General features: G+C 55.3%; 49 protein-coding genes, 6 tRNA genes and 2 rRNA genes (2 of these 57 only partly in view). 43 read left to right on the forward strand and 14 right to left on the reverse strand.

The annotated features are described in order from the left end of the window. The 10 genes from rffA to EBC_RS02475 all read left to right on the forward strand — a co-directional run. Positions 1-685, forward strand: the 3' portion of a protein-coding gene (rffA, locus tag EBC_RS02430; RefSeq protein WP_013200239.1) for a dTDP-4-amino-4,6-dideoxygalactose transaminase. 446 nt of this gene lie to the left of the window's left edge; 685 of the gene's 1,131 nt are visible here — the last part of the coding sequence; its start codon lies beyond the left edge, outside the window; it ends in the stop codon at positions 683-685. Between the two features lies 1 nt (position 686). Then, positions 687-1,937 (forward strand): lipid III flippase WzxE, encoded by a 1,251-nt coding sequence (gene wzxE, locus EBC_RS02435; protein WP_013200240.1) that lies wholly within the window; start codon positions 687-689, stop codon positions 1,935-1,937. Continuing rightward, entirely contained in the window at positions 1,934-3,004 is a 1,071-nt protein-coding gene (locus EBC_RS02440) for a TDP-N-acetylfucosamine:lipid II N-acetylfucosaminyltransferase (RefSeq protein WP_013200241.1), read from the forward strand. The genes wzxE and EBC_RS02440 overlap by 4 nt, the downstream gene beginning before the upstream one ends. Further along, the gene (wzyE, locus tag EBC_RS02445) at positions 3,001-4,341 is read left to right on the forward strand and encodes an ECA oligosaccharide polymerase (protein ID WP_013200242.1); all 1,341 of its coding nucleotides are present in this window, start codon (positions 3,001-3,003) and stop codon (positions 4,339-4,341) included. The genes EBC_RS02440 and wzyE overlap by 4 nt, the downstream gene beginning before the upstream one ends. A 53-nt stretch (positions 4,342-4,394) precedes the next feature. After that, on the forward strand, positions 4,395-5,126 hold the full coding sequence (gene wecG / locus EBC_RS02450) for a lipopolysaccharide N-acetylmannosaminouronosyltransferase (protein WP_013200243.1): 732 nt from the start codon (positions 4,395-4,397) through the stop codon (positions 5,124-5,126). 180 nt (positions 5,127-5,306) lie between these two features. Further along, positions 5,307-5,383: transfer RNA gene (locus EBC_RS02455), tRNA-Arg, on the forward strand. Positions 5,384-5,471: 88 nt separating this feature from the next. Continuing rightward, positions 5,472-5,547, forward strand: a tRNA-His gene (locus EBC_RS02460). 15 nt (positions 5,548-5,562) lie between these two features. Then, positions 5,563-5,649: transfer RNA gene (locus EBC_RS02465), tRNA-Leu, on the forward strand. 37 nt (positions 5,650-5,686) lie between these two features. Next, positions 5,687-5,763, forward strand: a tRNA-Pro gene (locus EBC_RS02470). A 90-nt stretch (positions 5,764-5,853) separates the two neighbouring features. Continuing rightward, positions 5,854-5,930 (forward strand) — tRNA-Pro (locus EBC_RS02475). Between the two features lie 576 nt (positions 5,931-6,506). Here EBC_RS02475 and hemY read toward each other — a convergent pair. From hemY to hemC, 4 genes are read right to left on the reverse strand one after another with little or no spacing between them, the layout of a single operon-like run. Beyond that, on the reverse strand, positions 6,507-7,697 hold the full coding sequence (gene hemY / locus EBC_RS02480; protein WP_013200244.1) for a protoheme IX biogenesis protein HemY: 1,191 nt from the start codon (positions 7,695-7,697) through the stop codon (positions 6,507-6,509). 2 nt (positions 7,698-7,699) lie between these two features. Then, complete coding sequence (hemX, locus tag EBC_RS02485) at positions 7,700-8,830, reverse strand: uroporphyrinogen-III C-methyltransferase (protein WP_013200245.1); 1,131 nt, start codon at positions 8,828-8,830, stop codon at positions 7,700-7,702. Positions 8,831-8,847: 17 nt separating this feature from the next. Continuing rightward, entirely contained in the window at positions 8,848-9,594 is a 747-nt protein-coding gene (hemD, locus tag EBC_RS02490; RefSeq protein ID WP_013200246.1) for a uroporphyrinogen-III synthase, read from the reverse strand. Continuing rightward, the gene (hemC, locus tag EBC_RS02495) at positions 9,591-10,532 is read right to left on the reverse strand and encodes a hydroxymethylbilane synthase (protein ID WP_013200247.1); all 942 of its coding nucleotides are present in this window, start codon (positions 10,530-10,532) and stop codon (positions 9,591-9,593) included. The genes hemD and hemC overlap by 4 nt, the downstream gene beginning before the upstream one ends. A gap of 286 nt (positions 10,533-10,818) precedes the next feature. On the opposite strand from hemC, the gene EBC_RS02500 reads away from it, so the two are divergent. The 9 genes from EBC_RS02500 to corA all read left to right on the forward strand — a co-directional run bounded on the left by EBC_RS02500 (position 10,819) and on the right by corA (position 20,447). Next, positions 10,819-13,374, forward strand: coding sequence for a class I adenylate cyclase (locus EBC_RS02500; protein WP_013200248.1), 2,556 nt, complete (start codon positions 10,819-10,821; stop codon positions 13,372-13,374). Between the two features lie 120 nt (positions 13,375-13,494). Further along, a complete protein-coding gene (gene lptM / locus EBC_RS02505; protein ID WP_041691855.1) occupies positions 13,495-13,731 on the forward strand; it encodes an LPS translocon maturation chaperone LptM in 237 nt (78 codons plus the stop codon). 27 nt (positions 13,732-13,758) lie between these two features. Beyond that, positions 13,759-14,583, forward strand: a complete 825-nt coding sequence (gene dapF, locus EBC_RS02510) for a diaminopimelate epimerase (RefSeq protein ID WP_013200250.1) — start codon at positions 13,759-13,761, stop codon at positions 14,581-14,583. After that, positions 14,580-15,287, forward strand: coding sequence for a DUF484 domain-containing protein (locus EBC_RS02515; protein ID WP_013200251.1), 708 nt, complete (start codon positions 14,580-14,582; stop codon positions 15,285-15,287). Before dapF ends, EBC_RS02515 begins: the two co-directional genes overlap by 4 nt. Beyond that, complete coding sequence (xerC, locus tag EBC_RS02520; RefSeq protein ID WP_013200252.1) at positions 15,284-16,192, forward strand: tyrosine recombinase XerC; 909 nt, start codon at positions 15,284-15,286, stop codon at positions 16,190-16,192. Before EBC_RS02515 ends, xerC begins: the two co-directional genes overlap by 4 nt. Beyond that, on the forward strand, positions 16,192-16,908 hold the full coding sequence (gene yigB, locus EBC_RS02525) for a 5-amino-6-(5-phospho-D-ribitylamino)uracil phosphatase YigB (protein ID WP_013200253.1): 717 nt from the start codon (positions 16,192-16,194) through the stop codon (positions 16,906-16,908). The genes xerC and yigB overlap by 1 nt, the downstream gene beginning before the upstream one ends. 57 nt (positions 16,909-16,965) lie before the next feature. Next, positions 16,966-19,128 carry a DNA helicase II gene (gene uvrD, locus EBC_RS02530; RefSeq protein WP_013200254.1) on the forward strand — a complete coding sequence of 721 codons (2,163 nt, stop codon included), beginning with the start codon at positions 16,966-16,968 and terminating at the stop codon, positions 19,126-19,128. A 157-nt stretch (positions 19,129-19,285) separates the two neighbouring features. After that, the gene (gene ysgD / locus EBC_RS26315; protein ID WP_371732180.1) at positions 19,286-19,342 is read left to right on the forward strand and encodes a YsgD/CorL family protein; all 57 of its coding nucleotides are present in this window, start codon (positions 19,286-19,288) and stop codon (positions 19,340-19,342) included. Between the two features lie 151 nt (positions 19,343-19,493). Beyond that, positions 19,494-20,447 (forward strand): magnesium/cobalt transporter CorA, encoded by a 954-nt coding sequence (gene corA / locus EBC_RS02535; RefSeq protein WP_013200255.1) that lies wholly within the window; start codon positions 19,494-19,496, stop codon positions 20,445-20,447. A 54-nt stretch (positions 20,448-20,501) separates the two neighbouring features. Here corA and rarD read toward each other — a convergent pair whose 3' ends face one another. Both rarD and EBC_RS02545 read right to left on the reverse strand, forming a co-directional pair. Then, positions 20,502-21,404, reverse strand: a complete 903-nt coding sequence (rarD, locus tag EBC_RS02540) for an EamA family transporter RarD (protein WP_013200256.1) — start codon at positions 21,402-21,404, stop codon at positions 20,502-20,504. Between the two features lie 66 nt (positions 21,405-21,470). Beyond that, a complete protein-coding gene (locus tag EBC_RS02545; RefSeq protein WP_041692183.1) occupies positions 21,471-21,941 on the reverse strand; it encodes a thioesterase family protein in 471 nt (156 codons plus the stop codon). Positions 21,942-22,112: 171 nt separating this feature from the next. Here EBC_RS02545 and pldA point away from each other — a divergent pair, with 171 nt between their 5' ends. Together pldA and recQ are read left to right on the forward strand one after the other, a co-directional pair. After that, positions 22,113-22,991, forward strand: a complete 879-nt coding sequence (gene pldA / locus EBC_RS02550) for a phospholipase A (RefSeq protein ID WP_041691856.1) — start codon at positions 22,113-22,115, stop codon at positions 22,989-22,991. 54 nt (positions 22,992-23,045) lie between these two features. After that, positions 23,046-24,872: an ATP-dependent DNA helicase RecQ gene (gene recQ / locus EBC_RS02555; protein ID WP_013200259.1), complete on the forward strand. Its 1,827-nt coding sequence runs from the start codon at positions 23,046-23,048 to the stop codon at positions 24,870-24,872. Positions 24,873-24,918: 46 nt separating this feature from the next. Here recQ and rhtB read toward each other — a convergent pair whose 3' ends face one another. Then, a complete protein-coding gene (gene rhtB / locus EBC_RS02560) occupies positions 24,919-25,542 on the reverse strand; it encodes a homoserine/homoserine lactone efflux protein (protein ID WP_013200260.1) in 624 nt (207 codons plus the stop codon). Between the two features lie 115 nt (positions 25,543-25,657). Between rhtB and pldB the strand changes: the two genes are divergently transcribed. Both pldB and yigL read left to right on the forward strand, forming a co-directional pair. Beyond that, positions 25,658-26,650, forward strand: coding sequence for a lysophospholipase L2 (pldB, locus tag EBC_RS02565; protein ID WP_013200261.1), 993 nt, complete (start codon positions 25,658-25,660; stop codon positions 26,648-26,650). Between the two features lie 74 nt (positions 26,651-26,724). After that, positions 26,725-27,525 (forward strand): sugar/pyridoxal phosphate phosphatase YigL, encoded by an 801-nt coding sequence (gene yigL, locus EBC_RS02570; protein ID WP_013200262.1) that lies wholly within the window; start codon positions 26,725-26,727, stop codon positions 27,523-27,525. Between the two features lie 37 nt (positions 27,526-27,562). Here yigL and glpT read toward each other — a convergent pair whose 3' ends face one another. Then, the gene (gene glpT, locus EBC_RS02575; RefSeq protein WP_013200263.1) at positions 27,563-28,912 is read right to left on the reverse strand and encodes a glycerol-3-phosphate transporter; all 1,350 of its coding nucleotides are present in this window, start codon (positions 28,910-28,912) and stop codon (positions 27,563-27,565) included. 267 nt (positions 28,913-29,179) lie between these two features. Here glpT and EBC_RS02580 point away from each other — a divergent pair, with 267 nt between their 5' ends. After that, the gene (locus EBC_RS02580; RefSeq protein WP_013200264.1) at positions 29,180-30,034 is read left to right on the forward strand and encodes a carboxylate/amino acid/amine transporter; all 855 of its coding nucleotides are present in this window, start codon (positions 29,180-29,182) and stop codon (positions 30,032-30,034) included. Positions 30,035-30,097: 63 nt separating this feature from the next. Here the strand turns inward: EBC_RS02580 and EBC_RS02585 are convergent, their stop codons facing one another. After that, a complete protein-coding gene (locus tag EBC_RS02585; protein ID WP_013200265.1) occupies positions 30,098-30,580 on the reverse strand; it encodes a YehS family protein in 483 nt (160 codons plus the stop codon). A gap of 98 nt (positions 30,581-30,678) precedes the next feature. Continuing rightward, on the reverse strand, positions 30,679-31,620 hold the full coding sequence (gene metR, locus EBC_RS02590) for an HTH-type transcriptional regulator MetR (protein WP_013200266.1): 942 nt from the start codon (positions 31,618-31,620) through the stop codon (positions 30,679-30,681). Positions 31,621-31,761: 141 nt separating this feature from the next. On the opposite strand from metR, the gene metE reads away from it, so the two are divergent. Then, positions 31,762-34,038 (forward strand): 5-methyltetrahydropteroyltriglutamate--homocysteine S-methyltransferase, encoded by a 2,277-nt coding sequence (metE, locus tag EBC_RS02595; protein WP_013200267.1) that lies wholly within the window; start codon positions 31,762-31,764, stop codon positions 34,036-34,038. A 48-nt stretch (positions 34,039-34,086) separates the two neighbouring features. Here the strand turns inward: metE and EBC_RS02600 are convergent, their stop codons facing one another. Beyond that, the gene (locus EBC_RS02600; RefSeq protein WP_013200268.1) at positions 34,087-34,914 is read right to left on the reverse strand and encodes a dienelactone hydrolase family protein; all 828 of its coding nucleotides are present in this window, start codon (positions 34,912-34,914) and stop codon (positions 34,087-34,089) included. A 288-nt stretch (positions 34,915-35,202) separates the two neighbouring features. Here EBC_RS02600 and udp point away from each other — a divergent pair, with 288 nt between their 5' ends. The 9 genes from udp (at position 35,203) to tatD (ending at position 43,297) form a co-directional block, all read left to right on the forward strand. Next, positions 35,203-35,964 (forward strand): uridine phosphorylase, encoded by a 762-nt coding sequence (gene udp, locus EBC_RS02605; RefSeq protein WP_013200269.1) that lies wholly within the window; start codon positions 35,203-35,205, stop codon positions 35,962-35,964. Positions 35,965-36,037: 73 nt separating this feature from the next. Next, positions 36,038-37,573 (forward strand): DNA recombination protein RmuC, encoded by a 1,536-nt coding sequence (gene rmuC, locus EBC_RS02610; RefSeq protein ID WP_013200270.1) that lies wholly within the window; start codon positions 36,038-36,040, stop codon positions 37,571-37,573. Between the two features lie 76 nt (positions 37,574-37,649). Continuing rightward, positions 37,650-38,405, forward strand: a complete 756-nt coding sequence (gene ubiE, locus EBC_RS02615; protein ID WP_013200271.1) for a bifunctional demethylmenaquinone methyltransferase/2-methoxy-6-polyprenyl-1,4-benzoquinol methylase UbiE — start codon at positions 37,650-37,652, stop codon at positions 38,403-38,405. A 12-nt stretch (positions 38,406-38,417) separates the two neighbouring features. Next, a complete protein-coding gene (ubiJ, locus tag EBC_RS02620) occupies positions 38,418-39,023 on the forward strand; it encodes a ubiquinone biosynthesis protein UbiJ (protein ID WP_013200272.1) in 606 nt (201 codons plus the stop codon). Further along, complete coding sequence (gene ubiB / locus EBC_RS02625; protein WP_013200273.1) at positions 39,020-40,657, forward strand: ubiquinone biosynthesis regulatory protein kinase UbiB; 1,638 nt, start codon at positions 39,020-39,022, stop codon at positions 40,655-40,657. The genes ubiJ and ubiB overlap by 4 nt, the downstream gene beginning before the upstream one ends. Before the next feature lie 120 nt (positions 40,658-40,777). Then, a complete protein-coding gene (tatA, locus tag EBC_RS02630) occupies positions 40,778-41,023 on the forward strand; it encodes a Sec-independent protein translocase subunit TatA (RefSeq protein WP_013200274.1) in 246 nt (81 codons plus the stop codon). A gap of 3 nt (positions 41,024-41,026) precedes the next feature. Further along, the gene (gene tatB / locus EBC_RS02635) at positions 41,027-41,674 is read left to right on the forward strand and encodes a Sec-independent protein translocase protein TatB (protein WP_013200275.1); all 648 of its coding nucleotides are present in this window, start codon (positions 41,027-41,029) and stop codon (positions 41,672-41,674) included. 2 nt (positions 41,675-41,676) lie between these two features. Beyond that, complete coding sequence (gene tatC, locus EBC_RS02640) at positions 41,677-42,435, forward strand: Sec-independent protein translocase subunit TatC (protein WP_013200276.1); 759 nt, start codon at positions 41,677-41,679, stop codon at positions 42,433-42,435. 76 nt (positions 42,436-42,511) lie between these two features. Further along, a complete protein-coding gene (gene tatD, locus EBC_RS02645) occupies positions 42,512-43,297 on the forward strand; it encodes a 3'-5' ssDNA/RNA exonuclease TatD (protein WP_013200277.1) in 786 nt (261 codons plus the stop codon). Between the two features lie 24 nt (positions 43,298-43,321). Here tatD and rfaH read toward each other — a convergent pair whose 3' ends face one another. Then, positions 43,322-43,810, reverse strand: coding sequence for a transcription/translation regulatory transformer protein RfaH (gene rfaH, locus EBC_RS02650; protein ID WP_013200278.1), 489 nt, complete (start codon positions 43,808-43,810; stop codon positions 43,322-43,324). 187 nt (positions 43,811-43,997) lie between these two features. Here rfaH and ubiD point away from each other — a divergent pair, with 187 nt between their 5' ends. Further along, the gene (gene ubiD, locus EBC_RS02655; protein ID WP_013200279.1) at positions 43,998-45,500 is read left to right on the forward strand and encodes a 4-hydroxy-3-polyprenylbenzoate decarboxylase; all 1,503 of its coding nucleotides are present in this window, start codon (positions 43,998-44,000) and stop codon (positions 45,498-45,500) included. A gap of 27 nt (positions 45,501-45,527) precedes the next feature. After that, positions 45,528-46,229 carry an NAD(P)H-flavin reductase gene (fre, locus tag EBC_RS02660; RefSeq protein ID WP_013200280.1) on the forward strand — a complete coding sequence of 234 codons (702 nt, stop codon included), beginning with the start codon at positions 45,528-45,530 and terminating at the stop codon, positions 46,227-46,229. 100 nt (positions 46,230-46,329) lie between these two features. Here fre and fadA read toward each other — a convergent pair whose 3' ends face one another. Both fadA and fadB read right to left on the reverse strand, forming a co-directional pair. Further along, on the reverse strand, positions 46,330-47,493 hold the full coding sequence (gene fadA, locus EBC_RS02665) for an acetyl-CoA C-acyltransferase FadA (protein WP_013200281.1): 1,164 nt from the start codon (positions 47,491-47,493) through the stop codon (positions 46,330-46,332). Between the two features lie 10 nt (positions 47,494-47,503). Continuing rightward, positions 47,504-49,690 carry a fatty acid oxidation complex subunit alpha FadB gene (gene fadB, locus EBC_RS02670; RefSeq protein ID WP_013200282.1) on the reverse strand — a complete coding sequence of 729 codons (2,187 nt, stop codon included), beginning with the start codon at positions 49,688-49,690 and terminating at the stop codon, positions 47,504-47,506. 187 nt (positions 49,691-49,877) lie between these two features. On the opposite strand from fadB, the gene pepQ reads away from it, so the two are divergent. From pepQ to EBC_RS02705, 7 genes are all read left to right on the forward strand, one after another. After that, on the forward strand, positions 49,878-51,209 hold the full coding sequence (pepQ, locus tag EBC_RS02675; protein WP_013200283.1) for a Xaa-Pro dipeptidase: 1,332 nt from the start codon (positions 49,878-49,880) through the stop codon (positions 51,207-51,209). Continuing rightward, entirely contained in the window at positions 51,209-51,820 is a 612-nt protein-coding gene (locus EBC_RS02680) for an IMPACT family protein (protein WP_013200284.1), read from the forward strand. Before pepQ ends, EBC_RS02680 begins: the two co-directional genes overlap by 1 nt. Positions 51,821-51,849: 29 nt before the next feature. Next, positions 51,850-53,301 carry a Trk system potassium transporter TrkH gene (gene trkH / locus EBC_RS02685; protein WP_013200285.1) on the forward strand — a complete coding sequence of 484 codons (1,452 nt, stop codon included), beginning with the start codon at positions 51,850-51,852 and terminating at the stop codon, positions 53,299-53,301. 18 nt (positions 53,302-53,319) lie between these two features. After that, positions 53,320-53,871, forward strand: coding sequence for a menaquinone-dependent protoporphyrinogen IX dehydrogenase (hemG, locus tag EBC_RS02690; RefSeq protein WP_013200286.1), 552 nt, complete (start codon positions 53,320-53,322; stop codon positions 53,869-53,871). Between the two features lie 393 nt (positions 53,872-54,264). Then, positions 54,265-55,805 (forward strand): 16S ribosomal RNA (locus EBC_RS02695). A gap of 73 nt (positions 55,806-55,878) precedes the next feature. Continuing rightward, positions 55,879-55,954 (forward strand) — tRNA-Glu (locus EBC_RS02700). Between the two features lie 228 nt (positions 55,955-56,182). After that, positions 56,183-57,671: ribosomal RNA gene (locus EBC_RS02705) — 23S ribosomal RNA — on the forward strand (it continues 1,419 nt past the right edge of the window). Together the 16S and 23S rRNA genes with 1 tRNA gene alongside form the textbook arrangement of a ribosomal RNA operon.

Consider the following 57,671-nt stretch of genomic DNA (forward strand, 5'->3'; position numbering starts at 1 on the left):
GATTGAAGACGCCGCACAGGGCGTGATGTCCACCTGGAAAGGCAAAGCGCTGGGGACAATTGGTCATATCGGCTGCTTCAGCTTCCACGAAACCAAGAATTACACGGCAGGCGGTGAAGGCGGCGCGACGTTAATTAACGATCCGGCTTTGGTTGAGCGCGCTGAAATCATCAGAGAGAAGGGCACGAACCGCAGCCAGTTTTTCCGTGGGCAAGTGGATAAGTATACCTGGCGCGATATTGGTTCCAGCTACCTGATGGCCGATTTGCAGGCGGCTTATCTGTGGGCCCAACTGGAAGCCGCGTCGGCGATTAACGCGCAGCGCCTGCGCTTGTGGCAGAACTACTACAGCGCGCTGCAGCCGATTGCGGCCAGCGGCCGGATTACCCTGCCCACCATCCCGTCGACCTGTCAGCATAACGCGCACATGTTTTACATCAAGCTGCATGATATTGACGACCGCACGGCGCTGATTAACTGGCTGAAGGAAGCCGAAATCCTGGCCGTCTTCCACTATATTCCGCTGCACTCTTCACCTGCCGGTCAGCGCTTTGGCCGCTTCCACGGCGAAGATCGCTACACCCAGTCCGAGAGTGAACGACTGCTGCGTATGCCGCTGTTTTATAACCTCACTGATAATAATCAGCAGACGGTGATTAACTCCCTGCTGAGCTATTTTTCCTGATATGTCGCTGGCTAAAGCGTCGGTGTGGACGGCAGCGTCCACGCTGGTAAAAATTGCGGCCGGTCTGCTGGTGGTCAAAATGCTGGCGGTGTCATTTGGCCCGTCAGGCGTTGGTCAGGCAGGCAACTTCCGTCAGCTGATTACCGTGCTTGGCGTGCTGGCCGGGGCGGGTATTTTTAACGGTGTGACCAAATATGTTGCCGAATATCAGCAAAACCCAGCGCAACTTCAGGCGGTAACGGGCACCGCCTCGGCGATGGTGCTGGGCTTCTCCACTCTCCTGGCCATCGTATTTTTGCTGTTTGCCGGACCGATTAGCGTCGGCTTATTTGGCCACAGTGATTACCAGAACGTGGTGCGTATTGTCGCCTTCCTGCAGGCAGGCATTGCCTGGGCCAATCTGGCGCTGGCGGTAGTGAAAGGCTTCCGCGATGCGAAGGGCAATGCGCTGGCGCTGATCCTGGGTAGCCTGATTGGCGTAATGGCCTGGTTTGTCTGTTACTGGATCGGCGGCTATAGCGGGGCGCTGGTGGGCATGGCGATGGTTCCTGCGCTGGTGGTGGTGCCTGCGGCGTTGTTACTTGCAAAGCGTGATCATCTGCCGATGCGATTTTTCAAACCTCGCTGGGATGGGGCGATTGCCCGCAATCTGAGTAAGTTCACCCTGATGGCGCTGATGACCTCCATCACCTTGCCGGTGGCATGGATCATGATGCGAAATCTGCTGGCCGACCATAACGGCTGGGAGCAGGTAGGTCTCTGGCAAGGGGTGACCAGCATTTCAGATGCCTATCTGCAATTTATCACCGCCTCATTCAGCGTCTATTTGCTGCCAACGCTGTCGCGTCTGACCAGCAAAAAAGAGATCTCCCGGGAAATCCTGCGCTCGCTGAGTTTTGTACTGCCCGCGGTGATGGGAGTCAGCCTGATGGTATGGCTGTTGCGGGACGTGGCTATCTGGCTGCTGTTCTCCAGTCAGTTTACCGGCATGCGGGATCTCTTTATCTGGCAGCTGACCGGCGATGTCTTTAAAGTAGGCTCCTACGTTTTTGGTTATCTGGTGATCGCCAAAGCTTCATTGCGCTTTTATGCCCTGACCGAGATCAGCCAGTTCATTCTACTGACGCTGTTCGCGCGCTGGCTGATCCCGCTGCACGGGGCTACCGGCGCGGCACAAGCCTATATGGCGACGTATATGGTCTATTTTGCGCTCTGCGCTGGCACCTTTATTCTTTATCGTAGAAAAGTATGACAACATTGATTCACGTTCTCGGCTCTGCCATTCCACACCATAATCAAACCGTGCTGCGCTTTTTTAACGACAGCGTGGCCGACGCCGTGCCGCGTGCGGAACCTCGTCAGTTTTGGGTGGTTGGGGAGCCTGCCGCCACGGATTACAGCCGGCTGGCGATCCGCTGGTTTGCCAACAAACGCGCCATTGCCGATGCGGTCGTCGCGCTTGCACAGGCAGACAGACAAACCCATTTCTTTTTCCACGGACAGTTCAATCCCACGCTGTGGCTGGCGATCCTGTTCGGTAAGATTAAACCGGCGCAGGTTTACTGGCATATCTGGGGCGCAGATCTCTACGAACAGGCCGGTGGCCTCAAATTTCGCCTGTTCTACTTCCTGCGGCGCCTGGCGCAAAAAAGGGTCGGTCAGGTTTTTGCCACGCGTGGCGACATTAACTATTTCCAGCAACGCTATCCCGATGTCCCAGCGGCACTGCTCTATTTTCCGACCCGAATGGCTCAGGTGGCGTTGCCTGCCGCCGAACCGCAGCCAGAGATGACCTTGCTGGTAGGAAATTCTGGCGATGAAAGTAATCGCCATATTCAGGCGCTGCAGGAGATCCATCAGCAGTTTGGTCGTCAGGTTAATGTGGTGGTCCCGATGGGCTACCCGGAACACAATGACGCCTACATTCAGCGCGTGCGTGAAGCCGGGCTGGCACTTTTTGCGCCGGAAAGGTTACAGATCCTCACGGAAAAGCTCGAGTTCGCCACTTATTTACAGCTGATCTCGCGCTGCGACCTGGGGTATTTTATTTTTGAACGTCAGCAGGGCATTGGCACATTATGTTTGCTGATCCAGGCCAACGTGCCGTTTGTGGTTAACCGTAAAAACCCGTTCTGGCAGGATTTGACCGAGCAACAGGTGCCCGTGCTGTTTGCCGGCGATTCGCTGGATGCAAAGGTGGTTGGCGAAGCAAAACGGCAAATGTCCCTGTTGGATAAACCCGCGATTGCCTTTTTTGAGCCTGCTTATCTCGACGGCTGGAAAACGGCGCTGGCCCAGGCTGAAGGAGAGAAGGCATGACGCTGATGCAATTTGCTGGTCTGCTGGTGGTCTGGCTGCTGTCGCTGGGGCTGATCCTGACGCTGACCTGGAAGGAATTTCAACGGGTAAAGTTCAACTTCAACGTCTTCTTTTCACTGCTATTTTTGCTGACATTTTACTTCGGCTTCCCGCTGACCTGCATGTTGGTGTTCGGCTTCAACGTTGAGGTGGTTCCCCCTGAATTTCTGCTCGAGGCGCTGCTTTCCGCTACCGGGTTTTATGCCATTTACTATGTCAGCTATAAAACACGCCTGCGGCCAGCCTCGTCCCAACCCAGCCGGCAGTTTTTCACCATCAACCGGGTCGAAGCGCATTTAACCTGGGGCATTCTGGCGGCGATAGCGCTGGGCACGGTGGCGGTATTCTTCCTGCACAACGGCTTCCTGCTTTTTAAGCTGCACAGTTACAGCCAGATCTTTTCTGCCGAAGTGTCAGGCGTCGCGCTGAAGCGCTTTTTCTACTTCTTTATCCCGGCGATGCTGGTGGTCTATTTCCTCAAACCCGGATTCCGTAACTGGTTGTTTTTCCTGGTGGCGACCGTCGCCTTTGGTTTACTGACCTATGCGGTAGTGGGTGGGACGCGGGCAAATATCATCATCGCTTTTGCGCTGTTCCTGTTTATCGGCATTATTCGCGGCTGGATCTCCTTGTGGATGCTGGCGATGGCGGGTGTGTTCTCCGTGGTCGGGATGTTCTGGCTGGCGCTGCGCCGCTATAACCTCGATGTCAGTGGCTCTGAAGCGTTCTATACCTTCCTGTATCTGACGAGGGACACCTTCTCCCCATGGGAAAACCTCGGCCTGCTGCTGCAAAATTACGACAAAATTGATTTCCAGGGACTGGCACCGATTGTTCGTGATTTTTACGTGTTTATCCCCAGCTGGTTGTGGCCCGACCGGCCCTCCATCGTGTTAAACAGCGGCAATTATTTCACCTGGGAGGTGTTGGATAACCATTCCGGGCTGGCAATTTCGCCGACGCTGATAGGCTCTCTGGTGGTGATGGGAGGCGCGTGGTTTATCCCGCCGGGCGCGGTAGCCGTGGGGATGATCATTAAATGGTTCGACTGGCTCTATCAAAAGGGACAGCAGGAAACCAACCGCTACAAGGCTGCGATCCTACAAAGTTTCTGCTTTGGCGCGGTGTTTAATATGATTGTGCTGGCACGTGAAGGCCTGGACTCTTTCGCTTCGCGAGTGGTGTTCTTCTGCCTGATCTTTGTGGTGGCGGTGGTGTTGGCGAAACTGCTGTTCTGGCTGTTTGATGCGGCAGGTCTGATCCGCCCCCGTAAAATGCCGGTCGCGCTACATGACTAATTTTCTCAGGCCTGCGGGCCTGATTTGTTGCATTTGACCTGAAGGAACCGATTGTGGATTCAGTACCGCTATACCAAATCCGCGGCTTCACGCTGCTCGGTTTTCGCGATATGGCTGCGTTTCTTGACTATCTCTATCTGGGAAAAAACCTCAAGACCGGCACGCTGGTGGCGATTAATGCGGAGAAAGTCCTGACCGCCGAAAGCCAGCCGGCGATCCGCCAGCTGATCGACGAAGCGGAATTTAAGTACGCCGACGGCATCAGCATCGTGCGGTCCGTACGCAAAAAATATCCGCAGGCGGAAGTCTCCCGCATTGCCGGTGCCGATTTGTGGGAAGGATTAATGGAACGTGCCGGACGCGAAGGCACGCCGGTGTTTCTGATTGGCGGCAAGCCTCAGGTGCTGGTACAAACGGAAGATAAGCTGCGTCGTCAGTGGAATGTGAACATTGTCGGTTCGCAGGACGGTTATTTTGCGCCGGCAGACCGCGAAGCCTTGTTTGCCCGAATTGCCGCGAGCGGCGCGAAGATTGTTACCGTGGCGATGGGATCGCCGCGACAGGAAATTCTGATGCGCGACTGCAAGGCCGTCTGGCCAGAAGCCCTGTATATGGGCGTGGGTGGCACCTACGACGTCTTTACCGGTCATGTGAAGCGTGCGCCTAAGATCTGGCAGAAAATGGGCCTGGAGTGGCTCTACCGGCTTATTATGCAGCCATCACGTCTGCGCAGGCAGCTCAGGCTGCTGAAATATCTGAACTATCACTGGCGTGGCGATCTGTAGTTTTCGTATTTGTTTGTCGGCGGTTGGCTGAATGCTGAACGTTTTAGCCCGGAAATCGGGTGAAAACGTTCGCCATTTAGACAGAACGCACAAAGCGTAATCAAACAAGATATTTAGTGATAAAAAGCACTGGACAGGATCGGCTCAAATACGTAGTATGCCCATCCGCAACGGCGCTAAGCGCCCGTAGCTCAGCTGGATAGAGCGCTGCCCTCCGGAGGCAGAGGTCTCAGGTTCGAATCCTGTCGGGCGCACCATTAATTTAGTGCAGCAAGAGCTGCGGTGGTAGTTTTACCGCGTTAGGTAGTAAGCAGTAAGAAGTTCGGTAGTACAGCAGTAGATGTGGTGGCTATAGCTCAGTTGGTAGAGCCCTGGATTGTGATTCCAGTTGTCGTGGGTTCGAGTCCCATTAGCCACCCCAGATTTTGTCCGGTACGCGATGGTGGCGGAATTGGTAGACGCGCTAGCTTCAGGTGTTAGTGTTCTTACGGACGTGAGGGTTCAAGTCCCTCCCTTCGCACCAACAAAATCAGCAGTATTGTGAAGCAGTAAGCAGTATTCGGCGAGTAGCGCAGCTTGGTAGCGCAACTGGTTTGGGACCAGTGGGTCGGAGGTTCGAATCCTCTCTCGCCGACCACTTTCAAAGACTTGCCGAGGCAGGTTTTTTTGCTTAAGGTCCACGGATCTTAGCAGCAGTAAAAAGCAGTAATGAAGTGCCAGCAGTATTCGGCGAGTAGCGCAGCTTGGTAGCGCAACTGGTTTGGGACCAGTGGGTCGGAGGTTCGAATCCTCTCTCGCCGACCAATTTAGAAAAACCCCGCTTTGGCGGGGTTTTTTGCTTTCCGCCATTCGCTATCCGCAGCCCTGTCGTTTCTTCCCGTTTTTTGTCTCCGTTAAGAGACAGCTAATTCGTTGTTTATTAAAGCCTTTACTCAACTTCATTTTCGCTGTCGTTAATCCACGACGCCCGTACAACCGTTTGTCGTTAAATGCCAACGGCCAGACGGTGTTTGACTCACGTCGATGTGAATAAAATGGCTAACTATCAAAGAGTTAATATATTTTTCAGTGGTGTCGATAAAGCTGGCACGTCTCCTGCAATATCACCACTGTAGATGCTCATTCCACTCCTTATGATTGTTAACGCTTCATAAACCAGGAATGATGCAGAGCCCTTTACGGTACCTGTTGTCCACCCGCCAGTCTCGCTTCGGCCTTACTGGAGTCCAAGGACAATACGTTGAGTCAGGTACCAGCCAAATTGTCTTACCGACCTGATCTTTACACCTGCCAGTTTGGCAGGTGTTTTTTTTGTCTGTCTGCCAGAAATCAGGCATAAAAAAACCGGGCACAGGGCCCGGTTATCTGGAGGACGCAGGATTACGGTGCGTTCTTCAGGGTCAGCAGCAACCCGTCACGCCGCATCTGTGCCGCTTCTTCTGGCTTATGCTGACGATCCAGCGTGTCAGCCAGCCAGGCGTAATCAAAGGCATCAGGACGCTGCTTAAGCGCTTCTCTGAAGGCCTCGGCTGCTTGCTCCCACTCGCCATGCTTCATCAGCAGCTGACCCAGCGTGCTGTGCAGCAATGGTGTGGCACCATGCTGTTTGATCTGCTGGCGCAGCGCTTTCTCAAGCTGTTCCGGATTGCCGGTCTTCAGGCGTGGCATCAGCAGAATTAAACGCTCGTCATAGGCCTTCTTGAGGCCATCCAGCACAATTTGCTGCGCCGTTTCGTGGTCATCACAGACGATCAGGTGATCCGCCATGGCAACCTGCAGGGCCGTCTCATTGCGCGTTTTACGGCTCTGATCCTGCCACCAGCGTTTCAATCCATCGCTACCCTGATCGGCCATTGCCTGGTTCATTAAGCCCAGCCAGGCTTCCTGTTGCAGCGCCAGACGATGCGCTTCATCCGACACCTGAGATTTCTCCATCGCAGGCAGGATATCCAGCAGGGCGCTCCAGGCACCGGTCCGCACGTAAGCCTGCTCAGCCAGACGCAGCACTTCAGGATGGCGCGGAGCCACTTCCAGCAGTCGATCAACACCATGACGCGCGGCGTGATCTTCATTACGCGCCAGTTGAATACGCACGCGGGTGATCTCCACCGGCAGCTGGTCGCTGCCCGCCAGTTCCGCGGCACGTTCAAGGTGCTGGTTGGAACGAATTTCGTCACCACGTTGCTGAGCGGCTTCTGCTGCCAGCAGGTAGTTCACCACAGGCTGTTCTGCATGGTCAGCATTGCGCGACAGCAGTTTTTCAACCTGGCGATAATCTCCTTCAGCCAGCTTAACCAGCGCAGCATTGGTTTGCTTACGCGCGCGGTTACGCTTACGGCCCATAAACCAGCCACGGGTTCTGACGCCGGTGCGTAACAGGCGACGCAACACCCACTCCACCACCAGGATAACGATCAGTGACAGGATCAGGATGATGGCCAGGCCGGTAACGCTGGTTTCGATATTCCAGTTATCGGTCTGGATCAGCACATAACCCTGGTGGCCGGCCAGCATTGGGCCAAGCACCACGCCAGCAATCAGCAGGAGAAACAGTATCAGGACTTTAAGCATGCTTATTCTCCCTGCTGCTGTTGCCCGGCACTTGGCTGTGCCAGCAGGTTGCGCACGCGCGTTTGCATCAGTTTATCCAGCATCGGCTGGCTTTGCAGTGCATCCGGAACGTCCATCGAGACGCTTTGCTGGCCCAGGTCGTCCAGCTGGCTGAGAAACGCCTTCGTGGCCGGATCGTGAGTATCAAACCAGGCGCGAACCCAGGTCGACACCGTGTCGATGGACTGCTTATAGATTTGATCCTGATGACGTGGCACGGCCTGCGCCGCAATCAGCAGGCGTGAACGAATGTTTTCACGCAGATAGACATCCTGATTCGGGGCCAGCAGCGGTTCGGCAGTGGTATCGCGACGGCGGATGGTAATGAAATCATCCATAAAGTTGTGCCAGCTTTTCACCAGATTCTGACGCCACTCGCGCAGGGAAGAAGAGAGCTCGCCGCTGTCCTGATCCATTGGGCTGCCGTCGGAGTCATTGTCAGCCAGGCGCAGGTTATCAACGCCATTGGAAAGCTGATTCAGTTTGAGGATGACGCCATCGTAATCCACCTGGCTAACGGCAGAAAGCGTGCTGATGTCCTGGGTCAAGGCGCGACGCACATCAATCAGGCTCGGGTCGTTCATATCGGCCAGACTCTGATCGGCGCTTTTAAGCAGTGCAGCCGCGGTGGTGACATCCTGATCGCTCCACAACTTGCGGCCCGCCAGTTTCACCAGATAGTCGGCCTGAGCCAGCAGCCAGGTATGCGCATCATTGCCGGAAATGGTCGCGACTTTCTGTTTAAGCTCATCCAGCTGCTGGCTCATCGCCGTTTGCTGTTGATGGGCAGTGTCTAACGCGCTGCTTTGCGTCGCCAGTTGCTGCACCAGCGTCTGCTTGTCGCTGGCGGCCTGCTGCTGCAGGTCAGAGAGTTGATTAGCCAGCGTCTGGTTAGCCGCAGCCTGCTGTTGAGCCTGGTGTTTACCATTTATATAAAGTCCAACGCCTATCGCCAGCGCGATCGCTATAGCCAGAACGCCCAACGCCGTGCCGGTATTCTTCGGCTTGCGGGGTGGTTTTTGTTCTGCTGTAGTGGTCTCACCCGCTGGGGTGGTTTCTTCAACCATGGCGGAGGAATTTTTTTGTTCCGTCATTGTGGCACATCCCATATTTAAGTTTGTTGTAACGCTCGCAGCAACGCGTCGTTATCGGCACCATCGGCTACCCGTATCTCTCGCCAGCCCAGTTCCCTGGCGCGAGTAGCCAAACGATCACTGACGACAACCAGTCGACAGTGCAGAAGCCATTCCTCACGATCAATCTCGGGGAACAGCAAATAAAGCTGTTGCAGCATTTCGCCACTGGTCACCACCAGCGTATCAATCTGACGATCGCGCCAGCGCCGACCTTCTATTGCACCCTGGTAAATCTTCGCACAACGTTGATAGCATTCAACAAACTGTACAGTAGCGCCGCGCGCTTGCAAGGTCTCTGCCAGCAGTTCACGCCCGCCGTTACCCCTGAGGATCAGCGCGCGCTTGCCCGCAACCTGCTGCAAGGCCGGGAGCTGAATCAATATTTCGCTGGTTTCACGCTCGTGCGGCCAGACAACATCCAGTCCGCTTGCCGCATGCAGGGCCAACGCCGTTGTCCGGCCAATAGCATAATAGTTCAAGCTGGCGGGCCATGATGCCTTCGCGCGCATAAGAGCAGGCTGCGCATAATGAATGGCCTGCTGCGACAGAATAAAAACCAGGTCATCCGGCCGCAGGGTGGCGAGGTGACCAGGCAGGCTGTCGAGATCTATGCCAGGCGTGAATTCAATTAGCGGCATCGCCCAGGCCACCCGTCCTTGCGTACGTAAACGGCTTACCAGCTCGTCGGCGGCCGGTGATGGACGGGTGACCAGGATAGTCATGCGGGAGGATTTCCCTGATAAACCTCGGCAAGGATCTCGCGAGCGCCATTATTCAGCAGCTCTTCGGCCAGCGAGATGCCCATTTTTTCCGCATCGGCCCTTGGCCCACGGCGTTCGCCACGGATCATCGCGGTGCCGTCTGGGGAACCGACCAGCCCACGCAGCCAGAGTTCATCACCCTGCAGCAGCGCAAAACTACCGATTGGCACCTGGCAGCCACCTTCCAGACGGGTGTTCATCGCCCGCTCCGCTTTCACACGGATGGCGGTGTCGTCATCATTTAAGGCTGACAGCAGCGCGATAGCCTGCGCATCATCCAGACGGCATTCAATGCCAACCGCGCCCTGACCAACGGCCGGCAAGGATTCTTCCGCCGGCATGGCATAGCGGATGCGATCGCCAAGGCCCAGGCGTTTCAGTCCGGCTACGGCAAGAATGATCGCGTCATACTCACCCGCATCGAGCTTACCCAGACGCGTGCCGACGTTGCCACGCAGCGATCGGATGATCAAATCTGGCCGACGGGCGCTGAGCTGACATTGACGACGCAGGCTCGATGTTCCCACGACCGCGCCCTGCGGCAGGGCATCAACCGAGTCGTATTGATTAGAAACGAAGGCATCGAGCGGATCTTCACGCTCACAGATTGTGACCAGTCCCAGCCCTTCCGGGAAGGCGATTGGCACATCTTTCATTGAATGAACGGCAATATCTGCGCGGTCTTCGAGCATCGCCTGCTCCAGTTCTTTGACGAATAATCCCTTGCCGCCGACCTTAGCCAGCGGCGTGTCGAGGATCACATCACCCTTGGTCACCATCGGGACGAGTTCGACCCGAAGCCCCGGATGGCAAGCCATCAGACGCTGCTGAACATAATGTGCCTGCCAAAGTGCAAGCGGACTTTGCCTGGTGGCAATTCTTAAAATTTTGTCTAACATGCTTCTTACCGTTTTGATCGCTCATTGATTATCCTATCATTGATACGGGAATGCTGTCAGTTTCCACGCTGTCAAACGGCCACCAGCGGACGGATCACGGCATCTAAAACCAGGCAGAACGTAAAACGTGCTAAACTGTTGTGTAGCGCAACTTTCTTTACGGTCAATCTGCCAGGTGTTAGATTGATCACGTTTCCAGCAATAATTCGCCCGACTATTTTTAAATCAAGCGGCGGATTTCGGAAACAGGGTTTTTGTAAGCACTGGGATAATCAGGCGAGACGTCTTGTACCTCTACATAGAGACACTGAAACAGAGACTGGATGCTATCAACCAGCTGCGCGTAGATCGCGCGCTGGCTGCTATGGGACCTTCGTTCCAACAGGTCTACAGTCTGCTGCCAACCTTATTACATTATCATCATCCGCTGATGCCGGGTTACCTCGAAGGTAACGTTCCACATGGCATCAGCTTTTACACGCCTGATGAAAGCCAAATTGATTATCTCAATGATTTAGAAGGTAAATCTGGATCATTCGCTGCCATTCCGCCCCGCGGCGAACTGCCAATTACCGGCGTGTATTCGATGGGCAGTACCTCTTCTGTTGGTCAAAACCTCACCTCCGACCTCGATATCTGGGTCTGCCACCAGTCATGGCTGGATAATGAAGAGCGCCTGGCGCTGCAAAAGAAATGTACCCGCCTGCAGAAATGGTGTGCGTCGATGGGCGTTGAAGTCAGCTTCTTCCTGATTGATGAAAACCGTTTCCGCCATAACGAGAGCGGCAGCCTCGGCGGGGAAGATTGCGGCTCCACGCAGCATATCCTGCTGCTGGATGAGTTTTACCGCACCGCAGTGCGGCTGGCGGGTAAGCGTATTCTGTGGAATATGGTGCCGGGAGAAGAGGAAGAGCATTACGACGATTACGTCATGTCACTCTATCAAAAGGGCGTGTTAACCCCGAACGAGTGGCTTGATTTGGGCGGCCTGGGCACGCTGTCTGCCGAAGAGTATTTCGGTGCCAGCCTGTGGCAGCTGTATAAAAGTATCGATTCTCCGTACAAAGCGGTGTTGAAAACCCTGTTGCTGGAAGCCTACTCGTGGGAATACCCGAGTACTCAGCTGCTGGCGATGGACATCAAGCAGCGCCTGCATGACGGGGAAATCGTTTCTTACGGCCTCGACCCTTACTGCATGATGCTGGAAAGAGTGACGTATTACCTCACCAGCATTGACGATCATGCCCGTCTGGATCTGGTTCGCCGCTGCTTCTATCTGAAAGTCTGCGAAAAGCTGTCGGTTGATCACGGCAAGTCTGGCTGGCGGCGCGAAATTCTTAATCAGCTGGTGACGGAATGGGGTTGGGATGCGGATCGCATCACGATGCTGGACAGCCGCGCCGACTGGAAAATTGAACGGGTGCGTGAAGCCCACAACGAACTGCTGGATGCGATGATGCAGAGTTATCGCAACCTGATCCGCTTCGCCCGTCGTAACAACCTGAGCGTTAGCGCCAGCCCGCAGGATATCGGGGTGTTGACCCGTAAACTGTACGCGGCTTTTGAAGCGCTGCCGGGCAAAGTGACGCTGGTGAACCCGCAGATTTCGCCGGATCTTTCTGAATCGCATCTGACCTTTATTCATGTGCCGCATGGCCGTGCCAACCGCGCGGGCTGGTATTTGTATAATCAGTCGCCGGATATGCAATCGATCATCAGCCATCAACCGCTGGAATATAACCGTTACCTGAATAAGCTGGTGGCCTGGGCCTGGTTTAACGGCCTGCTGACCAGCAAAACCCGCCTGCACATTAAAGGCAATGAAATCTGTGACCTCGCCAGATTACAGGAGCTGGTCGCTGACGTGTCGCACCACTTCCCGTTGCGGGTGCCCTCACCAACGCCGAAAGCGCTCTACAGTCCCTGTGAAATCCGCCATCTGGCCATTATCGTTAACCTCGAATATGACCCGACCGCCGCTTTCCGCAATCAGGTGGTGCATTTTGACTTCCGTAAGCTGGACGTCTTCAGCTTTGGTCAGCAGCAGCAGTGCCTGATTGGCAGCATCGATCTGCTTTATCGCAACTCGTGGAATGAAGTGCGCACGCTGCACTTTAATGGCGAGCAGGCGATGATCGAAGGATTGAAAACCATCCTTGGCAAAATGCACCAGGATGCTGCGCCGCCAGACTCAGTGGAAGTGTTCTGCTACAGCCAGCATTTGCGCGGATTAATCCGTACCCGCGTTCAGCAGTTGGTGTCGGAATGCATCGAGCTGCGCCTGTCCAGCACCCGTCTGGAACCCGGGCGTTTCAAAGCGGTACGTGTGGCAGGTCAGACCTGGGGTCTGTTCTTTGAACGGCTGAGCGTGTCGGTGCAGAAGCTGGAAAACGCCGTCGAATTCTATGGCGCTATCTCCAACAACAAATTACATGGCCTGTCGATCAAGGTGGAAACCGATCAGACGCGCCTGCCTGCTGTCGTAAATGGCTACGCCAGCGAAGGGCTCATCCAGTTCTTCTTCGAAGATACCAAAGACGATTTCGGCTTTAATATCTACATTCTGGATGAAACCAACCGGGTAGAGATTTATCACCATTGTGAAGGCAGTAAAGAGGATCTGGTGCGCGACGTGAGCCGCTTCTACTCCTCTTCACACGATCGCTTCACCTACGGCTCGAGCTTTATCAACTTCAATCTGCCGCAGTTCTACCAGATTGTGAATGTTGACGACCGTTTCCAGGTCATCCCTTTCCGCAGCCAGACGCTGGCCCAACTTTGCGCCACCGTCTCGGATAACGATCCGAACGGCGACTACGCCCAACGCTATCAAATGCATTGATGTCATGGCGGGATGCTTTCCGCCACTGACTGTGACATCGAATCAGCTTTTCCTGTTGCTTTTAGCACTTCACCTGCGATGATAGACAACAAACAGGCCCTGATAACGAGCAGAATAAGCATGAACAAAATGATTTGCCGGATGGCGCTGGTGCTGGCTGTAGTCAGCCTGGCAGGGTGCGGACTGAAAGGACCTTTGTACTTCCCGCCGCAGGAAAAGCCAAAGCAGCAAACCACTGAGAGCACCAAAAAGACACCCGCGACCGCCACGGATCAGCGCGCTGTCACGACGCCAGCTCAGAATGGAACGCAGAGCCAGCCTTCGACCACCGAACCGGAAACGCAAACGGCTCAGTAAACTATGACGCACTCGTTGGAGCCAAAAATGCAGTTCTCCAAAATGCACGGTCTGGGCAATGACTTTATGGTGGTCGATGCCGTGACGCAAAACGTCTATTTTTCTCCAGAATTGATCCGGCGTCTGGCGGATCGTCATCTGGGGATCGGTTTCGATCAGCTGCTGATCGTCGAGCCACCGTACGATCCCGATCTCGACTTCCATTACCGTATTTTCAATGCTGATGGCAGTGAAGTTGCCCAGTGCGGCAATGGCGCGCGCTGTTTTGCCCGCTTCGTGCGGTTGAAAGGGCTGACCAACAAGAATGATATTCGCGTCAGCACGCAAACCGGGCGTATGGTGCTTAGCGTCACGCAGGATGAGCTGGTTTGCGTCAACATGGGTGAACCCAACTTCGATCCGCAACAGGTGCCGTTCCGCGCCAATAAAGCCGAAAACCTCTACCTGATGCGCGTTGCTGAGCAAACCATCATGTGTGGCGTGGTGTCGATGGGTAATCCTCACTGTGTGCTGCAAGTGGACAGCGTGAAAACCGCCGCTGTCGAAAGCCTGGGTCCGGTGCTGGAAAGTCACGATCGCTTCCCTGAGCGCGTTAACGTCGGCTTTATGGAAGTGGTCAGCCGTGAACACATCCGCCTGCGCGTGTATGAGCGTGGCGCGGGTGAAACTCAGGCCTGCGGTAGCGGAGCCTGTGCGGCGGTTGCCGTCGGCATTCAGCAGGCGCTGCTGGCTGAAAAAGTACGCGTCGATCTGCCTGGCGGCAGCTTAAACATTGCCTGGAAAGGCCCGGGACATCCGCTGTATATGACCGGTCCAGCCACTCACGTTTATGACGGATTTATTCATTTATGAAAAATGTCGGAGAACAACAGGCGACCAGCGAATTGCTGCTGGACGATCGAGCGGTCAGCGAGTTCCTGCTGCAAAATCCGGACTTCTTTATCCGTAATGCCCGTCAGGTTGAGCAGATGCTGGTGCCCCATCCGGTGCGCGGCACGGTCTCGCTGGTGGAGTGGCAGCTGGCTCGCCAGCGCAACCATATCACCCAGTTAGAAGAAGAGATCACCCTGCTGATGGAGCAGGCCAGCGCGAATCAGCAGCTGTTTGACCGCCTGTTATCCCTGCAGGCCCGCCTTGCGGCCGCAGACAGCCTGCACGATATGCTTAATCGCCTGCATCGCTGGGCCAGAGAGCTGGGGCTGGCAGGCGCTAACGTCCGCCTGTTCAGCGAGAAATGGCGGATTGGCGCGCCTTCTGACTTCACTCAGCTCGCGCTTTCCCGACACGCTTTTGAATCCGTCCGCATCCAGCGGCTGGGTAAACAGCAGCATTACCTGGGCAGCCTGAATGGCCCTGAGCTGTTGCTGTTGCTGCCTCAGGCCAAAGCGATTGGTTCGGTGGCGATGTCGCTGATGGGCGAACAGGGCGATCTGGGCGTGCTGATTTTCAGCAGCCGTGACACGCAGCATTATCAGTCAGGCATGGGAACCGTGCTGTTACAGCACCTCTCTCTGATGCTGCCAGACCTGCTGACGCGCTGGGTCGAACGCGCATGAGCAGTGACTCGCCTCTACAACCCGCCGTAGAGGGATTCCTGCGCTACCTGAAGGTAGAGCGCCAGCTCAGTCCGCTGACTCAAATCAATTACCAACGCCAGCTTGCCGCCTGCCTTGCCTTGCTCACCGAGATGAAGCTAACGGCCTGGGACAAGCTGGATGCGGCGCAGGTGCGTTCGCTGGCGGCCCGCAGCCGTCGCGGCGGCCTGAAACCCGCCAGCCTGGCCTTACGTCTGTCCGCACTCCGCAGCTTCCTCGACTGGCAAATCAGCCAGGGCGTGCTGAAAGCCAATCCGGCAAAAGGCGTTGCCACGCCGCGCGCGCCGCGCCATCTGCCGAAGAATATCGATGTGGATGAAGTCAGCCAGCTGCTGGATATCGATCTGAACGATCCGCTGGCGGTGCGCGACCGCGCCATGCTCGAAATTATGTACGGTGCCGGATTGCGTCTGTCAGAGCTGGTGGGCATCGATACCGGCCATCTGGACTTAGCTTCGGGCGAAGTGTGGGTGGTGGGTAAAGGCAGTAAGGAGCGACGCTTGCCGATTGGCCGCACCGCCGTGCAATGGATGGAACACTGGCTGGAAATGCGCGAACTTTTTGCACCCGAAGACCAGGCGGTCTTCCTGTCGAAATACGGTAAACGCATGTCCGCCCGCAACGTGCAAAAGCGCTTCGCCGAGTGGGGCGCGAAGCAGGGCGTTTCCAGCCATATTCACCCGCATAAATTGCGCCACTCTTTTGCCACCCATATGCTGGAGTCCAGCGGCGATTTGCGCGCGGTGCAGGAGTTACTGGGTCATGCCAACCTCAGCACCACCCAGATTTATACCCATCTCGACTTCCAACACCTGGCGTCGGTTTACGATGCCGCCCATCCCCGTGCCAAACGAGGAAAATCCTGATGCACTTTTACCGACCGCTGCGACCGATTGCCGCGATGACCTTTGATCTGGATGACACGCTGTACGACAACTATCCGGTGATCATGCGTACCACTGAAGAGTCGCACGCTTTCCTGCAGTCTTATCATCCGGCCTTAAACCATTTCAGCGTTGAGCAATATCAGCAGCTGCGCGACAGCCTGCGCGAGCAGGAGCCAGACATTTATCACGATGTCAGCGAGTGGCGACGCCGCGCGGTGGAACTGGCAATGCTGAATGCCGGCCTGACGCCGCGCGAATCCGAAGAAGGTTCACGCGCAGCGATGGCGCACTTCGCTCACTGGCGCAGCAAGATCGACGTACCGGAAGAGACCCATCAGACGCTGGCCACGCTGGCAAAACAGATCCCGCTGGTGGCGATCACCAACGGTAACGCTGAGCCGCACCTGTTTGGTCTGGACAAGTACTTCCAGTTTATCCTGCGTGCCGGTCCGGATGGCCGCGCCAAGCCGTATGACGATATGTATCACGTTGCGGCTGAGAAGCTGAATCTGCCGCTACAGAGTATTCTGCATGTGGGCGATGACCTGACGACTGACGTTGCGGGTTCAGTGCGTTGCGGTATGCAGGCCTGCTGGATCAATCTGCGCAAAGGCAACCTGATGCATATCGCAGATTCCCGCCTGCTTCCCACGCTGGAAATTTCGCAGTTGGCATCGCTGACTGCGCTGATATAATAGACTGGTTAAATATCCAGTGGAGCGCGTGGCGCTCCCCCTTTCCTGACGGTGCCTATGGACGTTTCTGACCTGCTAGACAGCTTGAATGACAAACAACGCGACGCCGTTGCCGCGCCGCGCAGCAACTTGCTGGTGCTGGCTGGTGCTGGCAGCGGCAAGACACGCGTGCTGGTTCATCGTATTGCCTGGCTGATGGCCGTTGAAAACTGCTCACCTTATTCGATTATGGCGGTGACCTTCACCAACAAAGCGGCGGCAGAGATGCGTCATCGCATAGAGCAGCTGATCGGCACCAGTCAGGGCGGAATGTGGATTGGGACTTTCCATGGCCTGGCGCACCGTTTGCTGCGTGCGCACCACCTGGACGCCAATCTGCCACAGGATTTTCAGATTCTGGACAGTGAAGATCAGCTGAGGCTGTTGAAGCGCCTGATCAAAGCGATGAATCTGGATGACAAGCAGTGGCCCGCGCGTCAGGCGATGTGGTACATCAACGGCAAGAAAGACGAAGGGCTGCGCCCGAAACATATCGAAAGCTACGGCAATCCGGTTGAGCAAACCTGGTTACGCATTTACCAGGCCTATCAGGAAGCCTGCGATCGCGCCGGGCTGGTGGATTTTGCCGAACTGCTGCTGCGTGCTCACGAGCTGTGGCTCAACAAACCGCATATCCTCAACCACTATCGCGAGCGTTTTACCAACGTGCTGGTGGATGAGTTCCAGGATACCAACAACATTCAGTACGCCTGGATCCGCATGCTGGCAGGTGACACCGGCAAGGTGATCATTGTTGGCGATGACGATCAGTCCATTTATGGCTGGCGTGGTGCGCAGGTCGAAAACATTCAGCGTTTCCTGACCGACTTCAAAGGGGCCGAAACGGTTCGTCTTGAGCAGAACTATCGCTCGACCAATAACATCCTTAAAGCCGCTAACACTCTGATCGCCAATAACAATGGCCGTCTGGGTAAAGAGCTGTGGACCGATGGCAAAGATGGCGAACCGATTTCGATTTACTGCGCCTTTAACGAGCTGGATGAAGCCCGCTTTGTGGTCAACCGCATTAAGGTGTGGATGGAAAACGGCGGGGCGCTGAAAGACTGCGCCATCCTGTATCGCAGTAATGCCCAGTCGCGCGTGCTGGAAGAGGCCTTGCTGCAAACCAGCATGCCTTACCGCATTTATGGCGGTCAGCGCTTCTTCGAACGTCAGGAAATCAAAGATGCGCTGGCGTATCTGCGAATGATCTCCAACCGTAACGACGATGCGGCATTTGAACGTGTGGTGAACACGCCAACCCGCGGCATCGGCGATCGTACGCTGGACGTTGTGCGTCAGACCGCCCGCGAACGTCAGCTGACCTTGTGGCAGAGTACCCGCGCGCTGTTGCAGGAAAAAGCGCTGGCGGGTCGCGCCGCTTCTGCTCTGCAGCGCTTCACCGAGCTGGTGGATTCGCTGGCGCAGGAAACCAGTGAAATGCCACTGCACGTGCAGACTGACCGGGTGATCAAGGATTCCGGCCTGTGGTTGATGTACGACCAGGAGAAGGGCGAGAAGGGCCAGGCGCGTATTGAAAACCTTGAGGAGCTGGTCAACGCCACCCGGCAGTACAGCTATCAGGATGAAGATGAAGATCTGATGCCGTTGCAGGCATTCCTCTCACATGCTGCGCTGGAGGCGGGCGAAGGTCAGGCCGACAAATGGCAGGATGCGGTGCAACTGATGACCATGCACGCCGCCAAAGGTCTGGAATTTATTCAGGTGTTTATCGTCGGCATGGAAGAGGGCATGTTCCCCAGCCAGATGTCGCTGGAAGAGGGCGGCCGGCTGGAAGAGGAACGGCGCCTGGCGTATGTCGGCGTGACGCGAGCGATGCAAAAGCTCACCCTGACCTACGCTGAAACCCGCCGCCTTTATGGCAAAGAGGTGAATCACCGTCCTTCCCGCTTTATCGGCGAACTGCCGGTTGAGTGCATCGAGGAAGTTCGCCTGCGCGCCAGCGTCAGCCGGCCGGTTAACCATCAGCGTATGGGCACGCCGCTGGCACAGAATGACAGTGGCTTTGCGCTGGGCCAGCGGGTGCGGCATGCCAAGTTTGGTGAAGGTACCATCGTTAATCTGGAAGGCAGCGGGGAACACAGCCGTCTTCAGGTGGCATTTCAGGGGCAGGGCATCAAATGGCTGGTCGCTGCCTATGCGAAGCTTGAAGCAGTTTAATCACGTTTACGGGGTGAGTTTTTCGTCACCCCGATCCTCTCTCCTGCTCGCTTAACACTTGTCAATATTTGTTGCGTATTTATGCTGGTACGGTTGTTGACGCCATTTTCAGCACAGCGTAACATGCGCGCACCATTACCCTAAGAGGACATTCGCCTTGGACACACCCAGTACCTACTGGCTCATTGACCTGCAATCCAGGTACAACTCCTAAGGCTATCCTCTTCTGCTGATAGCCTTCGCGGTTGTTGGCGACCTCGCATTTCCGTCGCTCTGAGTCAGATGCTGTTGCTGACCGAAACGCTCTCGTTTCCTGTGTACAAGCGTATTGTCCCATTCTGATACTGTGAATTGGGAGTACAGCTATGCTGAGCGCATTTAAACTGGATAAAAGCCGCTTAACCCGCCTTGAGCTGGAAGAGCCGAACGACGAGCTGTCCAGCTCCGTTTGGGTCGACCTGATCGAGCCGGAAGAAAATGAGCGTGACCGTGTCCAGAACGAGCTGGGCCAGAGCCTGGCCACCCGGCCTGAATTGGAAGACATCGAAGCCTCAGCACGTTTCTTTGAAGATGAAGACGGCCTGCATATCCACTCCTTTTTCTTCTATGAAGATGCGGATGACCACGCCGGTAACTCCACCGTGGCCTTCACCATTCGTGAAGGGCGTCTGTACACGCTGCGCGAGCGCGAACTGCCTGCTTTTCGTCTCTACAGGATGCGTGCCCGTAACCAGACCCTGATCGACGGGAATGCCTACGAGCTGTTGCTGGATCTGTTCGAGACCAAAATTGAACAGCTGGCGGATGAGATCGAAAACATCTACAGCGATCTGGAAAAGCTCAGCCGCGTGATTATGGAAGGTCAGCAGGGCGACGAATTCGATGGTGCGCTGTCGACGCTGGCCGAGCTGGAAGATATCGGCTGGAAGGTGCGTTTGTGTCTGATGGATACCCAGCGCGCGCTGAACTTCCTGGTGCGTAAAGCGCGTTTGCCGGGCAATCAGCTGGAGCAGGCACGTGAAATCCTGCGAGATATCGAATCGCTGCTGCCGCATAACGAATCGCTGTTCCAGAAGGTTAACTTCCTGATGCAGGCGGCGATGGGCTTTATCAATATCGAACAGAACCGCATCATCAAGATCTTCTCGGTGGTCTCGGTAGTGTTCCTGCCGCCAACGCTGGTGGCATCCAGCTACGGGATGAACTTCGAGTTTATGCCCGAGCTGAAATGGAGCTTTGGTTACCCAGGCGCGATTACGCTGATGATCCTGGCAGGGCTGGCGCCTTACGCCTACTTCAAGCGTAAAAACTGGCTTTAATCCCGGCTGCAAAAAACGAAAACCCCGCGCAAGCGGGGTTTTTTGTTTCAACACTCAGGCCAGACCTGGCTGCCTGCTCCGCTTCAGCGTCCACACCGCATCCAGAATAAACAGTGCCAGCGCGGCCCAGATAAAGCTGAAGGTCACCACTTTATCAGGCGTCATGTGCTCACCATAAAACACCACGGCTAGCAGGAACATCAGCGTCGGGCCCAGATACTGGAAGAAGCCAACGGTCGACAGGCGCAGCCTGCTGCAGGCGGCAGTAAACAGCATCAGCGGAATGGTGGTGACGATCCCGGCGGCCACCAGCAACAGGTTCAGCGTCAGTGGATTCTGGCTCAGGTGGCTGGTGCTGGAATCAGCAATGCCAAACAGGTAAATAGCTGCCACCGGCAGCAGCCAGCTGGTTTCGACCAACATGCCGGTCTGGGCATCCACACCAATCTTTTTGCGGATCAGGCCATAGGCGGAAAAGGTGACCGCCAGACCGATAGCAATGATCGGCACCGAACCAAACTTCCACAGCTGAATGAGCACACCACAGGCGGCCAGCGCCACTGCCAGCCACTGCAGGCGACGAAAGCGTTCTTTCAGGAATACCATGCCCACCACCACGTTCAGCAGCGGATTGATAAAGTAACCCAGGCTGGCTTCCAGGATATGCTGATTATTCACCGCCCAGATAAAAATCAGCCAGTTTGCACAGATAACCGTGGCCGAGACCGCCAGCATCAGGATCTTTTTCGGCTGCTGCAGGATCAGCTTCACTTTGGCCCAGTTCCGGCTGAGACTGACCAGCAACAGCATAAAGAAGAATGACCAAATCACCCGGTGCGTCATGATTTCGCCCGGCGCGACCTGTTGCAGAAGTTTGAAATAGGCTGGGGCAATACCCCAGATAAAATAGGCGCCGAGGGCAAAAAAGATCCCCTGGCGGGTGTGTTGCGCATCCATGAAAACAGGCTCCATCAGGTCTAATGTAGGGGTGTAGGGACTGCTATTGACGGCATGATGAGCGCATTAACCCGTCAGGTAGGTGGCCGTAGCGCTGGCAATATACAGGCCCGTGTCGTTATGCAGTTCAACGCGCGCGACCGAGACCTTATTGCCGCCCCGCAGCAGGCTGCTGGTGGCAATAAACCGCTCTCCGCGACCCGGACGAAGATAATCGACCCGCAGATCGATGGTGCCCATACGCGATAATCGCTGACGCAGCTCCTCTTCGGTAATACTCTCCTGACGCGTCAACGCGCTGCTGACGCAGACCAGACCGGCCGCCACGTCCAGCACTGACGCGATCACGCCACCGTGCAAAATCTTCTGCGCCACATTGCCCACCAGCTGGGTCTGATTGGCAAAGCTCAGCTCGGCGTAATCGGGTTCCAGCCGGTCTAAATGCAGGCCCAGCGCCTGGTTAAACGGCATATGATAAACAAAAATGTCACCGATCAGGCGGCGCGCGGCATCCTGAGTCAGAGGGACTGCAGACATCATGAGAATTCCTTTGCGGCAATGTCATTTTAATGGGAAGCAGCTGGCCATATTAGGCTCAGGCGGGTCAGGTTTCCACTTTACAAAAACAGCGCTAATGCCACACTCGCTTTCTGTGTAGAATGGCGTGCTTTTTATCCACTTATCCCTTTATTCGCTCTGGAGAACATTATGCCTATGCTGAGAGGATTGCTGGTTGCAGCCTTCCTGTTTCCCACGTTAGTTCTGGCACAAGAGGCCACGGTCACTGAGGTCCATGACAAGCCCGCCGTGCCTGGCAGTATCATTGCTAACCTGTTGGAAAAGCATGACAACCCTTTCGTTCTTTTCCCGTACGAAAGTAACTATGTTCTGTATACCGACACCAGCAACATCAATAAAGATGCGATCCAGACCTATAACTGGGGCAATAAAGCCAAGCATGATGAAGTGAAATTCCAGCTTAGCCTGGCGTTTCCGCTGTGGCGTGGCATTTTGGGTGATAACTCAGTGCTGGCCGCGTCTTATACGCAAAGCAACTGGTGGCAGCTTTCAAACCGCGGTGCGTCTTCACCGTTTCGTGAAACTGACTACCAGCCACAGATCTTCGTGGGATGGGCAACGGATTACACCTTTGCCGGCTGGACGCTGCGAGATATCGAAACCGGTCTGAACCACCAGTCCAACGGACGCTCAGAACCGACGTCGCGAAGCTGGAACCGTGTCTATGCGCGTTTGATGGCGCAGAACGGCAACTGGATGGTCGAAGCCAAACCCTGGTACCGCCTTCCAGAAAATGAAAATAATGATGATAACCCGGATATCACTAAGTACATGGGGTATTATCGCCTGACCGTTGGCTATCAGTGGGGCGAGAGCATTTTCAGCGTGAAGAGCAACTATAACTGGAACAGCGGTTATGGCGGCGCGGAAATGGGCTGGAGCTACCCGATGACCAATCACGTTCGCTTCTACACTCAGGTGTTCAGCGGCTATGGTGAATCACTGATTGACTACAATCACCGCCAGACGCGCGTGGGTGTGGGCGTGATGTTGAACGACCTGTTTTAATGTTTTTGGGTGAGTGGTTGACGCCGCTCACCCCTCATCAGATTTGGGGAATACGTGTCAACGGCAGTTATTAATCAGGAAGCGCTGGCGGAACAGGTACTGCAAGAGACCTTCGGCTACCAGCACTTTCGCCCAGGACAACAATCGATCATTCAGGCCTCACTGAACGGGCGTGACTGCCTGGTCGTTATGCCGACCGGCGGCGGTAAGTCGCTCTGCTATCAAATCCCTGCGCTGGTAAGAGAAGGCCTGACGCTGGTGGTCTCTCCGCTGATCTCGCTGATGAAAGATCAGGTGGATCAGCTGCTGGCTAACGGCGTTTCGGCCGCTTGCCTCAACTCCACCCAGACCCGTGAAGAGCAGCAGGAGGTGATGGCCGGTTGCCGTACGGGTAAAGTGCGGCTGCTGTATATCGCGCCTGAACGCCTGATGATGGATAACTTCCTCGACAATCTGCTGCACTGGAATCCAGCCATGCTGGCGGTCGATGAAGCGCACTGTATTTCTCAGTGGGGCCATGATTTCCGTCCTGAATACGGCGCCCTGGGCCAGCTACGCCAGCGCCTGCCTGATGTGCCGGTGATGGCCCTGACGGCCACGGCGGATGAAACCACCCGCAATGATATTGCGCGTCTGCTTCAGCTGGACGATCCGCTGATCCAAATCAGCAGCTTCGACCGCCCGAATATCCGCTACACGCTGGTCGAAAAATTCAAACCCACCGAGCAGCTGCTCCGCTACGTGCAGGATCAACGGGGCAAGTGCGGCATCATTTACTGTAACAGCCGGGCGAAGGTGGAAGACACCGCCGCCAGGTTGCAAAGCCGTGGGCTGAGCGTCGGCGCCTATCATGCCGGGATGGACAATGCCCATCGCGCGCAGGTTCAGGAAGCATTCCAACGCGATGACCTGCAAATCGTTGTCGCCACGGTGGCGTTCGGCATGGGCATCAACAAGCCCAACGTACGCTTTGTGGTGCACTTTGATATCCCACGCAACATCGAGTCCTATTATCAGGAAACCGGACGCGCCGGGCGCGATGGCCTGCCTGCCGAAGCCCTGATGCTGTACGATCCGGCCGATATGGCCTGGCTGCGCCGTTGCCTGGATGAAAAAGCGCCGGGTCCGTTGCAGGACATTGAGCGACACAAGCTGAACGCTATGGGTGCCTTTGCGGAAGCGCAAACCTGCCGTCGACTGGTGCTACTGAATTACTTTGGCGAAGGTCGTCAGCAGCCTTGCGACAACTGCGATATCTGCCTGGATCCGCCACGCCGTTATGATGGTCTGGTGGAAGCGCAGAAAGCATTATCCGGTATTTATCGCGTTGGGCAGCGTTTTGGTATGGGCTACATTGTTGAAGTGCTGAGAGGCGCGAACAATCAGCGTATTCGCGATATGCAGCACGATAAATTGCCGATTTACGGCATTGGTAAAGATCAGAGCCATGAACACTGGGTGAGCGTGCTGCGTCAGCTGATCCACCTCGGGCTGGTGACGCAAAACATTGCGATGCACTCTGCCCTACAGCTTACGGAAGCGGCCCGGCCGGTCCTCAGGGGCGAAGCCTCACTGATGCTGGCGGTGCCAAGGCTGGTAACGGTCAAAACCCGCAGCAGCAGCCAGAAATCTTACGGCGGCAATTACGATCGCAAGCTGTTCGCCAAGCTGCGTAAATTACGCAAAGCGATTGCCGACGAAAACAACGTCCCGCCGTATGTGGTGTTCAACGATGCCTCGCTGATTGAAATGGCCGAGCAGATGCCGATCACCGCATCAGAGATGCTGGGCGTCAACGGGGTAGGGCAGAAGAAGCTGGAGCGATTTGGTAAACCGTTTATGGTGATGATCCGGGATCACGTCGATGGTGACGAAGAGTAAGGCAATCAGAGGCCGGGCTGGCTGCCCGGCCTTTTCGCTTCGCCTGTCAGGCAATGCGTCGGGCTGAGGCCAGCAACGCACCCACCGCCATAAACATCCCGCCAAAGGTTCTGTTCAGCAACTTCATCTGCTTTGGCCCTTTGATCCAGCCCGCGATGCGCGTTGCTAATGTGGCATAGCCAATCATCACAATGATATCGACCACCACCGTCGTCACGCCCAGCACCAGATACTGAATCGCCTGCGGCTGATGCGGAATGATGAACTGCGGGAACAGCGCCGCCAGAAAAACAATGCTCTTCGGATTAGTCAGGTTAACCAACACCGCCCGCTTAAACAGCTTGCGACGTGGCATGGCTTTCGCCACGGCTTGCAGATCGATACCGCCGCCAGAGCGCCACTGCTGGATGCCCAGCCAGACCAGATAGGCCGCACCTGCCCACTTCAGAATTTCAAACGCTAAAACGGACTGGGAGAACAGCGCGCCCAGCCCAATGCCGACCAGCACAATGTGCAGCGACAGACCGACCTGCAGGCCAGAAATAGAGGCAACCGCGCCACGATAGCCATGGCTGATGCCGGTGCTCATGGTATTAATGGCACCCGAACCCGGGGAAAGACTTAAAATGCTGGTTGTAAGAAGATAAGCCAGCCACCACTCGATGGTCATGGGTAACGCTCCCTGATAGCGCAGAAGTGTGACACAATACGTCATTGTTTGCGGTTGCGCTACGGGATGACGTGAGGTCTTTCGCAGCGGATGAAGGGAGTGAGGGCTGAAGCCGATGACAGGTCGAAAAAACGGCTGGCCAACGCGTGAAAAGGCGTTTGCCGCTTTTGCTACAGGCCCGCTGCTGGATTTCTGGAAGCGCCGGGAAGAGGGTGAATTTACCGGCGTGGAAGACGTGGCGATCCGCTACGTCCGCTTCAGCGCTGAAAAACACGATAACGTTATTCTGCTCTGCCCGGGGCGCATCGAAAGCTACGTGAAATACCCTGAGCTGGCCTACGATCTGTTCCACTGCGGCTATGATGTGGTGATTATCGACCACCGCGGGCAGGGACGTTCGGGCCGGTTGCTGCAGGATTCGCACCGTGGGCACGTAGAAGCCTTCGACCACTATGTCGACGATCTGGAAACGCTGTATCAAAAGGAAATTGCCAGCCGCGATTACCGTCATCGTTATGCGCTTGCTCACTCGATGGGTGGCGCGATCCTGACGCTGATGCTGGCAAGACAGCCGAAAGCGTTCGATGCGGTAGTGCTGGCGTCACCAATGTTCGGTATCTATCTGCCGATGCCCGTATGGATGGCCAACCAGATCCTGAACTGGGCAGAGAAACGTCCGGCATTCCGTGATGGTTATGCGATGGGCACCGGAAAATGGCGCGCACGCCCGTTTGGTATCAATGCGCTGACCCACAGCCGTGAACGTTACCGGCGCAATCTGCGCTTTTACGCTGACGACCCCGGCCTGCGGGTAGGTGGTCCAACCTATCATTGGGTGCGTGAAGGCGTGCTGGCCGGACAAAGCATTTTAGAGAAAGCGAAAGAAATCACCACGCCGCTGCTGCTGCTGCAGGCCGGTGCGGACAAGGTGGTGGATAACCGGGCCCAGGATTTATTCTGTCAGGCCATGACCACTGCGGGGCAACTCTGTGAAGGGGGAAAACCGTTTGTTATCGACGGCGCGCGTCATGAGATCTTGTTTGAAAAAGACAGCATGCGTGCCGAAGCGCTGGACGCGATCGTCGCGTTTTTTTCCAGACATCCCTAATTGTGCACGACTCAGATATGACTCTCATTAGCGGGCAAGAAAGCATGCCCGATAACAGACAAACCAGAGGTTTTATGTACCCTATCGTTGCTTCCGATCTTGATGGCACCCTGTTGTCTCCGGATCACCGTCTCTCCTCCTTTGCCCGTGAAACGCTGCCGCTGCTGACCCGCAAAGGCGTGAACTTTATTTTTGCCACCGGCCGTCACTATATTGATGTCGCCCAGATGCGCGACAGCCTGGGGATTGATGCGTTTATGATCACCTCCAACGGCGCTCGCGTGCACAATACCGCGGGCGGGCTGGTGTTCAGCCACAACCTGGATGAAGACATCGCCAGTGAGTTGTTTGCGATGCACCACGACCATCAGGACATCTTCACCAACGTCTATCGCGATGAAGAGTGGTTCCTGAACCGCAATCGTCCTGAAGAGATGGATTTTTTCCGTGAGTCCGACTTCAACTATCAGATCTATCAACCGGGTTCGCTGCCAACCGATGGCATCAGCAAGGTGTTCTTTACCTGTGGTAAGCCCGAACTGCTGATCCCGCTGGAAGAAGCGCTGATCGCACGCTGGGGTGACCGGGTTAACGTCAGTTTCTCGCTGCCAACCTGTCTGGAAGTGATGGCGGGTGGCGTCTCTAAAGGCCACGCGCTGGATGCCGTCTCGCAATCGCTGGGTTACAGCCTGAAGGACTGCATTTCCTTTGGTGACGGCATGAATGATAAAGAGATGCTGAGCATGGCGGGCAAAGGCTGCATCATGAGCAACTCTCACCAGCGCCTGAAAGATTTCCTGCCGGAGCTGGAAGTGATTGGCAGCAACGCGGATAACGCGGTGCCGCATTACCTGCGCAAGATGTACAACGTGTAAGCCGTAATAACCGCCCCGAATCCGGGGCGGTCTCACGTTATTCAGCCGACTTCAGCTGCTGTTTATGTTTGTTTTCACTGAGCATGGTCAGCAGCAGGAAGATCACCGCCAGCACGCAGCCGCCAATCATGATGATAAAGCCGCCGTCCCAGCCAAAGTAATCCACGGTATAACCGACAATCGCGCTTGCCGCGACCGATCCGCCAAGGTAACCAAACAAACCTGTAAAGCCTGCCGCCGTGCCTGCCGCCTTTTTCGGTGCCAGTTCCAGCGCATGCAGTCCAATCAGCATCACCGGGCCATAAATCAGGAAGCCGATGACGATCATACAGGCCATATCGATCCCCGGATTGCCTGCGGGATTCATCCAGTAAATCACCGTGGCAATGGTCACCAGCACCATAAAGAACACCCCGGTCGCTCCGCGATTGCCCTTAAAGACTTTGTCCGACATCCAGCCGCACAGCAACGTTCCTGGGATCCCGGCGTATTCGTAGAAGAAATATGCCCAGGAGGATTTATCCAGCGCGAAGTGCTTAACCTCTTTCAGGTAGGTCGGTGACCAGTCGAGGATGCCGTAACGCAGCAGATACACGAACACGTTCGCCAGCGCGATGTACCACAGCAGTTTGTTCGGCAGAACGTACTGCATAAAGATCTGCTTAGCGGTCAGCTCCTCTTCATGCTTCTCATCGTAATCCACCGGATAGTCGTTCTTGTACTCTTCAATCGGCGGCAAACCACAGGATTGTGGCGTGTCTCGCATCAGCGCAAAGGCAAAAACAGCCACCAGAATCGCGCCGAACGCCGGCATATAGAGCGCTGCTTTCCAGTCGTTAAACCACGCCATGCCCAGCAGGAACAGCAACGGTGGGATGCCGCCGCCAACGTTATGTGCACAGTTCCACACCGACACAATGCCGCCACGCTCTTTCTGTGACCACCAGTGAACCATGGTTCGCCCGCACGGTGGCCAGCCCATGCCCTGGAACCAGCCGCAGAGAAACAGCAGGACAAACATCACCATGATGCTGGACGTAGCCCAGGGCACAAAGCCCATAAACAGCATCACCGCAGCGGCCAGGATCAAACCGGCGGGCAGGAAATAGCGGGGATTAGAGCGGTCCGAGACCGATCCCATAATGAATTTGGAAAAACCGTAAGCGATAGAAATACCGGATAACGCGAAGCCGAGATCGCCCCGTGAGAATCCCTGTTCAATCAGGTAGGGCATGGCCAGCGCGAAGTTTTTACGCACCAGATAGTAGGCGGCGTAACCGAAGAATATACCGAGGAAGATTTGCCAGCGTAGCTTGCGGTAGAGCGGATCCACCTGGCTGGCTTCAACGCGCGGCTGATGAGATGCCGGTTTGAAAATACTTAACATATAAGCCTCCAATGGCGACGTTCTTGTTGTTTTAACCTCCGCGGACGCCTCACGTCATCGATCCGTCCGTCAAAGGGCGTAGGGATGTTCCATTTCGCGCACAGGATAGGGGTTTTCTGCTGTTGAGACTGTGAAGGTTTACGCAAATGTTACATTTTTATGACAGCGCGAAAGGATGAAAAAGCGCCAGATGTAAACTAAATACTTTCCTGCAACTTCGGTCATTTCGTTACACTGGGCGCACTTTTCGCAGCAGGGTCTTCCATTGTGACGTTACTGATTGTCACCACAATTTTGTGGGCATTTTCTTTTAGCCTGATTGGCGAATACCTGGCGGGCCAGGTCGATAGCGTATTTTCGGTATTAGTGCGCCTGGTGCTGGCGGCGGTGGTGTTCCTGCCGTTTCTGCGCTGGCGTGGCTATCGGGCCTCGACCATCCTGATGTACATGGCGGTGGGCGCATTGCAGCTCGGCATCATGTATCTGATCAGTTTCCAGGCCTATCTCTACCTCAGCGTGCAGGAATTCCTGCTGTTTACGGTGATGACGCCGCTGTACGTGACGCTGGTTTATGATTTGCTGACCGGCCGCGGCGTGCGCTGGGGCTATGCCCTTAGCGCGATGCTGGCGGTGGGCGGCGCGGCTATCATCCGCTACGACAAAGTCAGCGATCATTTCTGGTTCGGCCTGATGCTGGTGCAACTGGCGAACCTCATCTTTGCCATTGGCATGGTCGGGTATAAGCGCCTGCAGGAAATCCGGCCGGTACCGCAGCACACCGCGTTCTCCTGGTTCTATCTGGGCGCGGCGATGATTGCCGTTGTGGCGTGGTTTATGTGGGGAAATCCGCAAAAATTACCGACAACTTCGCTGCAGTGGGGCATTTTGATCTGGCTGGGTGTGGTGGCGTCTGGGCTGGGCTACTTTATGTGGAACTATGGTGCGACGCAGGTTGATGCCGGCACGCTGGGGATCATGAACAACATGCATGTGCCCGCCGGACTGCTGGTGAACCTGGCGATCTGGCAGCAGCAGCCACACTGGCCGAGCTTTATTATTGGTGCCGCGGTTATTTTCGCTTCATTGCTGGTGCACCGACACTGGATCGTGAAAGGCCGATAGCATGGGGAACGTGCGGGGATAACGGGCAGGAAAAACGGGCAGACTGCTGCTGCCCGTTATGACTTACTTGGCTTTTGGCACAACCGCAGGACGGATTTTCATGGTCAGTCCTTTCAGGAAGTTACGCAGGATCTGATCGCCGCACTCGCGGTAGTTTTTGTGACCCGGCTTGCGGAAAATCGCCCCAATCTCAGACTGTCCCACCGCAAAATCCGCCATCTTCAGAATGTCGAGAATGTCGGTGGTTTTCAGATCGAACGCCACGCGCAGCTTCTTCATCATGATGTTATTGGTCATCTTGCGCTCGATGGACGGCTCTGGTGCATCTTCACTTTTGCCGCGGCGCTGGAAAATCAGGCCATTCAGGAAGTAGCCCATAATCACATCCGGGCATTCACGGAAACCGTCTTCATCGTCTTTCTTCAGGAAGCTGTTGATTTCGGCTTCGGTGACTTCTGTTTCTGCCAGCGCCAAAATTGCCACAACCTGCGCATCGCTCAGGTTAAGCATGAAGCGCACGCTGCGCAGAACGTCGTTATTAGTCATAAAAATCTCATCAGGGATCAAAGGCTGTTGTGCGCATTATAGTGACAAATGGCCGTTGATACAGGAAAACCCACCAGCGATTCAGGCTGGCAGGTAAATCAGGAGTGGGTCAGCGGAGAGGGCAGTGCGGCACCGGGCTGAGAAGCGTCTCTGACCAGCGGCAGATGATCGCAGGCATGCTGGCGGGCAGAACGGATAAAGGCTTCGGTCACCGGCTGACGCTGTTCACCATCACGCACGGCGGCATACAGACGACTCCACAGGCCATCACCCAGCGTTTTGGTCACCACCAGTCCCTGATGTTCGAAGCTTTCCACCACCCAATGCGGCAGTGCCGCAATCCCCATCCCGGCCGACACCATCTGGATCAGCAGCAGGGTGTTATCGACGCTTTTCAGCGCCGGGCTGACGCCAGCCGGTTGCAGGAAGTGTCGCCAGATATCCAGACGCTGACGCTGCACCGGATAAATCATCAGCACTTCATTCGCCAAATCTTCCGGCGAGATATGGTCCACTTTCGCCAGCGGGTGATCCTGGGCCAGCACTAACCTCACTTCAAAATCAAACATCGGCGAATAGAACAGGCCACTGCGCGGCAGAATATCGGAGGTCAGCACGATATCCAGCTCGCCCTGCTGCAAGGCAGGCTGAGGGTCAAATGTGACGCCCGATTTGAAATCCATCACCACCTGAGGCCAGCTCTGGCGGAAATTACTCAACGCCGGCGTCAGCCACTGGATACAGCTATGGCATTCAATGGCGATGCGCAGCGTGGTCTGGTGAGGCTCGTGGCAGGCCTGAAGCGCTTGCTGGATCTGCGGCAACACCTGTTCCGCCAGCTGCAGCAGGATTTCGCCCTGGGGCGTAAAGCGCAACGGCTGGCTTTTACGCACGAATAACCGAAAGCCCAGACGCTGTTCCAGGTCGCTGAACTGATGAGATAACGCCGACTGCGTTTGGTGAAGCTGGGCCGCCGCGGCCGCCAGCGAACCGGTTGTCCGCAGCGCCTGCAGCGTCCGCAGGTGTTTGAGTTCGATCATGAGAGTCCTTCACATCGACAGTGAACAATTTGCGCTTGTGGTGACTACAGTACCTGCGGATTATAGATGTGTAAACATCTGGACGTCTAAAAGCCTGATTGCATCTGCAAGGACAGCGGGCAACAACTGAGGAAAGAACTGATGACCATTCTGAACCACACACTTGGATTCCCTCGCGTCGGTCTGCGTCGCGAACTGAAAAAAGCGCAGGAAAGCTACTGGGCGGGTAACAGCACTCAGGACGATTTACTGGCGGTAGGCCGCGAACTGCGTGCCCGCCACTGGCAGCAGCAGAAGCAGGCGGGCGTTGATCGGGTGCCGGTGGGTGACTTCGCCTGGTACGATCACGTTCTGACCACCAGCCTGATGTTGGGCAACGGGCCGGCCCGTCACCAAAACAAAGATGGCTCTGTCGATCTGGATACGTTGTTCCGTCTTGGCCGTGGCCGGGCACCCACGGGTGAGCCCGCTGCCGCTGCCGAAATGACCAAGTGGTTCAACACCAACTACCACTATATGGTGCCGGAATTCACCCAGGGCCAGCAGTTCAAACTTAGCTGGACACAAATTCTGGAAGAAGTCGATGAAGCGCTGGCTCTTGGCCACAACGTAAAACCGGTGCTGCTGGGCCCGGTAACCTATCTGTGGTTGGGTAAAGTAAAAGGCGAACAGTTTGACCGACTGAGCCTGCTGAAAGACATTCTGCCGGTCTACCAGCAGGTGCTGGGCGAGCTGGCTACCCGCGGAATTGAATGGGTACAGATTGATGAACCTGCGCTGGTGCTGGAACTGCCGCAGGAATGGCTGAACGCCTTCAAACCGGCTTATGATGCCTTGCAGGGCAACACCAAACTGCTGCTGACCACCTACTTTGACAGCGCCGGCACTAACATCAATACCCTCCGTACGCTGCCGGTGCAGGGGCTGCACGTTGACCTGGTGCAGGGTAAAGACGATATCGTTGCGCTAAATGCCAGGATCCCTGCCGACTGGTTGCTGTCCGTCGGCGTTATCAATGGCCGTAACGTCTGGCGAGCCGACTTAAGTAGCTGGTTTGAACGCCTGCAACCGCTGGTTTCCCAGCGCAAACAGCTGTGGATCGGTTCGTCCTGTTCGCTGCTGCACAGCCCTATCGACCTGAGTACCGAAACCCGCCTGGACGACGAAGTGAAAAGCTGGTTCGCCTTCGCCCTGCAAAAGTGTGCTGAGCTGTCACTGCTGAGCAACGCGCTGAATAACAATAACCCGCAGTCACTGGAGGCCTGGAGCGCACCGATCCGTGCCCGCCGTGATTCGGGTCGGGTGCATAACGCGGCGGTCAGCAAACGTCTTGCGGCGATCACCGCGAAAGACAGCCAGCGCGATCATGGCTATAGCGTACGTGCTGACGCGCAGCGCAAGCGCTTTAACCTGCCGGCCTGGCCGACCACCACCATCGGTTCGTTCCCACAAACTACCGAAATCCGTGGCCTGCGCCTGGACTTCAAACAGGGTCGCCTCGACAGTAATCACTACCGTACCGGCATTGCCGGACATATCAAACAGGCCATTGCTGAGCAGGAACGTCTGGGTCTGGATGTGCTGGTTCACGGCGAAGCCGAACGTAACGACATGGTTGAGTATTTTGGCGAGAACCTCGACGGTTTTGCCTTCACGCAAAATGGCTGGGTGCAGAGCTACGGTTCACGCTGCGTCAAACCGCCCGTTATTATCGGCGACGTCAGCCGCCCGGCGGCGATCACCGTTGAATGGGCGAAATACGCCCAGTCCCTGACGGAGAAACCGGTGAAAGGCATGCTGACCGGGCCGGTTACCATCCTTTGCTGGTCATTCCCGCGTGAAGACGTGAGCCGTGAAACCATCGCTAAGCAGATTGCCCTGGCGCTACGCGATGAAGTGGAGGACCTGGAAAAAGCCGGCATCGGCATCATTCAGATCGATGAGCCTGCCCTGCGTGAAGGTCTGCCGCTGCGCCAGTCCGACTGGGCGGCCTATCTGGCATGGGCCGTTGATGCCTTCCGCCTGAACGCTGCCGTGGCGCGGGATGACACGCAGATCCATACCCATATGTGTTACTGCGAGTTCAACGACATCATGGGGTCGATTGCGGCGCTGGATGCGGACGTGATCACCATCGAAACCTCACGGTCGGATATGGAACTGCTGGAGTCGTTTGAGGAGTTTGATTACCCGAATGAGATCGGCCCTGGCGTGTACGACATTCATTCGCCAAACGTGCCCGGCGTGGAATGGATGGAAGAACTGCTGCTGAAGGCGGCGAAGCGCATCCCGACTGAGCGTCTGTGGGTGAATCCGGATTGTGGTCTGAAAACCCGCGGCTGGACAGAAACGCGTCAGGCGTTAGCGAACATGGTGCAAGCCGCCCAGAATCTGCGCAAAACTAAAAAACCGGCCTGATTTCTGAGTGATTGAAGTGATGTGGGGCGCCTGGCGCCCCTTTTTTTATTACTTCACGCCATTCTGCCGGAACCAGGCGAGCATGCGCTGCCAGCCATCTTTGGCCGACTCTTCATGATAGCTTGGGCGGTAATCGGCATTAAAGGCATGGCCCGCATCCGGATAAACAATAATTTCCGATTTGGCGTTCGCTGCACGCAGCGCCTGGCGCATAGTCTCCACGCTCTCCTGCGGAATGCTGTCATCCTTGCCGCCATAAAGTCCTAACACCGGCGCAGTTAAATCCACCGCGATATCAACCGGCTGCTTCTGCTGCTTCAGCGTCTTCTCTCCGACCATTTTGCCATACCAGGCCACGGCGGCTTTCAGCTGTGGATTGTGTGCTGCATACAGCCAGGTAATGCGTCCGCCCCAGCAGAAGCCAGTGATGCCCATATTGCGCATATCGCCGCCGTGACGGGAGGCCCAGTTGGCAACGTGATCCAAATCGGCCAACACCTGATTATCCGGAACGGTGCTGACTAAATCTTTAAACAGCGTCGGGATATCGTCGTATTCAGCAGGATCGCCCTGGCGGAAGTAAAGCTCTGGCGCAACCGCCAGATAGCCTTCGGCAGCCAGGCGACGGCAGATATCGCGAATGTGTTCATGCACGCCAAAAATCTCCTGAACCACCAGAATCACCGGCAGTGGGCCGCTGACATGACGCGGTTTGGCGTGAAAAGCGGGCATGTTCTCGCCCTGAGTAGGAATGGATGTTTCACCTGACTGGATGGCGTCACTGTCAGTAATAATCGTGGTCGATGCGGTAGGCGATACCGCAGGAGTGAACCCATTATTGCTCATTTTTTGAGTCGTATTCTCGTCGGTTTTCATTGTCCTCTCCATGCATGCATTAGCGCAATCAGCTAACTATAGCCAGGATTACGTTTGGGTCAGGGGGTTGCTCTCTACCCATCATTAACACTGCCATTACCTGACCGTGAGGGCAAGTTGTGGCAATCCGAAAGGAAAGAGTGTTTAAATGTGATGTATGTCACTTCTTGTTGTTGATTCAATGTAACTTTCATTGGACGAAGTGATGCGATTCACATAATTTTCGGCAGCTTTGCATTATTGTGACCGCCAGATCCTTATCCCCCTTTCCCGTTACAGGAGTTTGAAATGGCACACTCAGACGTTTTTCATTTGGGTTTAACAAAAGCGGATTTGCAGGGCGCGACCTTGGCGATTGTGCCGGGCGATCCTGAGCGGGTGAAAAAAATTGCGGCATTGATGGAAAACCCGGTCCATCTGGCTTCACACCGTGAATTTACCAGCTGGCGTGCAGAGCTGGATGGCAAGGCGGTGATCGTCTGTTCCACCGGCATCGGCGGTCCTTCAACGTCTATTGCAGTGGAAGAACTGGCTCAACTGGGCGTGCGCACCTTCCTGCGCGTCGGTACCACTGGCGCTATTCAGCCAGAGATTAACGTCGGCGATGTGCTGGTCACCACCGGCTCAGTGCGTCTTGATGGCGCCAGCCTGCACTTCGCCCCGCTGGAGTTCCCGGCTGTCGCGGACTTTACCTGCACCACGGCGCTGGTCGACGCGGCGAAAGCGGCAGGCGCAACCACCCACATTGGTATCACCGCATCTTCCGATACGTTCTATCCTGGTCAGGAGCGTTACGACACCTTTTCAGGCCGCGTCGTCAGCCGTTTCCAGAACTCAATGAAGGAATGGCAGGATATGGGCGTGCTGAACTATGAAATGGAGTCGGCAACGCTGTTAACCATGTGTGCCAGTCAGGGACTGCGGGCCGGTATGGTGGCGGGTGTGATCGTCAACCGCACTCAGCAGGAAATTCCTGATGCGGAAACGATGAAAAGAACCGAGAGTGATGCGGTACGTATCGTAGTAGATGCGGCGCGCCGCCTAATCTGACGCTTTTTATCTGGACATTCATACAGTAGGCCTCTACCTTTTCCCGTAGATAAGTCCATGCGGGAGAATAAAGGTGGATGCAACAATCAGTTATGGCGTTTGTCTGGCGCTGGCCGGTGTGCTGGCAGGCTGGACAATCGCCTGGTTTCGCGGGCAGCAGGTCTCAGCCCGGCAGGAAACCGAACGGCAATTGCTGCTGCAGTCAGCGGAACAGCTGCGCGAAGAGCGTCAACGGCTGCAGCAGCAGGTCGAAACCTGTCAGCAGGCGCAACGGCAGAATGAGCTCGAGTTGCGCCAGCTACACGGGACGCTGTCTGCGGCCCAGGAAAAGCTTCACCACCTCGATCACTGGCGCAATGAAACTGAACAGCTGACGCGGGAATTACGCAACCAGCTGGAAATCAACAGTTCTCAGGAAGCCGAACTGCGCGAAGTCACCATCCGTCTTGAAGAAACCCGCATGGCTGCTGAAGAGAAACAGCGCCTGCTGGTCAACAGCGAGCAGCGGCTGAACGCGCAATTTGAAAACCTTGCAAACCGGATTTTCGAAAACAGTGGCCGCCGCGTTGATGAGCAAAACAAGCAAAGCCTTAACAGCCTGATTTCGCCACTGCGTGAACAGCTGGAAGGCTTCCGCCGCCAGGTGCAGGACGGATTTGGCCAGGAAGCCCGTGAACGTCATACCCTCTCGCATGAAATCCGCAACCTGCAGCAGCTGAACGCGCAAATGGCGCAGGAAGCGATCAACCTGACCAAAGCGCTGAAAGGCGACAATAAAACCCAGGGTAACTGGGGTGAAGTGGTCTTGAGCCGCGTGCTTGAAGCCTCCGGGCTGCGGGAAGGCCATGAGTATGAAACCCAGGTCACCATTCAGTTAGAACAGAACGGACGGATGCAGCCGGATGTGATCGTGCGTCTGCCGCAGGGCAAAGATGTGGTTATCGATGCCAAAATGACGCTGGTGGCCTACGAACGTTACTTCAACGGTGACGATGAGGCGCAGCGCGAAGCGGCAATCAGCGAGCATATTGCCGCCATTCGTGGGCATTTACGTCAGCTGAGCCGAAAAGATTACCAACAATTGCCCGGTTTACGCTCCCTGGATTATGTGTTGATGTTTATCCCGGTTGAACCGGCCTTTTTACTGGCGATCGATCGTCAGCCGGAGTTGATTAACGAAGCGCTCAACCTGAACATCATGTTAGTCAGTCCAACCACCCTGCTGGTGGCGTTACGGACGATTAACAATCTTTGGCGCTATGAGCAACAGAGCCGCCATGCCCAACGCATCGCCGATCGTGCCGCGAAGCTCTACGATAAAATGCGCCTGTTTGTCGATGACATGTCCTCAATGGGCCAAAGTCTGGACAAAGCGCAGGACAGTTACCGTCAGGCAATGAAAAAACTGTCGGAAGGGCGGGGCAATATGATTGCCCAGACCGAAAGCTTCCGTCAGCTGGGTATCGAGGTGAAACGGCCGATTAATCCGCGGCTTGTTGAACAGGCCATGCCGGAATCGGCCGAAAATATCGCTGAGCTGGAGGACGATGAAGCCCAGCCAGATGGCGATTCCGGGCAGGATAACGGCGCATTAAGAGTCAATGAATAAGCCGCCAGGCTGCGTGCCTGACCTGCTGGACTCTGGTACACTTGGCAGATAATTGATTGCAGAGCAGGCAAAACAAATGGCAGATGAATCAAAGGACACCACTCATTTCGGCTTCCGTACCGTAGCGAAAAGCGACAAGGAAGAAATGGTGGCAGATGTTTTCCATTCCGTTGCGGCCAAATATGACCTGATGAACGATTTAATGTCGTTCGGCATCCACCGCGTCTGGAAGCGTTTTACTATCGATTGCAGCGGCGTCCGCCGTGGGCAGCGCGTGCTGGATCTGGCGGGCGGCACCGGCGATTTGACCGCGAAGTTCTCACGCCTGGTGGGCGAGACGGGCGAAGTGGTGCTGGCTGATATCAACAGCTCGATGCTGAAAGTGGGCCGTGAGAAATTACGCAACAACGGCATCATTGGCAACGTGAACTACGTGCAGGCCAATGCTGAAGCACTGCCTTTCCCGGACAACTATTTCGACTGCATTACCATCGCCTTTGGCTTGCGTAACGTCACCGAGAAAGAGAAAGCGCTGGCGTCCATGTTCCGCGTACTGAAGCCGGGCGGGCGTTTACTGGTGCTGGAGTTCTCCAAGCCGGTGCTGGAACCGTTAAGCAAGGCCTATGACGCGTACTCTTTCCATATTCTGCCGCGCATCGGCGAGCTGGTGGCGAAGGATTCCGGGAGCTATCGCTATCTGGCCGAATCCATCCGTATGCATCCGGATCAGGACACACTCAAGCAGATGATGGAAGACGTGGGCTTTGAAAACACCACGTATCACAATCTCACCGGTGGCATCGTTGCACTGCACCGTGGGTTCAAGTTCTAAACAGGAAAGCGAATGACTTTAACGCCGCTGTTAACCGCGGGCCTGGAAACGGCACTTAACCAGATCCTCTATCGCGATCGCGGCCTGAAAGCAGCACGTCAGCGCCTGAATGGCAAAAGCCTGGCCATCGTGCTGGCTGAACTGAAACAGCCGCTGATCTTTATCTTCAGCGAGCATCAGGTTGATGTGCTGGGCGAGTGGAATGACACGCCCGACTGCACGGTAAAAACGCAGATTGCCACCTTGCGCAAGCTGCGCGATCGCCAGCAGCTGACCAGCGTGATCCGCAGTGGCGAGCTGGAAGTCGACGGCGATCTGCAGGTTGTGCAGCACTTTTCTGCGCTTATCGATCTCGCCGAACTGGACCCCGCTGAATACCTCGCGCCCTGGACCGGGGACGTGGTGGCGCAGGGTATCAGCCAGTTTGCCCGTCGCGGTTTCCAGCTGTTACGTGGTGATGCTGAACGCAAGCAGGCCTATCTCGGTCAGGCGCTGACCGAAGAGTGGCGGCTGGCACCCGGCGGATTAGAAGCAGCCTGGTTTGCTGAAGAAGTTGATGCGCTATCGCGCGATCTTTCCGCGCTTGAAAGCCGCCTTGCAACGCTGGAGGGCAAATGACGCCAGGAGAATTGCGCCGACTCTATTTGATTATCCGGGTATTCCTCACCTACGGCCTGGATGAACTGATCCCCAAAACCCGTCTGGCATTGCCGATCCGCATGTGGCGTAAGTGCCTGTTCTGGCTGCCCAACAAACACAAAAACCTGCCGCTTGGCGACCGTATTCGCCTGGCGCTGGAGCAACTGGGTCCGGTATGGATCAAGTTTGGTCAGATGATGTCGACACGACGCGACCTGTTCCCGCCGCAGATTGCCGATCAGCTGGCGATGCTGCAGGACCGTGTAGCCCCGTTTGACGGCGTGCTGGCTAAGCAGCAGATCGAACTGTCTCTTGGTTGCCCGGTTGAATCCCGCTTTGATGATTTCATGATCAAACCTCTGGCATCAGCGTCGATTGCCCAGGTGCATACGGCAACGCTGAAAGAAAACGGCCAGAAAGTGGTGATCAAAGTGATTCGCCCGGACATCCTGCCGGTGATCAGAGCCGATATGAAGCTGATCAACCGCATGGCGCGCTGGGTTCCACGCCTGTTACCCGACGGCCGCCGCTTGCGTCCGCAGGAAGTGGTCGCAGACTACGAAAAAACGCTGATTGATGAGCTGAACCTGTTGCGCGAAGGGGCTAACGCCATCCAGCTTCGCCGTAACTTCGATAAAAGCAAAATGCTGTACGTTCCGGAAATCTTCTCCGACTACGGCAGCGAAACCATGCTGGTGATGGAGCGGATCTACGGTATTCCGATTTCCGACGTGGTGACGCTGGAGAAGCATGGCGTGAACATGAAGTTGCTGGCTGAGCGCGGCGTGCAGGTGTTCTTTACCCAGGTATTCCGCGACAGCTTCTTCCATGCGGACATGCATCCGGGCAATATTTTTGTCAGCTACGACCATCCAGAAGATCCGCAATATATCGCCATCGACTGCGGGATAGTCGGCTCGCTGAATAAAGAAGATAAGCGCTATCTCGCCGAAAACTTCATCGCCTTCTTCAATCGTGATTACCGCAAGGTGGCCGAGCTTCACGTCGACTCTGGTTGGGTTCCGCCGGACACCAACGTGGAAGATTTCGAATTTGCCATCCGCACCGTGTGCGAACCCATTTTTGAAAAGCCGTTGGCAGAGATCTCCTTTGGCCACGTGTTGCTGAATCTTTTCAACACCGCCAGACGCTTCAATATGGAAGTTCAGCCACAACTGGTTCTCCTGCAGAAAACATTGTTGTATGTTGAAGGCATTGGGCGGCAGCTTTATCCGCAGTTGGATTTGTGGAAAACAGCCAAACCGTTCCTGGAAGACTGGATCAAAGATCAAATCGGTATTCCGGCCATTGTCAGGGCACTGAAAGAGAAAGCGCCTTTCTGGGCTGAGAAATTGCCAGAACTGCCGGAACTCTTCTATGACAGCCTGCGCCAGCACAAGCATTTGCAACACAGCGTCGACAAGCTGACCAACGATTTAAAAGGCGAACGGATCAGACAGCATAAGTCCCGTTACCTGTTCGGCGTCGGTGCGACCTTGCTGCTCAGCGGCACTGCCATCTTGCTGACACGGCCAGATTGGGATCTGATTTCCGCGGCGATGATCGCCGCCGGTCTGGTTAGCTGGCTGGTTGGCTGGCGTAAAACCAGCTGATTGTCATGAAAGGTAAACAGAAGGTTATCCCGCGCTGGTGATGGTTTGCTCATCGTCAGCGCAACACAAGCTGTATATACTGAAAAACTGGCATCACAACTCAATATCAGAGGCAAAATCATGGGCGGTATTAGTATCTGGCAATTGTTAATCATTGCCGTAATTGTTGTTCTTCTGTTTGGTACCAACAAACTCCGTACGCTGGGATCTGATTTGGGTTCATCGATCAAAGGCTTCAAAAAAGCCATGGGCGATGAAAACGAGAAAGATAAAGACCATGCTAATGATGCTGACTTCCATGCCAAACTGGCGGAAAAAGATCAGACAGAAGCGAAGAAAGAAGACGTCAAGAACGACAAGGTATAAACCGTGTTCGACATAGGCTTTAGTGAACTGATTTTGGTGTTCGTTATCGGGCTGGTCGTGCTGGGTCCACAGCGTTTACCGGTGGCGGTCAGAACCGTCGTTGGCTGGATCCGCGCTCTGCGTTCACTGGCGACCAGTGTGCAGAACGAACTCGCTCAGGAACTTAAATTGCAGGAGCTGCAGGACAGCCTGAAAAAGGTGGAAGAGGCCAGTAAGAACAGCCTTTCTCCTGAGCTGAAGGCGTCAATGGAAGAGCTGAAGCAATCAGCAGAATCCATGAAGCGTTCTTACCTCGGCGAAAATGAAAAAGCCGATGACGAAGCCAACACCATCCATAACCCCCTTGTGAAGAACTCTGCCGAGACGCATGAGGGTGTGACGCCAGCGGAAGCCGACCATCAGGCCAGTTCCCCTGTCAAAGCCCCTGACGCGGTGACCACACCGGTTCAGGTATCTGAAGCGGCAACCTCACCCATTCCGGCTACTGACGTGGCGTCTGCGCCCGTTCAGGCACCCGAAGTGGCTACCGCGCCAGCTCAGGCCCCGACAGTGAAACCTGAACCGAAACCGGCCTTGACCACGAATGGCGACGCGCCAATCCTGTCCAGCCGTGCTCCTGTTTCCACCCATTTACCGAGCGATGAACGATAAACATGGCTGTTGAAGATACCCAACCGCTTATCAGTCATTTGATTGAACTCCGTAAGCGCTTGTTGAACTGTATTATTGCCGTCGTCGGCATCTTTATCTGTCTGGCTTATTTTTCCAATGACATCTACCAGCTGGTTTCCGCGCCGCTGATTAAGCAGATGCCAGCGGGCGCCAGCATGATCGCCACTGACGTTGCGTCCCCGTTTTTCACCCCAATAAAACTGACGATGATCGTCTCGGTATTCCTTGCGGTACCGGTGATCCTGTATCAGATCTGGGCCTTTATCGCCCCTGCGCTTTATCGCCATGAGCGCAAGCTGGTTATGCCGTTGCTGTTTTCCAGTTCATTCCTATTCTATACCGGCATGGCTTTCGCCTACTTTGTTGTCTTTCCGCTGGCCTTTGGCTTCTTCGCCAAGACCGCGCCGCAGGGCGTGTTGATTGCCACTGACATTAACAACTATCTCGATTTTGTAATGGCACTGTTTATGGCATTTGGCGTCTCCTTTGAAGTGCCAATTGCTATCGTGTTGATCTGTTGGACCGGCATGACAACCCCGGAAGACCTGAAGAAGAAGCGCCCGTACGTGTTGGTGGGTGCTTTCGTGGTGGGAATGCTGTTGACCCCGCCAGATGTCTTCTCTCAGACGCTTCTGGCTATTCCGATGTATTGCCTGTTTGAAGTCGGCGTGTTCTTCGCGCGCTTCTATGTCGGCAAGCGTCGTCAGGACATGGACCCGGAAGAATCGGGCCCAGAGTAGCGTAAAGCAGGTCCAGCGCTCCCTTACATGACGTAACGTAACCGCCCGAAAGGGCGGTTACTGTTTGGAAAATCCTATGTTCGATATTGGTGTGAACCTGACCAGCACGCAGTTCGCGAAAGATCGCGATCAGGTCGTAAAACGTGCGAAAGACGCCGGGATCACCGGCTTACTGATCACCGGCACCAACGCGCTGGAAAGCCAGCAGGCGCAAAGCCTGGCCACGCGTCGTCCGGGTTATTGCTGGTCCACCGCCGGTGTCCATCCTCATCATGCCAGTGAATGGTCAGGCGAAACCGCCGCGACCCTGAAACGGCTGGCGGAGAGCCCTGAAGTGGTCGCCATTGGCGAATGTGGTCTGGACTTCAACCGCAATATCTCTGAACCTGAGCAGCAGGTTTATGCGTTCAATGCCCAGCTTGAGCTGGCCGCCGAATTGGCGATGCCGGTGTTTCTCCACTGTCGCGATGCCCACGATCGTTTCCTCGCCGTCCTCACGCCCTGGTTACCAACGTTGCCTGGTGCGGTGGTGCACTGCTTTACCGGCACGCGCGAAGAGCTTGAAGCCTGCCTGGCGGCGGGACTCTCAATTGGGATTACGGGCTGGGTGTGCGATGAGCGACGTGGCGTAGAGCTTCGTGAGTTAATGCCGTTGATCCCAGCCGACCGTCTGCTGCTGGAAACGGATGCGCCCTATTTGCTGCCCCGCGACATGCGCCCGAGGCCGCCTTCACGACGTAATGAACCCTGCTTCCTGCCGCATATTGTGCAGGTAGTGGCGGGATTACGTGGGGAAGAACCCGAGGCGCTGGGACGTCAGTGCGATGCTAATGCGCGTAAGCTGTTTCGTTTGCCGGCGTAATTCCGGCATCAGCGGCAGGAAGGGTTAAAGCTTGTGGAACTGCTTGTTGTCGAGGCTGCGCGTGATCTGCTTATTGAGCAGGTTCAGCAGCAGCATTGAGCGCGCTTCCCCATCGGGCTCGGTGAAGATGGCTTTCAGCCCTTCAAACGCGCCGCAGGTAATTAACACGCGGTCGCCGGGCTGAGGCACGTCAGGATCGACCATGGTGATTGGCGTATCGGTTTGCAGTGCCATAATCACGTCATGAGGAACGCTTGCCGGCAGACTGCCGAAGCGAACGAAATGGCTGACGCCCCGCGTGGCGCTTATGGTTGTGGTATGAATCGCTTCCGGATCAAATTCTATAAACAGATAATTGGGGAAGAGCGGCTCATCCACCTGGGTGCGTTTTCCGCGAACCAATTTCTCTAATGCAATCATTGGGCTAAGACAATGCACCGATTGACGCTCAAGATGTTCTTTCGCGCGAAGCAGCTGGCCACGTTTGCAATAAAGTAAATACCAGGATTCCATAACGTCACTTTTTGATTACAGGGCCGCTAAGAATACCAAACTCATCGCCAGAGTTATAGCGGGATCCAGCAGAGATGCGGCCCTGGCAAGAATTTGGTTTGCAGATCGCGGTCGCTCCAAAAAACTAAGCATAGCGTAACAATCCTCCCTATAATGGCCGATTCACTGACCGTATTGATGAGAAGTCATGAAATACCACGACTTACGCGATTTCCTTGCCTTGCTTGAGCAGCGCGGGGAATTAAAACGTATTACGCAAGAGATCGACCCGGATCTTGAGATGACCGAAATCGCCGATCGCACCCTGCGAGCTGGCGGCCCGGCACTGCTGTTCGAAAACCCAAAAGGGTACGACATGCCGGTGTTGTGCAACCTGTTCGGTACGCCGGACCGTGTGGCCATGGGCATGGGACAGAAAGATGTCTCGGCGCTGCGTGATGTTGGCCGCCTGCTGGCGTTCCTGAAAGAACCTGAGCCACCTCGCGGTTTCCGTGATTTCTTCGATAAGATGCCGCAGTGGAAGCAGGTGCTGAACATGCCGACCAAGCGTCTGCGTGATGCGCCGTGCCAGCAAGAGATTTGGCAGGGTGACGAGGTCGATCTGCACCGAATCCCGGTAATGAAATGTTGGCCTGAAGATGCGGCCCCGCTAATTACCTGGGGATTGACCGTCACACGCGGTCCGCACAAAGAGCGGCAGAATCTCGGCATCTATCGCCAGCAGGTGATTGGTAAGAACAAGCTGATTATGCGCTGGCTCTCCCATCGCGGCGGCGCGCTGGATTTCCAGGAGTGGACGCAGCAGCATCCGGGGGAACGTTTTCCGGTATCCGTCGCGTTGGGCGCCGATCCGGCCACGATTCTGGGTGCCGTGACCCCCGTTCCTGACACCCTGTCTGAATATGCCTTCGCCGGCCTGCTGCGCGGCACTAAAACGGAAGTGGTGAAGTGCATATCCAACGATCTGGAAGTGCCCGCCAGCGCCGAAATTGTGCTTGAAGGCTATATCGAGCCTGGCGAAATGGCGCCAGAAGGCCCTTACGGCGATCATACGGGTTACTATAATGAAGTAGACAGTTTCCCGGTGTTCACCGTGACGCATATCACTCAGCGCCGCAATCCGATCTATCATTCGACCTACACCGGTCGTCCACCGGATGAACCTGCGGTGTTAGGCGTGGCGCTGAATGAAGTCTTTGTGCCGATCCTGCAGAAGCAGTTCCCGGAAATTGTCGATTTCTATCTGCCGCCGGAAGGGTGTTCCTATCGCCTGGCCGTCGTTACGATGAAAAAACAGTATGCGGGACATGCCAAGCGCGTAATGATGGGCGTCTGGTCTTTCCTTCGTCAGTTTATGTATACCAAATTTGTTATTGTCTGCGATGATGATGTGAATGCCCGTGACTGGAACGACGTCATCTGGGCGATCACCACGCGAATGGATCCGGCGAGAGATACTGTCTTAGTTGAAAATACGCCGATCGACTACCTGGACTTCGCTTCACCTGTTTCCGGCTTAGGCTCGAAAATGGGACTGGATGCGACCAATAAATGGCCAGGCGAAACGACGCGAGAGTGGGGACGTCCAATCCGTAAAGATCCGGCGGTAACAGCCCGTATCGATGAGATTTGGGACGAACTGGGCATCTTCAGTGAGCCACCTACGCGCAATAACACGCCCGGCAAATAACTGCCAGAGACCCGACAGAGGGAACGCATGACAACGTTAAGCTGCAAAGTGACCTCAGTAGAGGCGATTACCGATACTGTGTACCGAGTGAGAATGGTGCCGGAGGCTGATTTTAGCTTCCGTGCTGGCCAGTATTTGATGGTGGTGATGGACGAGCGTGACAAGCGTCCATTCTCACTGGCATCCACTCCGATGGAAAAAGACATTATCGAGCTGCACATTGGTGCCTCAGAACTGAATCTGTATGCCATGGCGGTGATGGAACGCATTCAGGAACAGCGCAAAATCACCGTCGATATTCCCCATGGTGATGCCTGGCTGCGGGAAGAGGGCGATCGCCCGCTGGTGCTGGTTGCGGGTGGAACCGGGTTCTCCTATGCCCGCTCTATTCTGCTGACCGCCCTTTCTCAGCAGCCGGATCGTGATATCGCCCTTTACTGGGGCGGACGCGAGCTGAAGCATCTCTACGATCTGGAAGAGTTAGACGCGCTGGCCATTAAGCACCCTAACCTGAAAATTATTCCGGTTGTCGAGCAGCCTGAAGCGGGTTGGGATGGGCGCAGTGGTACGGTGCTGACCGCCGTGATGAATGACTATGCCACGCTTGCCAGTCATGACATCTATATTGCAGGCCGTTTCGAGATGGCCAAAATCGCCCGTGAGCGTTTTTGTGCCGAGCGCGGCGCGAAGGAAGATCAGATGTTCGGCGATGCCTTCGCCTTTATCTGAGGTTACCGGGGGCAGGACGCTCTGCCCCTGAACCTGAGCAACGAAAAAACCCGCCCCTGACAGGCGGGAATTGAATCAGTGAAACAGCCAGTTCAACGTATCAGATGCGTTCGAAGACGGTAGCGATCCCCTGTCCCAGACCAATACACATGGTCGCCAGGCCAAATTGGGCATCGCGCCTTTCCATCAGATTAAGCAAGGTAGTACTGATGCGGGCACCCGAACAGCCCAGCGGATGACCTAACGCGATTGCACCGCCATTCAGATTGACCTTTTCATCCATCACTTCCAGCAGCCCGAGATCCTGAATACAGGGCAGCGTTTGCGCGGCGAACGCTTCATTCAGTTCGAAGACGCCAATATCCGTCACGTTCAGACCGGCTCTTTTTAACGCCAGTTTTGACGCCGGAACCGGACCGTATCCCATCACCGAAGGGTCACATCCCACCACCGCCATCGCGCGGACAACCGCTCGCGGCTTAAGGCCCAGCTCACGCGCACGGGATTCACTCATTATCAGCATCGCAGCGGCACCGTCTGACAGTGCGGAAGAGGTGCCTGCAGTGACCGTGCCGTTGACCGGATCGAAAGCGGGACGTAATGCGGCGAGGCCCGCAACGGTGGTATCTGAACGGATCACTTCATCGAAGTCGTAACGGCGCAGCACGCCATCCGCATCATGTCCGCTGGTTGGCACAATCTCATTGGCAAAGTGACCGGCCTGGGTGGCAGCCCAGGCACGCTGATGGGAACGTGCGGCGAAGGCGTCCTGACGCTCACGGCTGATTTTATGGATGCGCGCGAGCATCTCGGCGGTTAATCCCATCATCCCAGCCGCTTTGGCGACGGTTTTGCTCAATCCCGGATGAAAGTCCACCCCGTGATTCATCGGCACGTGGCCCATATGTTCAACGCCACCAATCAGGCAGGCATGGGCATCGCCCACCATAATGGCGCGCGCCGCATCATGCAGCGCCTGCATTGAGGAACCACACAGGCGGTTGACCGTGGTCGCCGGCACGCTGTGCGGGATCTCCGCCAACAGCGACGCGTTGCGGGCAATATTGAAACCCTGTTCAAGGGTTTGCTGCACGCAGCCCCAGTAAATATCGTCCAGCGAAGCCGCGTCCAGCGCGGGATTGCGGCTCATCAGGCTGCGCATCAAATGTGCCGATAAATCTTCAGCACGAACGTGGCGATAAGCGCCACCTTTAGAACGACCCATCGGCGTGCGGATGGCATCAACAATCACGACTTTTTCCATTTTCTTACCCTCACGCCGTTTTCAGAGTGGCATCGCCGATTGGCGCGGCCTGTGGATACCAGCTTTCGTCTTTCTGCGCTTTTTCATGCAGGCCAGCAGGCGGCTGATAAAGCGCACCCAGCTCGCTGAACGGTTCAGCCTGGCTGACAAAACGCGCATTGCCTTGCGTATCGAGATAGCGGAAAGCGCCGCCGTGGAAAGGCGGGAAGCCGAGTCCATAAACCAGCGCCATATCGGCCTCGGCAGGGGAGGCAATAATTCCCTCTTCCAGGCAACGTACGACTTCATTGATCATCGGGATCATCATGCGGGACACGATCTCATCATCGCTGAACACCCGCTTTGGCTGACAGACCGTCTGCAACAGGTCATCGACCGCCGGATCCGCCACCTTCTTCTGTTTACCCTTGCTGTCCGTTTCCCAGCGATAGAACCCAAGCTGATTTTTCTGACCAAAGCGTTTGGCATCGAACAGCACGTCAATCGCATCGCGATAATCTTTCTTCATGCGGGAAGGGAATCCGTCAGCCATCACCATCTGTGCATGGTGAGCGGTATCAATCCCCACCACGTCCAGCAGCCAGGCCGGGCCCATTGGCCAGCCGAACTGTTTTTCCATCACTTTATCTATCTGGCGGAAGTCCGCGCCATCGCGCAGCAGCAGGCTGAAGCCAGCAAAGTAAGGGAACAGCACCCGGTTAACGAAAAAGCCCGGACAGTCATTAACAACGATTGGCGTCTTGCCCATTTTGCTGGCCCAGGCCACCACGGTTGCCAGCGTCGCGTCTGAGGTTTTCTCACCCCGGATCACTTCGACCAGCGGCATGCGGTGAACAGGATTAAAGAAGTGCATGCCGCAGAAATTTTCTGGCCGCTTCAACGCGTGGGCCAGCTGGCTGATTGGGATGGTGGAGGTATTCGACGCCAGGATCGCACCGCTGTGCAGATAGCCTTCCGTTTCTGCCAGCACCGCGGCTTTTACCTTCGGGTTTTCAACAACGGCTTCAACCACAATGTCTGCCCGCTCAAAGCCGGCATAGTCCAGCGTGGGTTGAATGGTGCCAATAATGCCAGCCAGTTTCATGCCGTCGATTTTTCCGCGTTCCAGCTGTTTATTCAGCAGTTTCGCGGCTTCTTTCATACCCAATTCCAGCGAGGCCGGATTAATGTCCTTCATCATCACCGGTACGCCTTTCGAGGCGGACTGATAAGCAATGCCACCGCCCATAATACCGGCGCCCAGCACAGCGGCTTGTTTTGGCGTTTCAACGTCGCGGGTCAGCTTTTTGGCTTTGGCCTTCACCGCCTGATCGTTGAGGAAGATCCCCACCAGTGCGCGAGCCTCGTCAGAACGGGCCAGTGGCACAAAGGCCTGCGTCTCCAGCTTCAGCGCAGCATCACGGCCCAGACCTGCTGCGGCCTCAATGGTTTTCACCGCCATCATTGGTGCCGGGTAATGTTTCCCGGCGGTCTGCAGCACCATACTTTTTGCGATGCTGAAGCTCATGGTGGCTTCAATTTTGCTCAGTTTCAGCGGCGCAAGCTTCGGCTGACGACGTGCGCGCCAGTCCTGCTTGCCGGACATCGCTTCCTGCAGGATGGCCAGCGCGGCCTGCTGCAATTTCTCAACCGGGACCACGGCATCAACCAGACCGATGGCCAGCGCTTTTTGCGCATCGACATCTTTGCCGGCGGCTATAATTTCCAGCGCGCTGTCCGCACCTAACAGGCGAGGCAGGCGTACCGATCCCCCAAAGCCAGGCATGATGCCCAGTTTGGTTTCCGGCAGGCCGATGCGGGCGTCCGGGGTGGCGATACGGAAATCGGTCGCCAGAATGCATTCACATCCGCCGCCGAGGGCATAGCCCTGGATCGCGGATAGCGTCGGCACGGGCAGGTCTTCCAGTCGGCTAAAGATGCCGTTGGCAAATCCCAGCCACTGTTCCAGTTTTTCAGCCGGTGCCGCAAACAGAGAAAGGAACTCAGTGATATCCGCGCCAACAATAAAAGCCGGTTTGCGGGAGCTGAGCAGCAGCGCTTTCAGCCCTGGCTGCTTCTCCAGAACCGAAATAGCTTCACCCAGGCTGGCCACGGTTTGTGTATCCAACTTATTCACCGAGCCGGGCGCATCAAAAGCCAGCTCGGCGATGCCATCTTCCAGCCAGTCCAGGGTAAGCGTGTCGCCTTTGTAGAGCATGTTGATCTCCTGAAGCCGCATTAAGGGGATCTGGTCATACCAGATGATCGAGAGTGTGGAAGGGATGTTAATTATTTGCAAACGAGAGTTTGCTAATTTGCAAACAAGATCACAGGCGCGGCAAAACGGCATCGGGTAAAGGGCTGTGATAAGATGCGCTCAATTTCACGTTAATGGAGACGGAGTTATGGAATCGTTGGTCACTCTTTATCAGGACCACCTGAAAACACTACAGGCGCGTGCTCAGCAGGTATTAGCTCGCAGCAAGCTGGATGCCATGCTGATCCATTCGGGAGAACTGCTCACCGTTTTCCTCGACGATCATACCTATCCCTTTAAAGTGAATCCGCAATTCAAAGCCTGGGTGCCGGTGACCTCTGTGCCGAACTGCTGGCTGTGGGTGGATGGCGTAAACAAACCTAAGCTGTGGTTCTACTCGCCGGTTGATTACTGGCACAACGTTGAACCGCTGCCGCAAAGCTTCTGGACCGACGAAATCGACATCGTGGCGTTAAAAAATGCCGATGAGATTCAACAGCTGTTGCCTGCTCAGCTGGGTAATGTGGCTTATATCGGCCCTGTGCCCGCGCGCGCAGCGCAGTTAGGCATCAAAGCGGAGCTGACTAACCCGAAAGCCGCTATCGATTTCCTGCATTACCATCGCTCGCTGAAAACTGACTATGAGCTGTACTGCATGCGCGAAGCGCAGAAAACCGCGGTGATCGGTCATCGTGCGGCCAAAGAGGCGTTCCTCTCAGGCATGAGCGAGTTTGATATCAATGGCGCTTACCTGAGTGCCACCGGCCACCGCGATATTGATGTGCCTTACGGCAATATCATTGCGCTGAATGAACACGCTGCGGTGCTGCATTACACCAAGTTGGATCATCTGCCCCCTGCGCAGTCGCGTAGCTTCCTGATTGATGCCGGAACAGAATACAACGGCTATGCGGCCGATCTGACCCGCACCTATTCAGCGCAAAGTGACAATGACTATGCCCAGCTGATCCGCGATATGAATGAAGAAGAGCTGGCGCTGATCGCCACGATGAAAGCTGGCGTTCGCTACACCGAATACCATCTGCAAATGCACCAGCGTATTGCCAAACTGTTGCTTAAGCATCAGCTGGTGAAAGGGCTGAGTGAAGAAGCGCTGGTGGCGGAAGATTTGACCGGGCCGTTTATGCCGCATGGTATTGGCCATCCGCTGGGACTTCAGGTTCATGATGTCGCCGGATTTATGCAGGATGAAGAGGGCACCCATCAGGCTGCACCTGCGCAATATCCTTACCTGCGCTGCACGCGCATTCTGGAACCGCGGATGGTGGTCACCATTGAACCTGGCATCTACTTTATTGATTCTCTGCTGGCGCCATGGCGTGAAGGTAAGTTCAGCCAGCATTTCAACTGGGACCGCATTGATGCGCTCAAGCCTTATGGCGGCATTCGTATCGAGGATAACGTGATTATTCGCGAACAGGGCGTGGAAAATATGACGCGTGACCTGAAGCTGGACTGATGGACGCGTATGACATCCCCGCTGAGCGCTTCAGCGTCAGCGAGGAGATTAAAAAAAGCCGCTTTATTACACTGTTGGCCCATACTGACGGCGTGGAAGCGGCGCGGGCCTTTGTTCAGCAGGTCAAAGGCGAGCATCCTTCTGCCCGCCACCATTGCTGGGCATGGGTGGCGGGAGCCCCTTCCGACTCACAACAGCTTGGGTTCTCTGATGACGGTGAACCCTCTGGCACGGCAGGTAAACCGATGCTTGCTCAGCTGATGGGAAACAACATCGGGGAAGTGACCGCCGTCGTCGTGCGTTATTACGGTGGCATCCAGTTGGGTACGGGCGGCTTAGTGAAGGCGTATGGCGGAGGTGTTCAACAGGCATTAAAGCTGCTGCCGCGTCAGCAAAAAGTCCCGATGCTGACCTTCACGCTCTCCTGTGACTATGCTCAACTGGCAGAGATAGAAAGAATGACTGGCCGCTTTCATGGCCAGCTGTTGCAGACAGAATTTTTGGCATGCGTCTCGCTGACGCTGGCCTTGCCCCATGCGCAGGTGGCCGGGTTTTCGCAAAATCTTACAGACTTTAGCCGAGGGGCGCTCACGCTCACACCGCTCGACTAACCTCATCATCGTCAGGAAGGAAAGGCTACATGCATTATCGTGCCATTACCCGCATCGTTGGGTTGCTGGTCATTTTGTTCTCGGGGACGATGATCGTGCCGGGCCTGGTCGCGTTAATCTACCGCGATGGTGCCGGACGAGCCTTTACTCAGACCTTCTTTATGGCACTGCTGATCGGCTCGATGCTGTGGTGGCCCAACCGAAAGCAGAAAAAAGAGCTGAAGCCTAAAGAGGGCTTCCTGATCGTCGTGCTGTTCTGGACAGTGCTGGGCAGTGTGGGGGCGATGCCCTTTATCTTTGCGGAACATCCCAACCTTTCAATTACCGATGCCTTCTTTGAATCCTTCTCAGGCCTGACGACGACCGGTGCCACGACGCTGGTGGGGCTGGACTCGCTCCCGAAAGCGATCCTCTTCTACCGGCAAATGCTGCAATGGCTGGGCGGCATGGGGATCATTGTGCTGGCAGTGGCAATTCTGCCGATTCTGGGCGTGGGGGGCATGCAGCTCTATCGCGCTGAAATGCCCGGCCCGTTGAAAGACAATAAGATGCGGCCGCGTATTGCTGAGACGGCGAAAACCCTGTGGCTGATCTACGTGTTGCTGACCGTTGTCTGTGCGCTGGCACTCTGGCTGGCGGGTATGCCGCTGTTTGATGCCATCGGCCACAGCTTCTCAACGATCGCCATCGGCGGCTTCTCCACCCATGATGCGAGTATCGGCTATTTCAACAGCCCGACGATTAACACGATTATTGCCATCTTCCTGCTGATTTCCGGCTGTAACTACGGCCTGCACTTCTCTCTGCTGAGTGGTCGCAATCTTCGCGTTTACTGGCGCGATCCAGAATTCCGCATGTTTATTGGGGTGCAGCTGACCTTAGTGGTGATCTGCACCATCGTGTTGTGGTTCCACGATGTCTATCATTCCGGACTGCAAACGCTGAACCAGGCCTTCTTCCAGGTCGTGTCGATGGCCACCACCGCCGGTTTTACCACCGACAGCATCGCGCGCTGGCCACTGTTCCTGCCGGTCTTGTTGTTGTGCTCTGCCTTTATTGGTGGTTGTGCCGGTTCGACGGGCGGCGGGCTTAAGGTCATCCGTATCCTGCTGCTGTTCAAACAGGGTAACCGTGAGTTAAAGCGCCTGGTGCATCCGAACGCGGTTTACACCATCAAGCTGGGACAGCGCGCGCTGCCGGAACGTATCCTCGAAGCGGTGTGGGGATTCTTCTCTGCGTATGCGTTGGTGTTCCTGTTGAGCATGCTGGCGATTATCGCGACCGGCGTTGATGATTTTTCTGCGTTTGCGGCTGTGGCAGCTACCCTGAACAATCTGGGCCCAGGATTGGGAGTGGTGGCAGATAACTTCACCACCATGAATGATACGGCGAAATGGATCTTAATCCTGACGATGCTGTTTGGTCGTCTTGAAGTGTTCACGCTGCTAGTCCTGTTTACGCCGACCTTCTGGCGCGAGTAACTAAAACGAGTAATGAATATGAAAGCGTTGATTCTGTTTTCCAGCCGCGAGGGACAAACCCGCGAGATTGCAGCTTATATAGCTAACCAACTTAAAGAGCAGCAGGAGTGTGAGGTAGTGAATATCGAACATGCCTCTGCTGTTGACTGGTCTAAGTACGATCGGGTGTTGCTCGGGGCCTCTATTCACTACGGTCACTTCCATCCGGCGGTAACCAAATTTGTGAAGAAGAACCTTGCCCAGTTAAATGAAAGGCCAAGCGGCTTCTTCTCCGTCAACCTGACCGCCCGTAAAGCAGAGAAGCGTACGCCGCAGACCAATGCGTATACCCGCAAGTTCCTGTTGCAGTCGCCATGGCAGCCGGACTGCTGTGCGGTATTCGCTGGCGCACTGCGTTATCCGCGCTATGGCTTCTTCGATCGCTTTATGATCCGCTTGATTATGCGTATGACCGGCGGCGAAACCGATGTCAGTAAAGAAGTTGAGTACACAGATTGGGTTCAGGTGGGTCGCTTTGCCCATGAATTTGCTGGATTATCAGGCAAAATGCAGGAAAAAAAGGCGCTTTGATGAAAAATGACGCTGTCAGTCATTTTTCTGCAATAAACACTTGTCCTCCGTCAGGAACTCCCTATAATGCGCATCCACTGACACGGAACAACGACTTACGAGTCACCGGGTCAGAGGTTCAGGAAGCTGAATCGCCGGAGAAAAACTTCACAAAAAGAAGTTGACTCTGAAGGAGGAAAGCGTAATATACGCCACCTCGCAGTAAGGCGCCAAGGCACTTACCGCAACGCTCTTTAACAATTTATCAGACAATCTGTGTGGGCACTCGCAGGATTGATATCAGCGCCGCAAGGCGCAAAAAAATATCAAGCCTTAAGAGTGAACACATAATGAAATTCATTATGACGTTTTACACTTGAGCACCGCTGAACTTGTTTCAGCAAATCGAACTTTTAATTGAAGAGTTTGATCATGGCTCAGATTGAACGCTGGCGGCAGGCCTAACACATGCAAGTCGAACGGTAGCACAGAGAGCTTGCTCTCGGGTGACGAGTGGCGGACGGGTGAGTAATGTCTGGGAAACTGCCTGATGGAGGGGGATAACTACTGGAAACGGTAGCTAATACCGCATAACGTCTTCGGACCAAAGTGGGGGACCTTCGGGCCTCACACCATCGGATGTGCCCAGATGGGATTAGCTAGTAGGTGGGGTAATGGCTCACCTAGGCGACGATCCCTAGCTGGTCTGAGAGGATGACCAGCCACACTGGAACTGAGACACGGTCCAGACTCCTACGGGAGGCAGCAGTGGGGAATATTGCACAATGGGCGCAAGCCTGATGCAGCCATGCCGCGTGTATGAAGAAGGCCTTCGGGTTGTAAAGTACTTTCAGCGGGGAGGAAGGCGATAAGGTTAATAACCTTATCGATTGACGTTACCCGCAGAAGAAGCACCGGCTAACTCCGTGCCAGCAGCCGCGGTAATACGGAGGGTGCAAGCGTTAATCGGAATTACTGGGCGTAAAGCGCACGCAGGCGGTCTGTCAAGTCAGATGTGAAATCCCCGGGCTTAACCTGGGAACTGCATTTGAAACTGGCAGGCTAGAGTCTTGTAGAGGGGGGTAGAATTCCAGGTGTAGCGGTGAAATGCGTAGAGATCTGGAGGAATACCGGTGGCGAAGGCGGCCCCCTGGACAAAGACTGACGCTCAGGTGCGAAAGCGTGGGGAGCAAACAGGATTAGATACCCTGGTAGTCCACGCCGTAAACGATGTCGACTTGGAGGTTGTGCCCTTGAGGCGTGGCTTCCGGAGCTAACGCGTTAAGTCGACCGCCTGGGGAGTACGGCCGCAAGGTTAAAACTCAAATGAATTGACGGGGGCCCGCACAAGCGGTGGAGCATGTGGTTTAATTCGATGCAACGCGAAGAACCTTACCTGGCCTTGACATCCACGGAATTCGGCAGAGATGCCTTAGTGCCTTCGGGAACCGTGAGACAGGTGCTGCATGGCTGTCGTCAGCTCGTGTTGTGAAATGTTGGGTTAAGTCCCGCAACGAGCGCAACCCTTATCCTTTGTTGCCAGCGAGTAATGTCGGGAACTCAAAGGAGACTGCCGGTGACAAACCGGAGGAAGGTGGGGATGACGTCAAGTCATCATGGCCCTTACGGCCAGGGCTACACACGTGCTACAATGGCGCATACAAAGAGAAGCGAACTCGCGAGAGCAAGCGGACCTCACAAAGTGCGTCGTAGTCCGGATCGGAGTCTGCAACTCGACTCCGTGAAGTCGGAATCGCTAGTAATCGTAGATCAGAATGCTACGGTGAATACGTTCCCGGGCCTTGTACACACCGCCCGTCACACCATGGGAGTGGGTTGCAAAAGAAGTAGGTAGCTTAACCTTCGGGAGGGCGCTTACCACTTTGTGATTCATGACTGGGGTGAAGTCGTAACAAGGTAACCGTAGGGGAACCTGCGGTTGGATCACCTCCTTACCTGAAGATACCTTCCCGCGTAGTGTCCACAACAGATTGTCTGATAGAAAACGTAATGAGCAACAGTAACAGAGTCCCCATCGTCTAGAGGCCCAGGACACTGCCCTTTCACGGCTGTAACAGGGGTTCGAATCCCCTTGGGGACGCCATCTCCTGATAATGAGTGAAAGACATTATCAACCAGTATCTCAAAACTGATTCTCTCCGCAAGGACGAGTCACGTTTGAGATATTTGCTCTTTAACAATCCGGAACAAGCTGAAAATTGAAACGACATGTCGTTTTCATTCTCCGTAATAAGAATGAAATTAACGATATGTTCGAGTCTCTCAAATGCTTACAACAGCACGTGTCTTTCGGGACGCTTGTGGGTTGTGAGGTTAAGTGACTAAGCGTACACGGTGGATGCCTAGGCAGTCAGAGGCGATGAAGGGCGTGCTAATCTGCGATAAGCGTCGGTAAGGTGATATGAACCGCAATAACCGACGATACCCGAATGGGGAAACCCGGTGCACTTTGGTGCATCATTGCAACATGAATACATAGTGTTGCAAGGCGAACCTGGGGAACTGAAACATCTAAGTACCCAGAGGAAAAGAAATCAACCGAGATTCCCCCAGTAGCGGCGAGCGAACGGGGAACAGCCCAGAACCTGAATCAGTTTGTGCATTAGTGGAAGCGTCTGGAAAGTCGCAGGGTACAGGGTGATACTCCCGTACACAAAAATGCACTTGCTGTGAGTTCGATGAGTAGGGCGGGACACGTGACATCCTGTCTGAATATGGGGGGACCATCCTCCAAGGCTAAATACTCCTGACTGACCGATAGTGAACCAGTACCGTGAGGGAAAGGCGAAAAGAACCCCGGCGAGGGGAGTGAAACAGAACCTGAAACCGTGTACGTACAAGCAGTGGGAGCACCTTCGTGGTGTGACTGCGTACCTTTTGTATAATGGGTCAGCGACTTATATTCTGTAGCAAGGTTAACCGTATAGGGGAGCCGAAGGGAAACCGAGTCTTAACTGGGCGTTAAGTTGCAGGGTATAGACCCGAAACCCGGTGATCTAGCCATGGGCAGGTTGAAGGTTGGGTAACACTAACTGGAGGACCGAACCGACTAATGTTGAAAAATTAGCGGATGACTTGTGGCTGGGGGTGAAAGGCCAATCAAACCGGGAGATAGCTGGTTCTCCCCGAAAGCTATTTAGGTAGCGCCTCGTGAACTCATCTTCGGGGGTAGAGCACTGTTTCGGCTAGGGGGCCATCCCGGCTTACCAACCCGATGCAAACTGCGAATACCGAAGAATGTTATCACGGGAGACACACGGCGGGTGCTAACGTCCGTCGTGAAGAGGGAAACAACCCAGACCGCCAGCTAAGGTCCCAAAGTCATGGTTAAGTGGGAAACGATGTGGGAAGGCACAGACAGCCAGGATGTTGGCTTAGAAGCAGCCATCATTTAAAGAAAGCGTAATAGCTCACTGGTCGAGTCGGCCTGCGCGGAAGATGTAACGGGGCTAAACCATGCACCGAAGCTGCGGCAGCGACGCTTAGGCGTTGTTGGGTAGGGGAGCGTTCTGTAAGCCGTCGAAGGTGGCCTGTGAGGGCTGCTGGAGGTATCAGAAGTGCGAATGCTGACATAAGTAACGATAAAGCGGGTGAAAAGCCCGCTCGCCGGAAGACCAAGGGTTCCTGTCCAACGTTAATCGGGGCAGGGTGAGTCGACCCCTAAGGCGAGGCCGAAAGGCGTAGTCGATGGGAAACAGGTTAATATTCCTGTACTCGGTGTTACTGCGAAGGGGGGACGGAGAAGGCTATGTTAGCCGGGCGACGGTTGTCCCGGTTTAAGCATGTAGGCGGAGAGTTTA

This window comes from Erwinia billingiae Eb661, from assembly GCF_000196615.1.
Classification (GTDB): Bacteria; Pseudomonadota; Gammaproteobacteria; order Enterobacterales; family Enterobacteriaceae; genus Erwinia; species Erwinia billingiae.

Coding starts and splice junctions, on each gene's coding strand:
- yigL (WP_013200262.1), top strand. CDS start 26,725: ATGTACCCTATCGTTGCTTCCGATCTTGATGGCACCCTGTTGTCTCCG.
- rfaH (WP_013200278.1), bottom strand. CDS start 43,810: ATGGAATCCTGGTATTTACTTTATTGCAAACGTGGCCAGCTGCTTCGC.
- hemX (WP_013200245.1), bottom strand. CDS start 8,830: ATGACGGAACAAAAAAATTCCTCCGCCATGGTTGAAGAAACCACCCCA.
- glpT (WP_013200263.1), bottom strand. CDS start 28,912: ATGTTAAGTATTTTCAAACCGGCATCTCATCAGCCGCGCGTTGAAGCC.
- yigB (WP_013200253.1), top strand. CDS start 16,192: ATGCACTTTTACCGACCGCTGCGACCGATTGCCGCGATGACCTTTGAT.
- hemY (WP_013200244.1), bottom strand. CDS start 7,697: ATGCTTAAAGTCCTGATACTGTTTCTCCTGCTGATTGCTGGCGTGGTG.
- EBC_RS02680 (WP_013200284.1), top strand. CDS start 51,209: ATGGACGCGTATGACATCCCCGCTGAGCGCTTCAGCGTCAGCGAGGAG.
- metE (WP_013200267.1), top strand. CDS start 31,762: ATGACCATTCTGAACCACACACTTGGATTCCCTCGCGTCGGTCTGCGT.
- tatC (WP_013200276.1), top strand. CDS start 41,677: ATGGCTGTTGAAGATACCCAACCGCTTATCAGTCATTTGATTGAACTC.
- trkH (WP_013200285.1), top strand. CDS start 51,850: ATGCATTATCGTGCCATTACCCGCATCGTTGGGTTGCTGGTCATTTTG.
- fre (WP_013200280.1), top strand. CDS start 45,528: ATGACAACGTTAAGCTGCAAAGTGACCTCAGTAGAGGCGATTACCGAT.
- ubiD (WP_013200279.1), top strand. CDS start 43,998: ATGAAATACCACGACTTACGCGATTTCCTTGCCTTGCTTGAGCAGCGC.
- udp (WP_013200269.1), top strand. CDS start 35,203: ATGGCACACTCAGACGTTTTTCATTTGGGTTTAACAAAAGCGGATTTG.
- dapF (WP_013200250.1), top strand. CDS start 13,759: ATGCAGTTCTCCAAAATGCACGGTCTGGGCAATGACTTTATGGTGGTC.
- hemG (WP_013200286.1), top strand. CDS start 53,320: ATGAAAGCGTTGATTCTGTTTTCCAGCCGCGAGGGACAAACCCGCGAG.
- rhtB (WP_013200260.1), bottom strand. CDS start 25,542: ATGACCATCGAGTGGTGGCTGGCTTATCTTCTTACAACCAGCATTTTA.
- uvrD (WP_013200254.1), top strand. CDS start 16,966: ATGGACGTTTCTGACCTGCTAGACAGCTTGAATGACAAACAACGCGAC.
- fadB (WP_013200282.1), bottom strand. CDS start 49,690: ATGCTCTACAAAGGCGACACGCTTACCCTGGACTGGCTGGAAGATGGC.
- EBC_RS02440 (WP_013200241.1), top strand. CDS start 1,934: ATGACAACATTGATTCACGTTCTCGGCTCTGCCATTCCACACCATAAT.
- ubiJ (WP_013200272.1), top strand. CDS start 38,418: ATGACTTTAACGCCGCTGTTAACCGCGGGCCTGGAAACGGCACTTAAC.
- tatD (WP_013200277.1), top strand. CDS start 42,512: ATGTTCGATATTGGTGTGAACCTGACCAGCACGCAGTTCGCGAAAGAT.
- EBC_RS02585 (WP_013200265.1), bottom strand. CDS start 30,580: ATGACTAATAACGACGTTCTGCGCAGCGTGCGCTTCATGCTTAACCTG.
- fadA (WP_013200281.1), bottom strand. CDS start 47,493: ATGGAAAAAGTCGTGATTGTTGATGCCATCCGCACGCCGATGGGTCGT.
- ubiE (WP_013200271.1), top strand. CDS start 37,650: ATGGCAGATGAATCAAAGGACACCACTCATTTCGGCTTCCGTACCGTA.
- metR (WP_013200266.1), bottom strand. CDS start 31,620: ATGATCGAACTCAAACACCTGCGGACGCTGCAGGCGCTGCGGACAACC.
- EBC_RS02515 (WP_013200251.1), top strand. CDS start 14,580: ATGAAAAATGTCGGAGAACAACAGGCGACCAGCGAATTGCTGCTGGAC.
- corA (WP_013200255.1), top strand. CDS start 19,494: ATGCTGAGCGCATTTAAACTGGATAAAAGCCGCTTAACCCGCCTTGAG.
- lptM (WP_041691855.1), top strand. CDS start 13,495: ATGAACAAAATGATTTGCCGGATGGCGCTGGTGCTGGCTGTAGTCAGC.
- tatA (WP_013200274.1), top strand. CDS start 40,778: ATGGGCGGTATTAGTATCTGGCAATTGTTAATCATTGCCGTAATTGTT.
- wzyE (WP_013200242.1), top strand. CDS start 3,001: ATGACGCTGATGCAATTTGCTGGTCTGCTGGTGGTCTGGCTGCTGTCG.
- EBC_RS02600 (WP_013200268.1), bottom strand. CDS start 34,914: ATGAAAACCGACGAGAATACGACTCAAAAAATGAGCAATAATGGGTTC.
- wzxE (WP_013200240.1), top strand. CDS start 687: ATGTCGCTGGCTAAAGCGTCGGTGTGGACGGCAGCGTCCACGCTGGTA.
- rarD (WP_013200256.1), bottom strand. CDS start 21,404: ATGGATGCGCAACACACCCGCCAGGGGATCTTTTTTGCCCTCGGCGCC.
- ubiB (WP_013200273.1), top strand. CDS start 39,020: ATGACGCCAGGAGAATTGCGCCGACTCTATTTGATTATCCGGGTATTC.
- EBC_RS02545 (WP_041692183.1), bottom strand. CDS start 21,941: ATGTCTGCAGTCCCTCTGACTCAGGATGCCGCGCGCCGCCTGATCGGT.
- pldB (WP_013200261.1), top strand. CDS start 25,658: ATGACAGGTCGAAAAAACGGCTGGCCAACGCGTGAAAAGGCGTTTGCC.
- hemD (WP_013200246.1), bottom strand. CDS start 9,594: ATGACTATCCTGGTCACCCGTCCATCACCGGCCGCCGACGAGCTGGTA.
- pldA (WP_041691856.1), top strand. CDS start 22,113: ATGCCTATGCTGAGAGGATTGCTGGTTGCAGCCTTCCTGTTTCCCACG.
- xerC (WP_013200252.1), top strand. CDS start 15,284: ATGAGCAGTGACTCGCCTCTACAACCCGCCGTAGAGGGATTCCTGCGC.
- hemC (WP_013200247.1), bottom strand. CDS start 10,532: ATGTTAGACAAAATTTTAAGAATTGCCACCAGGCAAAGTCCGCTTGCA.
- pepQ (WP_013200283.1), top strand. CDS start 49,878: ATGGAATCGTTGGTCACTCTTTATCAGGACCACCTGAAAACACTACAG.